The organism is Sunxiuqinia dokdonensis (genome assembly GCF_001270965.1).
Lineage (GTDB): Bacteria > Bacteroidota > Bacteroidia > Bacteroidales > Prolixibacteraceae > Sunxiuqinia > Sunxiuqinia dokdonensis.
Window position 1 is genome coordinate 1 of the sequence record NZ_LGIA01000171.1, and the last position, 57671, is coordinate 57671.

The window sequence follows — 57671 nt, forward strand, 5'->3', positions numbered from 1 at the left end:
GGTCCATCATGCGGGCGACCACTTTATTTTCGTCACGCGGCAAATAGCCTAACTTGGCTTCGCCCTGGAAGAAAGTTATTACCATAAAATAAAAATGAAGGTTTTTTATGAGATTTAGAATCACATTCAACCGTACCGGAAAACAGCGCATGCTTCCCATCGATTACCAGTATTTTTTGAGCGCATGGATTTACAAGGTGATTGGCCAGGCCGACCGGGAGTTTTCCAGCTTTCTGCATACCGAAGGTTATTCCTCCGGATACAAACATTTTAAACTGTTTTGCTATTCGCCCCTAAACTTTGGGCGGCCCCGGTTATGGAAAGAAAAGGCGTTATTCGAAATCCAGGCCGACCAGCTTTTTCTGCACGTTTCCTTTCGCATGCACGAAGCCGCCGAGAAATTCATCATTGGCCTGTTCAACCGGCAGCAACTCTATCTTGGAGACCGGTTTAACGGGCTTGACCTCGAAGTGACCCAGGTGGAGCGCCTGCCTGAGCTCGCCCTGATGGAAACAACCAACTATAAAGCCTGGTCGCCGGTGGTGGTAAGCTACAAAGAAGAGAACCGGCACACCTATGCCCAGTATATGCCGCCCGGTGCGGACGGCTACGAAGCCTTTCTGAAAGAAAACCTTCTCAGTAAATACCAATCCATTCCGAATGTGGAGCCACTGCCCGAAAATTTCGCTTTCAGCCTACAGGTGCATGGTGTTCCAAAATCGAAGCTGATTACCATCAAGCCAGGTACGCCGCAGCAAAGCAAGGTGCGGGGTTTTGTGTATGACTTTACGCTCACTTGCCCGGTCAAACTGCACCAGCTTTTGCTCGACTGCGGAATTGGGGAGAAAAACTCGATGGGTTTCGGCTGGGTAGAGCCGGGGGATTGAAGAGATTGAGGAAACAAAGCTTCGTCAGCGGTTAAAAGCGCCGATGGGCATAACAAGATTAAGTGGCATTAAAATAAATAGTAGAATCGACAAGATCTAAAACATGCAAGAAATCGAACCACTGACCTACGGGAGGTACTACCACATTTATAGTCATGGGGTTGGCAACCGCGATTTATTCCGTGAAACCGACAATTATGACTACTTTCTTGACTTATACGATAAGCATATCAGTCCGATTGCCGAGACATATGCCTGGGTGCTGATGAAGAACCATTTTCATTTGTTGGTGAGGATCAGAAACGTTGATGAATGTTTAAACCTGACAGGTTTCGAAAACCTGTCAGGTTTAAAACCGCTGCACCAACATTTTTCCAACTTATTTAACGCCTATACAAAAGCTTTCAACAAATACTACGAAACCCGAGGCAGCCTATTCGAACGCCCTTTCAAACGTAAGCGAATTCACCATAAAGCCTATTTTAAAAGTATCGTCCTCTATATTCACAACAACCCTGTCCACCCTGTCAAATAATTTCAAATTTTCAGCATGAAACAGTTCTATTACATATACGTGTTGCGAAGCCTGAAGGACGAGAAAAACTATACAGGCTATACAAAAAATTTAAAATTAAGATTTGAACAGCATACCAATGGTGAAGTAGAATCGACCAGAAACAGACGGCCGCTGGTTCTAATTTATTTTGAAGGTTGTTTGAATCAACAGGATGCCATGCACCGGGAAAAGTATTTGAAAACCCACTACGGGATAATGTATTTGAAAAACAGATTAAAACAATGGAGCAATGAAGGTTCAAATCTTATTTGACAGGGTCCACCATGGATTTTGCAGTCACCCGCTGGAATACCCTTGGAGCTCGTATCTGACCTGCATTTCGTTAAAACCGACAAAATTAAAAAGAGACACCGTAATGGGATGGTTTGACAATGAGGCGAATTTTAAAAACAAGCACAACGATAAAGTAGACCTAAAAAAAATTGAAAGATGGTTAGAACTATAGTTAATCCGGAAAAGAGATTACCAGTCGCACCCTACGGGAATTTATAAATTTTTAATCGCAACCGATATGAGTATTAAATTTAAAGTAATTGAACGCGGCGAACCCGGAGTCGTTGGCGGAGGCACCAAGAAGTATTATGCAACAGCCGTATCATCGGGAGAAATGTCGCTCGAAGAGGCCACTGCTGCAATCGAGGAGTCAAGCACCGTAAGTGGAGCCGATATCCGTGCGGTACTTTACGCGCTGGTTTCCCTGATGTCCAAATCGCTGGCCAAGGGGGAAATTGTTCGACTGGGCGACTTGGGAAGCTTGCGGATGAGCGTCAGCAGCAAGGCCGAAGCCGCTGCTGATGATGTCGCATCATCCAGCATTACCGGGGTAAAAACAATCTTTACCCCCGGCCCCAGGCTGAAAGATGCCATGAAGCTGATGAAGTACGAAAAAGTCTCTTAATAACAGGCTTCAAACGATTCACTAAAAGCCGGTTGATCCTTTGACTGGAATTAACCGGCTTGATGCCCAAAAATCATAAGCGTCAAATGCAAAAATGATGCTTATGATTTTAAAAATGATAAGCATGAAATTGGAAAACCATAAGCATGAAATTTGGATCTAGTCCTGAAGGGTCTTTAATAGCTATCAGGATTGGGGAATAACGCGGTTTGGAAAAAGGGGAAAAAATTGAAACGAAATATGAAGATTGAAAAATTTTACAAATCAACTACAGGCTTTGCACCGTACCAATATCAATTAAAGGTGGCGGAGCTATTACTAAGTGGGGAAAATGTGATACTTACCGTCCCTACGGGTGCAGGAAAAACATGGGCTTCGGTTATTCCATTCCTGTACGCTCAGCAAACAGGTAAATTAGAGTTTCCTCAAAAGATGATTTATAGTCTCCCTCTTCGGACACTTACCAATTCCATCTATTCCGATGTTACCAAAGTTCTAAAAGAGAATGAAGCATTTGAAGGTGCAGCATCTATTCACACAGGCGAATACAAAAATGACCAACACTTTGAAAACGATATTATCTTTTCAACCATTGATCAATCGCTGAGTAATTTTTTGTGCTTCCCGCTTTCTCTATCGAAACGACAAGCAAATGTTAACGCTGGTGCTATGGTTGGAAGTTATTTAGTATTTGATGAGTTCCATTTACTTGACCCCAAATTGTCAATGGCAACTACAATTGGGATGTTGAAGACCCTGAAAAACCTGTGTCGGTTTTGCATCATGACTGCCACATTGAGCGAGGAATATATAAACAATTTGAAAGAAGCTGTTAATGCAGAGGTTGTTTCAATCAATGATTTTCCAGATGATGCGGCAATAGTTAATTCGTTAAAAGTTCCTGAAGGACGCAAAGCAAAGAAGACTGTAGTTGTAAAAGATGAAACGATTAATGCCCAAACGATATTAAAACGGCACATGAAGAAAACTATTGTCATTTGCAACCGCGTTGAAAAAGCACAGCAGCTTTATAACGATTTAATTTCTCTGACAGGGTTCGAAACCCTGTCAGGGATAAACCACAAAAATATCATCTGCCTCCATTCCCGTTTTTTTGATGAAGATCGAAAAAAGAAAGAAGAAGATTTAAAACAGCTTTTTGGAAATAAAAACGGAGAAAGTGCCATTCTGATTTCAACGCAAGTGATTGAAGCCGGAATGGATATTTCGTGCGACACGATGCATGTTGAAATTTCGCCAATCAACTCCTTTTTACAACGTGCAGGGCGCTGCGCTCGTTGGGAAGGCGAATATGGAGAAATCTTTGTGTATGATATTCTGGAATTGGAGGAACACGAGAAGCTTGAAATTGAAACGGCCAATGAGGAGGAAGAAAAACAAAAGAAAGCAATCAATAATAAATACTTGCCTTACGATAAGAAGCTTTGTGAGAAAACGTATGCAAAACTAAAAGACGTTTCATCACTCGACAAAGATATTTCACAACAGTTGGTTGATGAAATCCTGACAAATCAGGAATTGGCAGATTTCACACTCATTAAACAGGGAAACTTTAACCGTTCCAAAATGCAACAGTCTTGGGAGACCTGTGAAAAGAACATGTATTCCCAGACAATACGCGACATTCAGAGCATTGAGATTGCAATTATTGATACTGCAAGGGAGACGCGAGATGCATTTATGCCATATAAATTCCAAACGATCGGACTGTACAAATGGTCGTTTATTAAATGGTCTAAAGAGATTCTCGAACAAAACGAAGATGTAATTTTCAAAGCTGAAAGCAACAAAGACTCACAGTTTATTGACTGGGATACTTTAGACAAAGAGGGCTTTACCTTAAAACCAATCAATGATCCGTATTTGCTCAAAAATTGCTACGATACCGTTTTTGTCGATAAATCCGTATTCAGATATACATCAGGGGCTGGTCTCGAAATGGGCGCAGGAAACACGTGTTCGCCGCTCAAGCCTTATGAGAAAAAAGAAAAAGAAACGATCGAATACCGAAAAGACACCTTTTGGCAGCACAACAAGGCTATTATTGGTTGTTACGAGCAGGAATTTAAAACCAACCTTCAGTTTGCATTTAAGCAACTGGATAAATACTGGGGCGAAAGTATTGATTGGGACAAACTGATCAAAGCCATGATTTGCCTGCACGACTACGGAAAGCTTAATGCTGCTTGGCAGAAGCCAATGAGAGAACTGCAAATACTCAAAGGCAATTATGAACCCGATGAAGTTTTAGCTCACAGCGATTTTAACGAACTTACCGACAAAGAAATTGAAAAGCAAAGCGGAGCAAAGAATAAACCACCTCATGCAGGAGCAGGAGCATTTGCATTTATTGAAAGTGCAGAGGCAATAATTGACTCAACTGAATATGAAGATCTCGCCAATTCAGTTTCAACAGCAATATTAAAACATCATGGAGTTGAAACCGAAACATACGCGGATTTTGAAATCACACAAGTGCATTACAAAGAAATTGAACGGTTACTTGGGGAGATTGATATAAAAGCAACACTCCCACAAAAAGCACGAGGCGGAAGATTGACAGACTATGTACCTCAAAACAACGAAGAATGGGTAATTTATTTTCTACTCGTTCGGATACTTCGATTATGTGATCAGAAAGCGACAATGAATCTTGAAAAATATCTAAAAATATCAGACCATGTATTCCAAATTCAAAGTAAAAAAAGGAACCGGAACATATTCCGACACGATTGAAGCATTTGGATTAGCCAATTTGCTTAATGAAATCCAGAACAGAGTCGAGCTTAATCGTCCTAAGTTGTGGATTGAGGATAAAGGTTTGTATTATGAACTCACCTCAAGACCTGAAATTCAACTTGAACAAATTCGAAAACTTAGCTACTTCCCATTATTTCAATATGTAGTTCGAGATACGTCAGAAACTTTTGATGAAGACTATTTCGATTATCCGAAGCAACGTGATTTGAAAAAAGAACGACAAGAACTCACTCAAAAAGCTTATAAAGAGTTTACAGGCAAAGACAAGTCAGGCCAATTAAAACTAAAACTCAGAGAGATTGAACGCATCTATTCCGAAGAGAAATTTATATCACCACAATTGGATGTTTATAGTCAAGCATCAACCAACAATAATTTTGAAGTTTTCAAAAAGCTATATAACAACTTTTATTTAAACAAAGTTTCATTCCCTATATTGATTAAATATATTTTTGATTTTTATTCAGATAATCCAGTTGTTCTAAACTCTAAAAACTTACAGTTTTTTAATGATAAGGTTACGGCATTGCAAATTTATAACCCAAATTCGGGTAAAGGACAAAACAGACCAAAAGCATCTGGTTCTGGAGCTAAAGGAATAGATTCAACATGGATAAGCGAAACAATGAAGATATCAGGAGCTTTAACCAACATGCTATGTCAACTAGTTAAGGTTGGTAGTAGTTATGATATGAAAGTTGTTGTGCCCGACTTCAAGAAAGCTGAATACAATTTACAGAGACAAATTGTACTGTCATTCAAAAAAAATATAAAAGGAAATACTCCTTTGAAAGTTGATATTCTGAACCTTTTAATCGTCAACAAACAACTCTTAGAAAATACCGAGGAATACAAAGGCTTTAAAGCAAAAAATATCTTAACAGGACTTCATTCAACCTATCAAAAGGATTTGGGACAAAATAAGGCAGTTGTGAATATTGCCGAACTCCTAACTCCCGATTTTATTGAATTCGACACTGAAGATGAAGCAAAAGATTGGGTGGAATTTTTTATAGAGCAGATCAATATTATTGGGAGCATTGAAGAATTAGGTGATGCAACACAGGGCTTGATTGCTTATCGAACATTCTTAACCAGCTCACATTTTCAAAGCTGGACTAAATTCATTTTCTGGTATGCAGGGCACATCATGTCAAATTTTTCAAGAAATAAATACGCATTGCCATTTAAAGTAACATCATTAAATAAATTCTTTAAAAATATGAATATGAATGAATTTAAAATCTCTGAGATCATCTCCAATGAGGGATTTCAGAAAGTGGCTTATGCCATTCGCAAAAGTACGGTAACCTTGCAGTACACACCAAAAGACCAACGTAAGTTTGAAATCCGATATGGATTAGCTCAAACTTTGCAAAACAAATCAAAATCAGCAGCTGATTTAGCAGGATTCATTGGTGAATTTATTGCCACTTTTAATGCAGAAACAGCGCGTTATGCTGAAAAAAACGGCACAGTCTTAAGAGCAAATATTCGCGAGAATGAATTAAGTATGTTTTATGGACTTCTTGATAAATATCCATCTAAAGTTGTCGGGGCCTTGCTCGCATCATATGGCTTTGCCTTGACCGAAAAAGAAGCAAATAAGGTTGGGGCTGAAGAACAGATTGTAAATGAAGCATCAATAGAACAATAATAACCAATAAAATAAAAATATCATGACAAAACAAATTGCATCTATCTCAATCAGTGGTGAAATCACCCTGAACATGCACTCTTTAAATAACGAAGGAGGCGAAGGAAACCAAATTATGACCCGCCAATTAACTATCGTTGACAAAGATGGTCAGGAACATACCGTTAACGGCATCAGTGGTGACATGTTTAAGCATATACATGCAGGGCATTTGGTTAACCATTGTATCGATAACGGAATTGAACTAAGCCAATATTCAAGAGCATTAAATCCCAACCGAATTTCATCGGCTGAATTACTGAGCTACATTACGGAAAGTAAAAAGAAAAATGAAAAAGCAGGTGTAGTAATTGATGCACTTATCAACTCTTGCACGGTCTGTGATACGCATGGAATATTAATCACCGATAAAATTGGGGACAATAAAGATAGTTCAAATACACCACGCAAATCAGTAATTGAATTTGGCTGGACAATTGGCATTCCAGGAAAGAACAACAGCGAGACCTATTTGCATACAAAGGTGGTTCATAGTTCTACCGGAGTGAAAGGTGAAAGTTCAAACGAAGGTCAAAATATTTTTCACCGTCCAGCCAATCATGGAGCTTATGCTTTCGTTTGCAATATCGACACCTACCGAATTGGATTCAATGACATTGACAGGATTTATTCAATTGATGACGACAAACGCCAAGCACGGTACAAGGCAATTTTGCAGTCTTTATTGAGTTCCTTTTTGAATCCACGAGGTGCAATGACCAGTAGTCAGAAGCCTCACATTACTGATTTCAGGGGGGTTGTAACTTATTCCGAAAAATTGATTCCTGCCCCAACTGTTAGCTCAATAAATCCTGAATACGTTCAAGAAATTGGAATGATCACCTCGAATTTAAATGAAATTGAGAATGGGGCAATCACGGCTATCGAATTCAATGGATTAGGCGAACTCTCGGGAATTATCAAAGACCTAATAGCAGAACAACCTTATAAACTAAGCTGAAGATGAAGTTTTCTGTCATTTATCAGCCAACAAACTTGTTCTCATTGAAAGAAAGCAACTCGACCAATTCGGGCGCAAAATCTTTACTGATCCCTTCGCCTTATTCTATTAAGATGGCATTGTTCAATCAGGCAATAACCATTGATGGAAAAGACATTTTCGAGGAAAAGAAAAGTAAAGAGTTTGCTTTTATTAAAGATGCTATAATTGAATATCGGGTTTTAGGCAGCTTCTGTCTGAACAACTGCTTTGTGACCATTCAATCGCTGAGAGATGGAAAATATCGTGGGAAGCCTTCTTTCCGTGAATACATATACCTTTCAGACAATATTGAAATCATATTCGATGTAAAAAGCGAAGAAGCTAAGCAGTACCTACAGAAATACCTGCACCGGATAAATTTTTTTGGAAAACGAGGTTGCTTTTTTCAATTCGTTGGCTACCGGGACAATCCCGGCGAACCAAATGTAAAAGAATTCGATGCATCTGATTTTTCTTCGGGTCTGCTACAAGAATTCGATGACATTTCACCCAATGCACAGTTTAAAAATGTAGATAATTTCGATAAATCTGGAGCTAAACGAGACAAACACATCTTTGTAATTCCCGTTAGGAAAATGAATTCATCAAAATCGTACACTCATTTTCGGTGTATTTAACCACCAATCCTGACAGGTCTCCAAAACCCTGTCAGGATTAAACACTTAACAGCTATGGACGACAACGAGGATTTTGATCCCTTTAAAGGCAAAAGCAAAGAAGAACGGCGCGAGCTGGAAGAGTTTGCCCGACGTTACTTCAGCATCCGGGCCGAAATGGACAAGCTGGAAGAAGAGTCAAAGGTTTATTATGCCCAGCGTGGACGTTTTATAGACCGATTGCCAAGGGAAGTCCGGGCTGTTTCCATTGATTTTTATCCCAAATACCGTCCCGTATTTCCGGGCGTTAACAGCGACTTGGAAGACGTAGCCCTCCTCCTGTTCGACGACGTGACTAATCTTTGCGACCATTATATTGACGAGAAGCCGGGGTACTACCGCAAACTGTACGAAGCCAGCTTCGAACTAAGAACAGGTCTTGACTATTTTAAAGACAGGACCAATATTCCCAGGTACAAAGAAATCATGCAGGTGGTAAGCAGAAACTTTGAACGGGAGTATGTGGAAGGTTTTTATTTCGAATGTTACCGGAAACACCTGCACCTGCTCCTGAAAAGGCTTTCTACCGAATTTACTCCTCAAATCTATGAACTTCCGGGGCTGGGCCTCAGAGAATTGGATGGACTTTTGTACATCGCTATGCTTGATATTTTCGATATCATCTGCAACGCCGAGCCACCTCAATCCCATCAATCTGGTTCAATCCCATCAATCTAACACCAATCCTTATCAATCATGAAACGCTACATCGAACAACTGATTGAAGACCTCGAACAGGTCGCCAAAAATCCGCCATCGCCGGTTTACATCAACACGCCACCGCATCTGGACAATCAGCCGGAAACAGCCGAGCTGGCACTAGTGCCTTTTAAGCCCATTTCGGAATGGACAAGTATTCCACAGGAAGCTTTCCCGCAAATAACCGACTTGGAAGGCGACCAGTGGGGAAGGGTGAACGAAGCCATTTTTAAGGTTTTCGATTCACTGAGGTTAACACTGGTTGATGCCCCACAGGAAATACCGCCTGAAATTTTGTACGAAGTGCTGACTACCAACTGGGACCATCCGGTACAGTATCTTCCCTCTTCCGGAATGGATCTGGAGCTTTGCACCGGCAACCCGCAAACCTGTCCTTACGGCGACTATTGCGATTGCGGAGAGGAATTCGATGAATACGAACTCCCCGAAAAGTTTGCTGCCTGTATCAACCCAATCGCTCAATCGATCGATGCCAGCTTGATTTGCTACCTCAATCCCGAAACATTGGAAATGGAACAGATTCCAAAATTGTTGATGGATGACCCCCGCGAATATCAACTGATAACCGGTTTTGGTTTGGAAGATGAAGAAATGAAACATGAGCAGTGGGAGGAATGCTATGTTTTCGAACCGCTCGACTCAAGCGAATCATTTAAAATAATGGAACGTTTTGCCGAAAGCCTGGACGATGAAATTTTACAGGAAGAACTCTTTTATGTGCTGAACCACCGGAAACCCTTTGCAAATTTTAAGGCTGTAATCGACAACTCAGAACATCGAGAAAACTGGTTCTACTTTAAAATGAACTGGCTGGAGGATCATGTAAAATCGATCATTTATTCTGAAATTCATAAAATACCCGGAGATTCTGACGATGATGAATTACCTTTTTGAGATTGAGGGAAGATCGAAAACGAAGATTGACAAGAAAACACTCATTCAATCTTCCATCAATCGAAATCAATCCCCTCAATTTCATTCAATCTAAAATCAATCTAAAATTCAATCCATGCACCACTACATTACCCAACTTATTGAAGATCTGCATGAAATTGCACAAAAGGCAAGTCCATCAGGAAAAGCCGAAGAAGAAACGGTTAGCGACGACGAAGCATTTCTCAAACACATTGAAGATGTTGAAAATTACCTGCATGGCGAGCAACTGCCAATTTCAGAAATTACAGGAATCTTGCCTGAACAACTGCCACCTCCCGAAAAGCTCAACGAAAGCCAAAAGGAACAATTATCGATTGAATTGGAGAACTTTCTGGCACATTTTCATTTTTCGCTCGATTTTCCCCAAAACTACCCCAAGCATTTGCGCTATCCGTTTATAAGAGAATTCTGGTCTGAAAAACATACACCGATGCAGTTCGGCACCAGTCACATTGAATTTTGCGAATACGACAAAGCCAACTGCCCCTTCCCCGGTTACTGCACTTCTTGCGACGAATTTGAAATTGAAGACAAAGACCTTGACATGGACAAATTCAAAGGTTTGGATGAAAACGAACTACCCTATTAGCAAACATTCAATCCCATCAATCCCATTCAATCTTTCATCAATCCCCTCAATCCATGCAAACCACCGGCACCCATTTCAACTACTACCTCATCTGTCACCGCAAGCTGTGGCTGTTTGCCAATGGCATCAATATGGAATCGACCTCCGATTTAGTTTACGAAGGAAAGTTGTTGCACGAAACCTCTTACCCGCGCCGCAGCGAGAAGTACGAGGAAATCGCGATCGACGGCATCAAGGTCGATTATTACGATCCGAAGAACAAGGTGGTGCACGAGATCAAGAAATCGGACAAGCACGAGGAAGCCCATGAGTGGCAGGTGAAATTTTACCTGTATGTGTTGGAACAAAACGGCATTGTTGGCGCCACAGGCCTGCTGGAATATCCGCGCCTGCACAAAACCACCGAAGTATTGCTCACCACCCCCGACCGTGAAGCGATTGGTGAGATGCTGGTTGAAATTGAGAAAATTATCAATCGGGAGCATTGCCCGGAGCGCATCCCGAAAGCGAAATGTAAAAATTGCAGCTATTTCGATTTCTGCTATGCCGAAGAAGTCTGAAAAATGTCTGAACTATGATTTATTTGATTAAGAGAATACTATGATTGAAAAATATAAATACCAGGATTTGACGCATCGGATTATTGGTGCGGCGATGGAAGTGCACCGTTATCTGGGAAATGGATTTCAGGAAGTAGTTTATCAAAGAGCGTTGGCCATTGAATTGGAATTAAAGGGTGTTTATTTTGAAAGAGAAAAAGAAATGCCACTGACATACAAAGGCCATGACATTGGCACCCGGCGGGTTGATTTTTTCATTGAAAGTAAAATTATGCTGGAAATAAAAGCTGTTGTAAAGCTGGAGGATGTCCACCTGGCGCAGGCAATCAACTACCTGGAAGCCTACGGTCTTGAGATTGGTTTATTAATCAACTTTGGAAATTCGTCTCTTCAGTTTAAACGGGTAATGAAACCAAACAAAAAAATTATCTGAACTATGATTAAAATGATTTCAGGAAAACTATGATTGAATTCATTGAAAAATCATAGTCAGTCATTTAATCATTAAAATCTTAGTTCGAGACTAAATTCAAGACTGTATCATGAAAAAAACCTACTACCTATTCAACCCCGGACAACTGCAACGCCGCGACAACACGTTGAAATTTACGCCTTACGACGAGGAAGGCAACGAACAGAAGCCCCGTTTCCTACCCGTTGAGAATGTGGCCGAGCTATACTGTTTTGGGAACCTCGATGCCAATTCGGCCTTGTATAATTTTCTGGGCCAGCAACAAATTCCGATTCATTTTTTCGATTACTACGAGAATTATACCGGTTCCTTCATGCCTCGTGAGGCACTGCTTTCGGGTAAAATGCTGATTGCTCAGGTCAAGCTTCAGCAAAACAAAAAGAAACGGATTGATTTGGCGCAGCGAATTCTGGACGGTGCCAGTTTCAACATGATCAAAAATCTGAAGTATTACAACAGCCGGGGAAAAGACCTGGAACCCATCATTCAGCTGATCGACGCTCTGTCGGCCAAGATCCCCCAGACAAAAGCCATTGATGAGCTGATGGGCATTGAGGGAAACATCCGGAAAAATTATTACGAAGCCTTCGAGCTGATTATTAACGATTTCAGCATGAGTGGGCGTAATTACCGGCCACCGCAAAACGAGGTAAACGCGCTGATCTCCTTCGGCAACATGATGTGTTACAGCCAATGCATCAAGGCGATTCATCAAACCCAGCTCAACCCCACGGTAAGTTTTTTGCACGAACCGGGCGACCGTCGCTTTTCGTTGTCGCTCGACTTGGCAGAGGTTTTTAAACCCCTACTGGTGGACCGGGTAATTTTTAAGGTGATGAATAAGAAAATGATCCAGCCCTATCATTTCGAAGAACAACTCAACCGGGTTACCCTGAAGCCAAACGGGAAGAAAGCATTTGTACAGGCATTCGAAGACCGTCTCGAAGAAACCATTAAACACCGGACTTTAAACCGCTCGGTGAGCTATAAGCACCTGATCAAACTGGAGTGCTATAAACTGCAAAAACATTTGCTGGAGATTGAGGAGTACAAACCTTTTAAAATGTGGTGGTAATGTACGTCATAGCTGTATACGATGTTAATAAACGCCGGGTGGCCAAAATGCTGAAGCTTTGCCGCCGCTACTTGAACTGGATCCAGAATTCGGTTTTTGAAGGAGAGATTTCGGAAGCAAAACTACTGGAATTCAAGCATGAAGCCATGCTGCTGATGGATGAGGAAACCGATAGTTTAATTATCTTTAAAACCCGCCAGGAGAAATGGCTGGATAAAGAAGTTGTTGGCCATGAGCGCCAAAACCTGGACACTTTTCTGTAGAAAAAGTTGTCGATGGCTTTCCTGAGTAGGCTTTTTCCCATAGAACAGGAAAAAAATGAAGAAAGCCACGTTCTTTGACATACTGAAAATAAGCGATTTATATATACTTGTCGATCCCCCGGGAAAAATACCTTCTGGGGGATCGACAATCTTTTCATTAAAAAATCCGATATTTGAAAAAGTTAATCTATTGAATATGAATTTATTTTTTTGAGTCGTCGAACGGCCACCAATCGCACCATACTGGAATTGAAATATTCAAATATTGTTTTGGATTATAACACTTCGCAATTTCCACCAATCGCACCATACTGGAATTGAAATGTGCTTTGCCCTTATTGGCTCCGGCTGTAATTCGCCACCAATCGCACCATACTGGAATTGAAATTTCTGTCTTAATTCTTCGATGCTTTTCGGCTCTGCTCCACCAATCGCACCATACTGGAATTGAAATGTGAACTGAAGCAGGAAGATTTTCAACAGTTAAACCACCAATCGCACCATACTGGAATTGAAATAAATAAAAACCAGCTTTTTCATATTCTGTTTGATCTCCACCAATCGCACCATACTGGAATTGAAATATTGGAGGCAGGAAAGAAGCTTGCACGGGTTATCTCCCCACCAATCGCACCATACTGGAATTGAAATGGATGACTCGTTTATTGATGAAATGCGGGAACGCCTGCCACCAATCGCACCATACTGGAATTGAAATTTTTTATCCGGCGTGTAGCCTGTTGCGGGGTCTTTCCACCAATCGCACCATACTGGAATTGAAATATGTTCCTGAACTTGTCACGGGAGAACCTGACACCCACCAATCGCACCATACTGGAATTGAAATACAGCTTTCTCTAACTTTTCACGGATCGCGTCAATCCACCAATCGCACCATACTGGAATTGAAATGATGCAAATGTGAACGCGCCCTGATTGCGATTTCCTTCCACCAATCGCACCATACTGGAATTGAAATTTTGTATGGCCTGAAAAATTAAAAAAACAATGGTTCCACCAATCGCACCATACTGGAATTGAAATGTAGATACCCTGATCGACGGCGTAGGTCACAACTTTCCACCAATCGCACCATACTGGAATTGAAATCGAGTGGAGGCGGTGGGGGTCGAACCCACGTCCAAACCCACCAATCGCACCATACTGGAATTGAAATTCAACAGGCCAGACAGGTGGCAACTCGCGAACCTCCACCAATCGCACCATACTGGAATTGAAATCTAGACGGCCGGTTTTCGATTCAGCTTGTTAGCGCTCCACCAATCGCACCATACTGGAATTGAAATTTGGTTTTTTATTTACCAATAAAGCATCTTTCTTCCACCAATCGCACCATACTGGAATTGAAATCGAAAACAAGCTTACAGACGAAGAAATTTACGCTCCCACCAATCGCACCATACTGGAATTGAAATGCGGCATTGCTTCGACTGAAAAAGAGGCAACAGCTACCACCAATCGCACCATACTGGAATTGAAATTTATTACCCTGCTATGTTTGCAAGTGAGGATGCTGCCACCAATCGCACCATACTGGAATTGAAATAGTGCTGCAAGTGGTCGGGAGCTTCATGCAACAAACCACCAATCGCACCATACTGGAATTGAAATTTTGAACCATTTCGGATAAACCCCAACCACAAAATCCCACCAATCGCACCATACTGGAATTGAAATTACGTTTGCATTGATCAAGCTTTCGTAGTCATTTCCACCAATCGCACCATACTGGAATTGAAATTTGAAGCGATCCGTTCAATTTCTTCCGGTTTCAGGCCACCAATCGCACCATACTGGAATTGAAATGTAATCCCGGCAGTTGGCGAACCATGCGAATTCAACAACCACCAATCGCACCATACTGGAATTGAAATAAGCAAGGGTTTGATCTGGACATTGGTCTGATCAATCCACCAATCGCACCATACTGGAATTGAAATATCTTGCCAGCGGAAATTATTTTGCAGCCGCCGCAACCACCAATCGCACCATACTGGAATTGAAATAAATCAAAGCCACCATCAAAGTAAACCCATACTAAATCCACCAATCGCACCATACTGGAATTGAAATTTGTCATTGACGGCGCCTATGCCAACACCGCCGTCGCCACCAATCGCACCATACTGGAATTGAAATGAGTTATACAGGTCTGAAACCTCGCTTGATGTAAGCCACCAATCGCACCATACTGGAATTGAAATTTGTACAATCAAATGGGATTGACCGTTCTTCCCGGACCACCAATCGCACCATACTGGAATTGAAATTACTTGAATCCTATGTCAAAAGATGAACTGAATTCCACCAATCGCACCATACTGGAATTGAAATTTGAAAACAACAATATGCTGCGGGTGATGCGAACACCACCAATCGCACCATACTGGAATTGAAATGTCGTAGCATAATTGTGGGTTATGTTTGAGAATACACCCACCAATCGCACCATACTGGAATTGAAATCACGGATCTGGTCGGTGTTGCCATTGCGGGCCTGCCACCAATCGCACCATACTGGAATTGAAATGCAGATGAAATGAATTTAAAAATACAAATTTGTTTACCACCAATCGCACCATACTGGAATTGAAATAGCTATTCAGCGTGGGGAAAAGAAGTTTGAACTTAGACCACCAATCGCACCATACTGGAATTGAAATTGTTGAGGCGGAACAGATATGATCAGCTTCTTAATCCACCAATCGCACCATACTGGAATTGAAATCTACGGAGATTCGCTACCGGGATACGCTGGTTTACCACCAATCGCACCATACTGGAATTGAAATCGCGTAAGTTTCTGGGAAAGATCTTTGATAATTGCCACCAATCGCACCATACTGGAATTGAAATTCTGAACCTGATGCTCCTGCTGTTAAACCTCCGCAACCACCAATCGCACCATACTGGAATTGAAATATGATCAGATCATTAACAAACTTCACGGCCTGACCCCACCAATCGCACCATACTGGAATTGAAATTGGATTTCTTAAACTGGAGTGATTCACCTATTCCCAGCCACCAATCGCACCATACTGGAATTGAAATGGTTTTCAAAATAGGAAATAAGGTCTAAGAATTTCGCCACCAATCGCACCATACTGGAATTGAAATAAATTCCCTTGCGGGTGTATTTTGACCTCGACACCCCACCAATCGCACCATACTGGAATTGAAATCGAACGAAAAATGAGTATGAATATGGGCGATCTCGCCACCAATCGCACCATACTGGAATTGAAATATTTTGCGACCGCCTACCTGATGGAAGAAAGCGGGCCACCAATCGCACCATACTGGAATTGAAATGAGTAAACACGAAAACCCGAAACCCGAAACTCAAACCACCAATCGCACCATACTGGAATTGAAATAAAAGACATGTCAGACTTATTTTCAATCTCAATCAGCCACCAATCGCACCATACTGGAATTGAAATTGAAAATCCGACCGTAAAAATCGGACAGGGTGCGGTATCCACCAATCGCACCATACTGGAATTGAAATTGCTTTACCTTTGCTCAACAATATTCTGAAGTTGTCCACCAATCGCACCATACTGGAATTGAAATTTGTGATCCGGTTGCTTTTGAAATGTGGTTGTTTCCCACCAATCGCACCATACTGGAATTGAAATAACCTGGAACGAAGAAACCGCCAAAACGGAAGGCATGCCACCAATCGCACCATACTGGAATTGAAATGTGCTGTACCTGCATATAATTTTTTAACTCTAAATCCACCAATCGCACCATACTGGAATTGAAATATGTGAACAGGAACTTCAAAGCGAAAAGTACAGTAGGCCACCAATCGCACCATACTGGAATTGAAATGACGTATTTGGATGAGTACAGATGCAGGTGAAAGTCCACCAATCGCACCATACTGGAATTGAAATATACCAGTGAAGAAACTGAAAATTTCACGTTCAACCACCAATCGCACCATACTGGAATTGAAATTTGCTGCACACCAACATGTTTGATGAGCTGCAGGACCACCAATCGCACCATACTGGAATTGAAATTTATTAAAGGATAGAAGGATCATAATGCATGTTGCCACCAATCGCACCATACTGGAATTGAAATGTGGATCAATACCAGACTTCATTTGTCCTCTCTTGGCCACCAATCGCACCATACTGGAATTGAAATTGGTTAGCGGTTTTTAGCGTTAAGTAGTTTTTGAGCCACCAATCGCACCATACTGGAATTGAAATTCGACGAAAAGGCAAAACTTCTGGAGTTTAGGCGCCCCACCAATCGCACCATACTGGAATTGAAATTTCGAATGTCGCTGTCCGGATCATCAAAATGGAACACCACCAATCGCACCATACTGGAATTGAAATTACCGAGCAGTACGCCATAGGCAGCGCTGATGTCTTCCCACCAATCGCACCATACTGGAATTGAAATCGAAGACCTGACCCATGCCATTTATGGCCGTTGGCCACCAATCGCACCATACTGGAATTGAAATAAATAATTAACGCAAAAGAATTTCGTTCCCTGTACACCACCAATCGCACCATACTGGAATTGAAATACTGATATTACCCGGATTAATTAATGAAGGTTGAATCCACCAATCGCACCATACTGGAATTGAAATTGTTAATTCCCGTTTCGTTTTGAGATTTCCTTTTCCCACCAATCGCACCATACTGGAATTGAAATTGTATTTCAGCGGGAAGTTAAACCAGGTGGTTTGCCACCAATCGCACCATACTGGAATTGAAATACGAAACAACGGGCCGCAAAGCGGTGAACCGTGACCACCAATCGCACCATACTGGAATTGAAATGTGCTGGTGTACAGCAGCAACCTAAGCGCCGCCGACCACCAATCGCACCATACTGGAATTGAAATAAGGCATGATGGTTTACATTGAGGGTAAAATCAAACCACCAATCGCACCATACTGGAATTGAAATACATGATATTCAAGGTTGAAGGATTTAAGGGCTTTCCTCCCAATCGCACCATACTGGAATGGAAATGCGACAAGTAGGGTTGCCAGTGGTATCCACACGACAGTTTTTGTTTTATCCATTTCTGTAATTTTTGATGATGGAAAAGTGAATATCTTTTCAACCTTAACACCGCATCTTTCAGCGGTGGCAAAATGTTTTGAGGCAATTACAGCTGGTGCGGATTAATGACAACGAGTGATTGAAAAACAGGGCACAAGAAAGCCCGGTACTGCAGTGCAACACCGGGCGGTTGAGTAGAAGTCGGAAATTCGACTTTATCTTGCTCCAAAGTTTTTAAGAATCTGGTTGATATGCTTTGAGTCGATGGATGATACTTCGCTTTTGTCGTAGATGGCAACCAAGTAGATTACGTTATTTTCCGAAGCCAGGATGATTTCCTGATAAGATACTATTCTCATGCCCCCGCTTTTCCCCTTTCCTTTCGACCGTACAGCCAAACGCGCTTTAAAAAGTCCGCCTCCAAGCGCTACCCCTTGAGCTCCTTTGCTTTCAGTTTCAGAAATAAACGCTTCAAGCTCGTGTTTTAAACTTCGATATTTCTTTATCAGACGCTTAGCGTCGTGCTTGAAGCTATCGAGTAAAAAAACATCATTCATAATTCTGACAGGAATTTACGAGCTGGAGTACCCTTCTTTTTTCCTTTCAATACTTTATTTAGCTCAGAAAGGCCTTTAGTGACACTATCAACTGCTGGCGATTTTTCTATAACTGTTGCGTGTCCGGTATTTTTCAGGTACTCAACGAGTGCTTTGCCAGCCTTCGTTTTTTCATTAATGATTACAGTGGCCATATCTTATTTGTTTACCACAAACTTACAAATTTTCGGCTACAAAAATTGAATGTAGAAAGTAGGAAGCGAAGCTGGAGATTAAACGAGCGAACCGACTTTCGTTTAAATATCGTATTTGCCGGGGCGTTAACTTTTTGGTTGTTGGAGTAGTCCATCACTTTCATTTCGTCCAAATACAGCCCATTGATGTAGCAGGCGAACGTACGAAGGAGAATTCCGATTGCTTTCGAATATTCACTTTTCCGCATGGCCAAATATTTTTTTTTCATCGGTCATTTAAAACCTGCTTCTCAACATTCCATAATTTGCTGAACCCAGTTTTTGCGCTGCTGCTGGCGGCCGATACCAGTGATGCGCGGCGCTCCAACCAGCTTGGGTTTGGCTTTCCATTAGCTAATGGTTCAGGGACTTGTGCCTTGGATTCTCGCGTAAGGCAGTGAGCTGTAATCTTGGGCAGCTCTCTTTTAATCGTGTTTCTAATCTCAAGATAAAGCCCGGAATTTACCTCCTGAAGGTTTTAAATTTAAATTACTCTGACAACGGCTTGGTTGACCCTTTTGATGAGGTAGAAGTATGAGCTGAATGGGGAGAAGGAAGGTTTCGTCCAGCCAAAATACCACCAGAGGCAGAAAGGCACCATTATCATTAGCGAATTTTATAGGTCCTTTGTATATTTGTACAGTACATTTCTAATCAAATCATTGCAAAATAACTGATTGGGAGTGATACGGTGAGTTCTTAAAAAGGACATTGATTTAAATGACTAATAATAAAACACTTACTGGTGGCTGGTTCGAATCCAGTACAGCCCACTTCGGACAGACTACAAATCGAATCAAAATCCAGTAAATGAATCATTTATTGGATTTTTTATTTTTCGGCTTACTCTAAGTTTCTATGGCCATTATTTTCAGGCAAATATTTTAGGAAAGAAGGTTGTATCTGTCACATCGTTGTCCTATTTGTCCAGTTATACAAGCGCTTGCTTTGTCTGTCACCCTAATTGAAATCAAACCTTCAATAATTTCCGTCTGACCGCAAAAAATCAGTATCGTACACCAGAGAATTTGACTTTGACGTCAAGAAATTGCGTTTTTACTTTTCAGAATTTGATAATTACTTTTTGGAATCTGACATTTACTTTTTAGATTTTAATATTCACTTTTATGATTCGTCAACTTATTTTTAGAGATTGCATATTCATTTTTAATTTCAAGAATGAGCTATTAAAATTTTAGATTATTTACTTCTTAGAATTGACTACTTACTTTTAAGAATTACATGATTACTTTTAAGAAACCAGGCAATAAAATGAGCAATTGAAAACCAACATCGAGCTCTTAACCAATTAATTAATTAGCACCATCTTCGGAATGTTGCATTGAATGAAAATAGAAGCATCTCCCACGTCCATTAGGGCAAGGCGTCAAAGTCAATTTGCGGGCGCTGGTTGTTGGCCTCGCGGGTAAATTGTGTGCCAATGGTTGTTTTCTCGTTTATAAATCCGCAGTTTTTCAAATAAAAGGCATCGTTTAACTGGCCGCCGGTGTAGTCCAGCCTGGCATTTTTCCGTGCTGTAGCATCGGCCGAAAAAGCCGCTTGGTTCAGTTCCATCCAATTCCCATCCGCATCAACGATCCATTGGTTGGTGTACAACACTTTCCGGTCGAATAAGCCCGCTTGGGGAATGAAATTCTCCAGAAACGAGTGCAAGCCAGTCAGGTAAGTGCTTGTTTTTGGCCGGCTGAAACTCGCAATCAGCGCCCAGTCACCAACTTCGGGATCGAAAAACCAGGCTGTAAATTCGGTTGAATGATCATCGCCAGGCACCGCTTTCAGCAAAAATCCGTAGGTGGTTTCCGTTTTCCACATAAACCGCTTGTAACTTTGGCCTCCCGACCCTTCGTTTCCAAACTCGCCGGTGTATACTCCCGTTCCCTTTCGGATAAGTTGGATGCGCTGGTCTTCAGGAATTTCATCCGGATTGTCGGTATGAAAAGGACTCCAGACGGAAAACAGAATCCGTCGTTCGGTTTCTGAATTCACCTGAATGCCGAAGTAGCCTTGTCCAAAGCCGTTGGCCATAAAATACGAGCCCATCACATCCTCGCCTTCAGGAACTGTAATTTCGTTATAGAAGTAGGTCACTTCCTTTTCATCTTCGGGCACCAAGTATCGTAAATGAACGGAAGGACCGCGACGCCCCCAATAAAATTCGTCTTTCATAAAATAAAAGTCACTCTCAGCCGGCTCTCCCATTACTGCGATGTCATGAACAATAGCAGTTCCTTCTCCTCCTACTGCGCTGATATCAACATACTGGTAACCGGGATTTTCAATGATGAACCCGCCAGCCCAAAGAACGGTCGATGCTTCGCTTGTCAAATCGATCGTTTTTTCGCGAGCACCCATCGTTAATTTTATTCGCGCATCGCCACCAGCTGCCGCACCCCGGATGCCCAACCGGATTGCTCCCGTTTTTTCGGCATAAAAGAACGTGCGGAAGGTCTTGGTGAAATCGCTATCAACACGGATACCCCCTTCATCGATCTTCTCCGTTGTTTGAAAGCCATTGTCTATGACCCAACTATTGCCCGCCGTTGGGATGAAAACTTGGGCATGGACCTTGGATTGACCTGCCCCCGTTTGCAGAATAAATACCAGCAGCGCTACAAGCAATACTTGAGAGAACCTTTCTATTTTCATCGTATATCTTTTTTCTTGATCGTTTATTCACCATAAACCAGGATTCGTGTGCCGTTCAAAAGCCCATTCAAACAATCTAACAACAAGCTACTCTCCTACCGGTTCAATCCCATTTAGCGTGGGTTTTACTTCCAAAATCTCGCCATTCTCGTTAAACTCCAGCTTGTCGATGCACACTTCACGGTGGAAACCTCCGGCGCGACCCATGTCAATGCCTTTGGGGCGGGTAAACCGGTGATACACAAGGTACCATTCATCTTTTCCGGGAACCTGAATAGCCGAATTGTGCCCGGTAGCAAAGATTTGTTGTTCCGCATCCTGCCTGATGACAATGTTGTTTTCGGGGATGGTAAGTGTTCCCAGCGGCGAGTCGGACGTGGCGTAACGCACTTTGTAGTTGGGACTGCGGGTGTCATCCTCCGACCACATAAAATAGTAAGTTCCGTTACGATAAATCACGTAAGTTCCTTCGCGGTAGGTGTTGTCTATGTTCATCAGTTTCAGCGTATTCTTTTTAATCGACAACATATCTTCACTCAATTCGGCAGCAGCCATGTAGCCGTTGCCCCAGTAGAGGTAGCTTTTCCCGCTTTCGGGATCGGTAAACACGTCGGCATCAATTTCCTGCCCTCCGGTGACGCCTTCTGGTTTGTAGTCGATCAGCGGCTGGCCGCTATCTACAAACGGTCCGGTTGGATCATCGGCAACCGCCACCCCTATTTTTTGAGCCGCTGTAAAATAGTAGAAATACTTATATCCGCCGTCAATCTTCTTTTCGATAATACAAGGCGCCCAGGCATTTCGGTCGGTCCAGCTCACATCGGTTTTCAGATCCAGGATCACGCCTTCATCGGTCCAATCCACCAAATTATCCGATGAAAAAACCTTAAAGTAGGTTCCGCTCCAATTCATAAAACCGTCGCTGGTTGGGTAGATATAGTATTTGCCGGTTTTTTCAGCATACAAAATATCAGGGTCAGCATAGTAGCCTTCCAACACCGGATTGTGATCTTCTGAAGCCGAAACCTGGTAAACCACTTCGTCTTTGCTTTCAATTTTGAACGTATACTCCACCGGTTCATTCGAAAAATCCTGAGCTCCTTGGGGTTGAAAATCAATGCCTGGCCAAGCTTCAAATTTCGGATCGAAAGCCGACAGATCAGTTCCCCACTTTACAGGCAAATCAATGGTTTTTTCTTCGTCGTTGATCACCACATTCTGCTGTTTCACTTCCGGCGATGTGGTTTCCAACAGGTCGTCGAGCTGTCCCCACTGGGCAATCAATCGTTTCAGCTCCTTGCCGGTAATGGGCATCACCGTTCCGTGGCGCGGATGAAAGTTCATGGAGATCGCTTCATCAATGACTGTGAAATTTTTCAGGTCGCTGCTTTTGGTAAACTGGTAACGGCCTTGGGTGTAGATGTCGTACATCAGAATCCACTCCTCGCTGTTGTTGAGTTTAAAAATGCCGGAACCCTCAACCGGGTGAGTTTCCCGATCAACACGCTCGTCGCTCACCAGCTCATAGCCTTCGGTTAGTTGGTCCGAAAGGGCCAGCTTAATACCCGGTTCGCCATCTTCCGATTTCATAAACAGGTGATAGGTTCCATCTTTTAAAATGATGTCGCCATCAATGGCCGCATTGTTTGTCGGGCTGAAAAACAGCTGTTTGGGCGCGGCTTCCAGTCCCGTAAAATCTTCATTGGCAAAGGCGTAGTAAATGATATCGGGGTCGTCGTCCTGCTTCATCGAAAAGTAAATCATGTACTTTCCGGTCGTTTCATCATAGAAAGTCTGCGGCGCCCAAACCCGCCAAACATCCCCAAACTCATCGGGAAATGTCTCCGGGATATTCACTTTCGACGATTCCCAGTTGACCAGATCTTTGGACTTCAACAGCACCATGGCGTAGTTTTTCCAGCCCATTTCGGGAACATACAAATCGGTAACCACCATGTAAAACCAGCCATCGGCACCACGCAAAATATGTGGGTCGCGCACGCCCCCTGAGGTGCTGATTTCCTTTGAATCCAGAATGGGCTTATTGTCGTTCAGGGCGCGATAGTTGTAGCCATCGAGGCTGACAGCAAAATGGATGGCTTCCTCGCCCGGGCCATTGCCGGTAAAGTAGGCAAAAAGGTAAGCCGAAAGCTCGTCATCGGCTGACTTTTGCATAGCACATGAACCCAAAAGCGCCAACATGGCCATCAACATTCCGGCGACACGAACAGGGTGTTGTATTTTCTTCTTCATTGAATTCGAATTTAAAGTTTTTATTGAACGATCAATTTTGTTTCGGCTGGCTTCAGCCAGTTGGCCGAGAATCTTAGCTTGACTTCACCCGGCTGGTCACCTGCCTGAATGTAAGCGATCATCCGGCCATGAAACACGCGGTGTTTGTTGTCGGAATAATCAGACATATCGGAATTGTTGCTGGCTTCCAAACCCAGCAGACGCGCATCACCATCAATCAGGCAAGTCACTTCCTCATCCGACAGCATGACCGGAATTCCGGCTTCATCCACGACCTGAATAGCAATTTGAGCGACTCCTCCCTGCTCAATTGCTTCTTCATCCTCAATCACCTCAATGGCGTATGGCCGTCCGGAGGGCTCAATCTCAAACTGGCTGACCTGTTGTCCGCTGGAATCCATTCCAAGCACTTCGAGCTTACCCGGAGCATAAGGAATATCCCAAAAGATGATGCCGGTTTCTTCGTTGTAATTTTGCGGTTCGCCCACCAGCTCACCGTTTAAAAGCAGTTTGGCGGAAGCCGCGTTCGTATAGCAAACCACCCGGATCAATTGGCCTTCATCGTAGTTCCAGATGGGCCAGGCATCCATCGAAGGCCTTTTTTCTTCATGGTTTCCACCGGCTTGCTCGGCTTCCAGTTGCGACCAAACGTCTTTCAGCTGGCTTTGGCTGCCGCGGCCGGGTGTTGGATAGGTTCCCAGATAGGCCATCGGCTTTTCCGACCACAACGACTGCCGGAAATAGCCACGGGGTTTGATAAAGCCACCAAAATCGAGCAAGCCCGAATAAAAACCGCGCGACGGCCAGCGCCCCGATTCTCCCAAGTAATCAATGCCCGTCCACAGAAATTGGCCGAAGATAAAATCGCGCGACGTGACTGCTTTCCAGGCTTCGAGATCGTGCCGGTTTTCGCTGCCAAAAATCACCCGCTCCGGATATTGCGCATGGTCGCGATCATATAAACTTTCAGTATAGTTATAACCGGCAATGTCCAAAGCACCGGGGTAGGCCGTTTGGTTTGACATGGCGACACCAGCCAGTCCCGCAGTTGTTGGACGCGATTGGTCGTATTGCTTCACCACCTTCACCAGGCGCTTGGCAATATCGCCCAATCGCATGGCATCGGGCGCATCTTCTTTGAAGCCGCCAAAAATAGGTTGGGTAAAGCCGGTTTCGCCACCGCCATCCAACACGGGGTGCGAATACGGATCGTTCGGATAATCCACTTCGTTGCCAATGCTCCAGGCGAAAATCGAGGGGTGATTGCGATCGCGTCGCACCATGTCAGCCAAATCCTGTTCGCCCCATTCCTCAAAGAAGTCGAAGGAGCCCTGAAAGCCGGGAGTTCCGACATTCCATCCCTCAAGCCATTTGCGTTTTGGGAATTCCCACTCGTCAAAAGCTTCATTCATCACCAGCAAACCCAGCTCATCGCAAAGTTCATATAAATCCGTCGCCTGCGGGTTGTGGCTGGTGCGAATGGCATTGACGCCGATTTCTTTTAAAGTGAGCAGGCGGGTTTCCCACACTTCGCGGGGCACGGCCGAACCCAATACGCCGGCATCATGGTGCAGACACACGCCTTTGATCTTCATCCATTCGCCATTCAAGGCAAATCCTTTATTTGGATCGAAGGTGAAACTGCGGAATCCCGTTTGGGTGCTTGTTTCATCGACCAGTTCACCATCGCGGTAAACAGTTGTTTTCAAAACATATAAAGCCGGATGTTCGAGTGACCAAAGCTCCGGGTCGGCAACTTTTATTTCAGACTGAATTTTTCCCGACTGATTTCCAGCCACCGTCAGCTTTTTGGAGGATTTGCCCATGAGCCTATTTTCAGGCGAAAACAATTCATTCTGAATGGTCAGAACTGAAGACTCGCTCGTACCATTCTCCACCTCCACTTCCAAATTCAGTTGATAACCTTTTTTCTGCTTTTCGGGCCAGGCATAAACACCCCACTGTGCCAGATGAACCGGGTTGGAATAGACCACCCACACGTCGCGGTAAATGCCCGAGCCCGTGTACCAGCGCGAATCGGCCGATTGGCTGTGATCGACCCGGACGGCAATCAGGTTTTCTTCGCCATATTTGATGTGCGGCGTGGCATCGTACATGAAGGAGATGTAGCCATTGGGCCGCTTCCCCAGCGAAACGCCGTTCACGAACACCTCGCTTCGATTGTACACCCCTTCAAAATAAAGATACACCTTCTCGCCCTGGCGCTCTGCCGGAATAGAAAGCTGCTTGCGGTACCAGCCGACACCCCCCGGTAAATAGCCCGTGGCGCTCGCCAAAGTGGGGCTGAGTTGCTGTTTGACAGTCCAGTCGTGGGGTAAATGAACAGTCCGCCATCGCCGGTCATTCAAATCCGCCTGCTCTGCATTTTCAACATCCTGCAGAACAAATTTCCAGTTGGCGTTGATCTTTTCAGCCTGTCCAAATCCACCTTGTGCAAAAAGCGATTGAACGCTAACAAAACTCACCAACAGTAAGCAAATCAATTTTAGTTTCATCGTATTGAGTATTAAAGTAGTTGTAACTGGCATTCAGAATTTATTTCCGTTCCTGTTCCTTTGATTTCATTCGAATCACGGAGAAGGAATAAGCCGGCAGGTTGTATTCAAACGGCTCGCCAAGCGAAATCGTACGATTCTCGGGCCGTGCTTTTTCGTCCGTCGGATTACCTTGGAGCACGCTCAAAACTGCCTCGCCTTCCAGTATCGGAAGACCGACCAGATTGATTTTAGTGTCAACAGAAACCGGCAGCAAATTCGTCAGCTTCAAAATGTAATCGCCGGTTTTGCTGTCGTGAACCAGCGAAGAAGCCACGCGCTTTTTCACCTCTTTCTTGTTATTGGAAAGATGGATCTGCGAAGCGATGTATTCATCGCCAGCGTTTTGTCCAAACAGCACCTGCACAAAATAATCAGTTGTGGGAAATACTTCGGTGTTGTTGAAATAAATCAGGTCGGGGTTCCATTGCGTATGCCCGTGTTTGGCCAGCAGTGGTGCGTACGAAGTCATGCTGACCACGTCGGCATTGCGCTCCACATTAATCAGGTGCAAGGCATCGCAGAGGGCGGTTTCCATATTCAATTTGCGCCCCGGTATGTGTGTGGCATATTCACCCAAATAGACCTTGGATTTGGAGCGGTCGTAGCGGTCGTAGTAATCCTGGTTGTTCAGGTACCAGCCCGGTGGTTGGTAATAATGCTCGTCCACCATCGGGACTTCCAGCTCGGTGGCAAAGTCCCAGCCCACGCGGTAGTCCGTTCCTTCGGAGAAGGGTCCCACCGTGCCAATTACGGTAATCTCCGGATGTTTTTCTTTGACGGCCTTATAAATCATTTCGAAGCGTTCCTTAAAAATATCCGTGATCAAATCCTCATTGCCAATGCCAACATACTTCAGGTTGAAGGGCTCAGGGTGACCGGCCTGCGCGCGCAATTTTCCCCATTCCGAATTTTTGTCGCCGTTGGCCCATTCAATCAGATCGAGCACATCCTGCACATAATCATCCATGTCGCACATCGGGATGCCGCCCTGCTGACCATGTCCTCCGCATGACGAGTTTTGGCAGGGAACGCCGGCTGCTATCACAGGCAGCGGCTCGGCGCCAATATCTTCGCAAAACTGAAAGTACTCGAAATACCCAAGCCCCATCGACTGGTGATAGTTCCAAATGTTCCGGTCGGGCTTGCGGGTTTCGAGGGGGCCAACCGTATTCTTCCAGCGGTAAATGTTGTCCAGACCATCGCCGTGGGCCACGCAGCCTCCCGGGAAACGCACAAAACGCGGGTGCAGCTCGGCAATCGCTTCGGCCAGGTCGGGGCGCAAACCATTCTTACGGTTTTTGAATGTCTTCTGCGGAAAGAGCGACACCAGATCCAGCGCCACTTTTCCTGTAAATTGCGGGATCACCTGCAATCTCGCCTCATCGATTGTCTCTTTGGCCGTGAGCGTCAGCTCCAGTTTTTTCCAGTCAGCGCTAACCGATTTCGTGCTTCCTTCGGCATAAACTTTTCCGCTGTCATCCACCAAACGAATCAGCAGCTTGCCTTTGGCACCCTCCAGCCCGCGGGCAAAAACCGAGAAGTTATACCGGTCGCCTGCTTTTAGCGGAATGCCGTCAAACCCTTGATTTTTCACGCCTTCGCCCACTTCTGAAATGGTCAACACTGCGTAGTGCTGTTGGTTGGGGTGAATCGGCGAGACGGTATCGATGACAAATCCGGTTTGGGAACCGGTGAAGTTCCAGGCTTTTTTGCTGTCCCAGCTTTTGTCGCGGCCTTTGGTATCGGAAAGCTGGTATTCAAAGCCCCGGTTTTGCACCAGCTCGGCATACAAACCGCCATCCGCCGCATAATTAATATCTTCGAAAAAAATACCGATCAGCAAATCGCTGATGGCTTTGCTGTTTTCCGGAATCGCGGTAATTTCAGCAGTCAGCGGTTCCAAGTCCGCAAAACGCGTGGCATCGTCGGTAAGCCGTTCCGCCCGCTGCATCTCTTTATATTGACTGACTTGATAATACTTGATCAGGCCATCAATCATTTGCCACGAAACCTTAGAAATCGTTCCCAGCTGCTTTTCACCATCGATCAGCACCTCTTCGCGGCAATTTAGGCGGTCGGCTGCTGTTCCCTCAACAGTCGGTGTGTAGCTCTTAAAATCGGTGGTGGTCGTTTTATAGATTTTCGTTTCATCACCAAGCTCGCTCAACCAGGTAATCGCGTAGTTATTCTCATTGGGTTGAAACGAAACTTCGGGCAACAGTACATTGGCATCGTCCATCACATACGGATAATCCTGCGAATCCCAGGTGTGCAAGTCGGGCGCCTGGGCATGGGCAAACTGTCCCACTTCGTCGTTCAAACTCCAGATGGCGTGCCACTCGCCCTGCTGATCCTGAAACACGAAAGGCGTGAGCATCCTTTTTTGAGCGCCCCAGGTTCCAAAGTCGGAAAACAGGAAACGGAATTCCGGCCCGATGCCCTGCCAGTTTTCCCGGTCAATACTCCAGGCGTAGTGGAGGCCATTACCCCCGCGGTTCTTGGTGGTGGCGTACGAAAACACCCAGGCCGAGTCGGGTTCGTTGGCCAAAGTCGGTTGCAGCAAAGTGGCTGCAACCAAGATCAGGAGGAAATAGATTTTTTTCATACGTTTATTTTTTCAGTTTATTGACCTGCGACTTTCGTACTACACGTCATCTCTTTGAGACACTTAACACCGGTATGTAACTCGCCGATAAACATTTTTGTGGGCGCAAACTCCGGTTTCCATGGCTCGTTTCATCTTGTAGTGATTGAGTAGTCATCCGTCTAAATTAACGGCTTAATTTGAATAAACCGCTGGCGTGTGCTGCCAAGGGCTGGCTAAACGTGTCCGAGGCCGTGCCTAAGTCTTCGTTGCTCCACAAATCCATCACCGTGCATTCCGCATTCAGTCCCAGTTCCGCCAGATCAACCGAAACATTGACCGGCTCCTCACTGTCGGAGATATTAAAAAGTGCCAGATACACTTCACCGGTGTTCGGATTTTTTGAGGTGATGGCCACCTTACCGTCTTCCTGAAATAGCTGACGTACCTCGGTACTTTCGCGGTGCATGCGCAGCACTTCTTCGTTGGTTAACAGCGAAAGGGTGAACTCATCGTTGCTTGGCAAATCGCCGCCAAACATCAGGGGCGATTTAAAGATGGTGAACAGAGTCATCAGCGTGTATTGCTCATCAGGAGTCAGGCGGCTCAAGCGGTCTTCTCCCCGTTCGCCGCGGATGGAAATACGTCCCAGCGGAATCATATCGCAGTCGGGCCAGGTGCCGGGGGCAATGTAGGGGTACCACTTCTGGCTAATATTCATTAGGTGGGTGATGTGGTTCCAGGTGTCCCAAACGTCGTCCACCATGCGCCACATGTTAGCATGCTCGAGAACGTGATCAGCAGCTTCAATCGGCGTTTCACCCGGCGACGTGCTCAGCACAATCGGGCGCCCGCACTGGTCGATGGCCTTGCGGATCAGCTCAATTTCGGCTTGATGGTAGGGCCGCGACAGATCATCAATCTTAATGAAATCGACTTCCCATTCGGCATACAGGTCGAAAAGGGAATTGTAATATTCCTGCGCACCAGGTCGATCGGCCACAATCGTATAGTTATCGCGCAGCCATTTGCACTGCAGTTCGGTGGTGTAAATTTGGTCGGCTGTAATGCCATCGGTTCCTTTGATGGGTAATTTTTGCTCCACCGCCACTGTCGGAATGCCGCGCATGATGTGGATGCCGAACTTCAAACCTTTGCTGTGAATGTAGTCCGCCAACGCCTTAAATCCTTTGCCGTCGGCAGCCGATGGAAAACGGTTCACAGCAGGCTGGTAGCGGCCATACTCGTCGATCACGTAGCGGGGATCGGTTTGGTTGTAACCCCCGGCTTTGTCATTCTCCACAAACCAGCGGATATCCACCACAATGTATTCCCAACCATAATCTTTTAGCTTATCAGCCATATAATCAGCATTGGCTTTCACTTCGTGTTCTTCCACAGTAGGCCCATAGCAGTCCCAACTGTTCCAACCCATTGGCGGTGTTTGGGCCCAGGTTTTAAACTCGCCTTTGGCAAATAGTTCGGGCTTCTGTTTTGTTTGGCAGGAAGAAAAAGCGGCCAGCGACAATATGACCAGCAAAAAGTTTAGTGGTTTCATTTTAAGCTTGTATTGGTTTGATTTATTCGATTTTAAAAGTCAAAATTACTTTTCTCAAAAATGGACATTTTTTATGAATTTGCAAAACGTAAACTGTTCTAATGATTGGATTTACCTCCCGAATAAGGTCTGCCATTGAACCGGACACAAAAGCCTGACCAGATTCACACCTCCTGCCCTATCTGCCTCGAAAATTCGAGGTACTGGTTGGGCAGGAGGGAAAGAGGAGGTGGACAATAACGCGATGCTTGCAAAAGAAATGAACATTACCTCTCCCTTATTTACTTCACTATCACCGATTAAAAAAACGCGCCATGAATTATCTAAAAATATTATTATTCGTTGCATTGCTGTTTAGTGTCCGATTTGGTTCTGCTCAGGATTTATCGAAACATCAATGGGAAAACAGGCTGGTTTTACTCTTAAGTGATCATGAAAACAACACCACTTTTCAGGCTCAGTTGGAAGAATTCAGAAAGGATCTGACCGGTTTAGACGAACGAAAATTGATCGTCTACCAGGTTATGCCGGGAGCCTATCGAATCGGATTGGATGACGGGGACGCAAAAAAGTCGGCGCGTTTATAATCCCGATTACAAAAAAGCCGATTCCGGATTCGAAGTTGTTTTACTGGGCTTCGATGGTGGAATCAAGCTTCGTAAAAATGAATTACTGCCCTTGGCAGAGTTATATGCCACCATTGATGCAATGCCCATGCGACTTAGAGAGATGGAAAGAAAAAGCAGCGGTAAATAAAACCAATAAAACGGCCCGGGAAGGATCTCCCCGGGCCGTTTTATATTTCTCAAACTGATAAAAGGCTGTTGCAACTTAGCGAAGCCTAAATGCATAAAAACCATGGCCTGTTTCCACTTGACTATACCGTATTACCACTTAACCAATGGGTCTTACAACGATTTGATACTTTCAAAATCAGTTAATATCTGGATACTTGTACAAGCCGACTTCAGCAATTGTAGGTTGCAATCTTGACTCTAAAATTCGGATTCTAAACTCAGATGCCTGAATCGGATCAAAATGTAAAAGTCTTTTATATCCAACCGTAGTTCCTTTAGTGGCAACCTTCCATTCCTTTCCATCCCAATATTCCAATTCAAATTTTTCAATCCGCTGACCAACTCGAATATTTTCCTGAAGACATAGTACATCAACCAATTGTGGTTTTGGTAAAGTAACCTGAATTACTCCATTCTCTTGATTGGCCGACGATATCCAGTGTGTTGAGTTATCCTGATCTCTAATTTTTTCAACATTTTCTCCATCAGACTTCAAACTGGCATTGGAAATATAATTTGTTCCATACAGTTTATCGATTCCTGCTTTTAAGCCTTGAAGTGACTTTACATCATTCTCATGAATTAATCCTCGTCGATCTGGAGGTAAATTCAACAACAGAACACCATTACGTCCGACTGAACTAAAATAAATATCCATCAACTTTTGAGGAGATTTAACCAAAGAATCTTCTTTTTCGTGGTAAAACCATCCGGGACGAATGGAGACATCAGTTTCAGCAGGGTACCAGATTAAAGCTTTTGCATCGGCAATAGCTGTGCGACTCCCCAAATCCTGTTTCGTAAAATCCCCTTGAGGAACAAAATTCATATTTGTTTGCGAATCAGAGGCTATCAATTCTTGGTCTTGCATATCTGCAGGAAGAACACTCCACTCAGTTTCGCGGCCATAACCGGTTTCGGTTCCAACCCAACGAACATCTGGCCCCATCACTGCAATCACCGCTTCTGGTTGGAGCTCCCGAATCAAACCATAGTATGCTTCCCAGTCATAAACCTGTCGTTTACCATTGGGGCCTTCACCACAAGCACCATCAAACCAAACCTCATCAACTTTCCCATAGTTTGTAAGTAGCTCCGTCAATTGATTCATGAAGTATTCATTATATTTAGGAGAATCGCCATAAACGGATGAGTTTCGATCCCAAGGCGACAGATAAACCCCAAAACCAAGGTCAAATTCGCGACAGGCCTCTGCAACTTCCTTAACAACGTCACCTTTCCCCTCTTTCCATGGGCTTTGCTTTACGGAATGGTCAGTGTATTGGCTTGGCCAGAGACAAAATCCGTCGTGATGCTTTGCCGTTAAGACGACTTGCTTGATTCCAGACTCTTTACATACCCTCACCCATTGCCTGGCATCAAATTCGGTTGGATTAAAAAGTCTTGGATCCTCACTGCCATCGCCCCATTCTCTTCCAGTAAAAGTATTGATTCCAAAGTGGAAAAAAGCAATAAACTCCAGCTCTTGCCAACGTAATTGCCTTGGCGAAGGAGTAATATTAGCTGCAACTTCAACAATATCGTCAAGAGTTGCTCCTGGTTCAATAACTTTATAATTGGATTTGAATCCATTCGTGTCTTTCTGACTGTTACAGCCAGTCATTACAGATAGTGCTAATAAAAAAATAACTAAACCTTTCATTTGTCTTTTTTTAAGGTAGAAAAATACGAAGTCTGCATTATTCTCTTTTAAGAACAATACAGACTTCGTTATCATTTACAACACAATTCTAATTCCAGCCAGGATTTTGTGTCAAATTTGGATTCAAACTTAGTTGATCTGTCGGGAGTGGATTTAGGTATAACTTGTCATCCCATGTTCGGGACGAATTCGCGTAAACCTTCAATAGTTTTTTATCGGCTCCATCCCAATCTGTGAACTCATAAAATGAGCGACCTTCAAATTGATCAGTGCCTCCGAACAGGTTTTTATAACGTTCGACAACATCTTCATTTACCACCATTCCCAACATCGTTTTGGGATTTTCAATTAATACGCCGGCATTCCATCGACAGATATCATCCCAACGAAAACCTTCAAAAGCAAGCTCAATCCGACGTTCTCTTCTAATTTCATATAATAAAGGTGAAATGGCATAACCATACCTTGGTTGTCCATCAACCAAAGCAAGTGGATCTTCAGCAGGATTAAGAGATAAACGTCCCATTTCAAACACCCCTGGTTCATCAAGCCGTGCTCTTAACATATTTATGGAAAGATCAAGGTCGGTTTGAGAGATCGTGCCCAACTCAGCTTTGGCTTCGGCATAAATCAGCAATACTTCAGCATACCGAAAAACATACCAATCATAGGTTGTCTGATTGGCTTCATTTTGTGCCGGAACAGGATCCCTAAATTTTGAAGCCATATAACCCGTTGGACACTCATTTACCGCAACAGTTGTTGCAGGATAAGAGATTGGACGTGATCCATCCAAATAATATGGTAAATTCTTATTATCAACCATATTTCTTAAACGAGGATCTCTATTGGTCATTTCCAGTTGTAACGAATCATCTCCTTGGTAAAGCGGACTCAATGCGATTGGGAGTCCATCAACACATACAAATGATTCAATAAAATCTTTACTAATACCCCAACCTGTTTCATTCACTTGTCTGGACAAACCATGCATCAATTTATCTTTTACATAGATTCGGGGAAGTACACATTCTTGATTACTGGTCAGGTCTTCTTGAATGAACTGTTGGCGGTAAAACAATGGATAATCGTCAAACATGTAAGGTGCATTCCCCTTTACAATAGCATAATTACCCTCATCCATAATTTGTTTCGAGGCAGTAGCAGCCATTTCCAGATAAGCCTCCCAACCACTTAAGTTCCGGTATTTCATCCAGGTACCTTCATACAAGCAAACCCGAGCTAAAAGCTGAAGTGCTGCAAACTTATGAAGACGCCCATTTTCAACATCTTGCGGAAGTTTTAGATTTAAAGCTGCAAACTCTAAATCTTCTATTACTTTGTCTATTACAAACTTTCGTGGATCCCGAGAATTAAAAAGAAGCTCCTCGTCTGTCGTAGTAAGGTCTTTATCTAACCAAGGAACATCTCCAAAGGTTTTCACCTTATTAAAATATTCATGAGCTCTGAAAAAACGAATTTCCCCTACATAGTGAGCAATCTCTTGTTCATCACCTTCCACGGTCTGATAATGAGATAAAAAATAGTTGACATTACGGATATTACTCCAATTGCTAATTGCCCATCCACCTCCACTTCCGGGAACGGTGATGTTGTTAAACAGGCGATTATCTGGAGAGTTCGTCACGCAATTGTCGCTCGTATTATCAAGCCATTGACTTGGAGAGGAAAGTGTTGTATAAAAGTTATTAGCATACAACTTCAGATCATCGGTCTTCTTCCAAAAATTGAGATCTGTGATTGCATCTTCAGGAACTGTATCTGTTACATCACACGCTCCCAAGGCCAACACAAACCCTATAAGAATAATTATAAATTTATATCGTTTCATATTTTACTAGTTTAGCATTTTAAAAAGTAAGATTTAAACCAAAAGAATAAGATTTTGGGACTGGATAGCTCATTAAATCAGTATTCTCGGGATCATAAAGATCAGATAGCTTCGTAATTGTAAAGATATTTTGCCCCGTAAAGTAGAAACGAACTTTATCAATAGGGCTTCTATAAATCCACCTTTCAGGAAGGGTATATCCTAAAGTTAATTGCTTCAATCTTATATAAGAAGCATCTTGAAGATACAAGGTTGAAACCTGTCGGTTTCCATGTCCTCCATTGATGTAGGGACGAGGTAGTCTGGCATCTTTGTTATCCTCTGACCAATAATCCAACGTTTCTTTCATTGGAACATCCCATTGACTTCCGATTCCAAAGAAACGGTTGCTTCCTGTCCATAAATCACGTTTTCCAACACCTTGAAAGAAAAGGTTTAAATCAATTCCTTTCCAGGAAGAGTTTATTTGCATTCCGTACTGGTAGCGAGGAGTACTATTACCAATAATAAGTTTATCCCCATGATCAGATAAAGTATTGCTGCCCCATGAAATTTCATCGTCGTCATTCTGATTAACATACTTAACATCTCCAGTATTCCATTGTCCTCCGTATAATTTAGATTGATCTACATGGTTGGCGATTTCTTCCTCAGTTTGAAATAAGCCACTTGCTTCATAACCCCATATTTCATTAATTTTTTGTCCAACATAGTAGTTCCCTAAATCTCCGGTAGGGTTGTCAAACTTCGTAATTTCAGACTGGTAATCGGCTATATTAAATGATACATTATAGGAAAAATCTTTGATTCGATCTTTCCATGTAGCTGTAAATTCCCATCCATAGGTCTTCATATCAGCTGCATTTTCCCTAGGGACACCAGTGCCTAATACAGCAGGTAAAGGCTTGCCTGATGTCAACATTCCAATCGTATTGCGTTGATAAACATCCACTGTTGCTAAAAGCTTGTTTTCCCAAAGCCCTACATCTGCACCAATATTCCATTGATTTACCTCTTCCCATGTAAAAGAAGGACTAACTAACGATCCCGGCGATACGCTAACTGGTAAAATACCACCTAACATATAAGAAGTGGCCGTATTAATTCCATAATTTGAGATATAGGGGAAATCGCTGCTGCTGACAACTTGGTTTCCTAAAGAGCCATAGGAAGCTCTCAACTTTGCTTCGCTAACAACATGCTTCAAACCGTCCCAAAAGCCTTCTTCAGAAAAACGCCAGGCAGCTGAAACAGAAGGGAAAAATTCAGCACGGTCTCCTTTCGGAAACTTTGAAGAACTATCGTACCGTCCATTAGCTTCCAGGAAATATTTCTCAGCATAATTGTAATTAAATCTGAAAAATGCTCCTTGCACCGCCCAAGAAGAAGCACTGCCATTCACGTAATCTTCTCCGGTAGCCCGGTTTATTGCAGGGAGATCATTATCAATCAGGTTTTCGCGTTTCGCATAAAACCATTTCAGATCTTTGGTCTCCTGGTTGTACCCCACAAGAACTTTAAAATTATGGTCTTCAAGCGATTTCGTGTAATCGGCATAAGCATTCAAAGCCTTGTAGTAATCATTGCTATTCTCTAATGCTACTGAGTTGGGATTTACCCAAGGATAAATGTTTGATTTACCAGGTTCTGCCCAATATTCAGAAAATAGTCTTGAGGTACGCTCTTTATTCCATGAATATGGATTAAAGGTGTAATCAACATTTACTTTTACATCTTTTATCGGTCGGATTTCAACAGCGCCAGTTAACCAGAGATCGTTTACTTTGCGCTGATCATAGCCTCCTTCTGCTCCAACAGCAAAGGGATTGGTAAAAGATCCTTGTCCTGCCCAACTACCATCAGGATGTCTTACCGGCATCAAAGGGCGAAGATCGTTTTTTAGTTGTCCTGAATATTCTGATATTCCTGACCAGCCATTGCTACCTCCTGAAGGGTGATCTTCAAAAGAATAAGTATACTTGGCACGCCCTGAAACGGATATCCATTCTAATACATCAACATTTAGATTCAAGTTTATATTATGACGTCGGTAAGTATCATCATATGAACTTAAAAAACCATTTTGATCTAAATATCCATACGACATAAAATATTGGATCTTTTCAGTTCCTCCCGAAAGACTGGCATTTACTTGTTTAAGAATTCCATTTTGATAAAGTTCACTTGCCCAATCGGTATTTCCAGCATAATTATACTTTCCATTCGTGTCTATTTCCGGATCATAGTAAACCGGAGAATTATTAACTGGATCTTCATAATATTTCAATGCATGATCCATTAACCTCTTATCAAAGTAATTACTTCCACCTGCATTAATACTAGCCGTATTCATATATGTGATATACTCCCAGCTGTCAGCATACTTAGGAATGTTAGTCGCTGAGGTTACCGTATACGAACTCGAAACATTCAGTTTAGGAGCCTGCTCCCGCTTTCCCTTTTTAGTTGTTATTAAAATCACCCCATAAGCAGCTCTCGCTCCATAAATGGCTGCAGATGCTGCATCTTTTAAAACAGAGACACTTTCAACGTCATCCGGGTTAAGAAGATTGGGGTCTTGCACAACACCATCAACTAAAACTAAAGGACTTCCTCCATTTAAAGACGTTGTTCCTCGAATATTGAACGTTGCACCCTGCCCAGGAGCATAATTCTGAGAAACCTGCAGATTGGGAATTGTTCCCTGTAATCCTTGCCCCAGATTAGTTATTGGTCTATCCTCCAACACATCACTGGAGACAGAACTTACTGCACCTGAGAGATTTACTCTTTTCTGTGTGCCATACCCAATCGCCACTACTTCCTCAATCCCGATGGCATCTTCCTCCATCACCACATTGATGGTTGATTGATTGCCAACAACAAACTCCTGGGTGCGCATCCCCACAAACGAAAACACCAGTGTGCTTCCAGCAGGAACGTTTGCAATTGTGTAGTTCCCATCAAAATCGGTAATTGTTCCGTTGATGGTACCTTTCTCCAAAACAGTCACGCCAGGCAGTGGCTGACCAGAATCATCATTGACTTTCCCGCTGACTGTTCGTTCTTGCTGCAGCGAACTTCCATGAACAGAACCAGACAAAACAATCTGACGGTTATTGATCGTGTAGCTGATGTCGGTTCCGGCAAATAATGCATCCAAAACTTCGTTGATTGTTTTGTCCTTTAATTCAAGCGACACTTTCGAATCAAGCGATACATTTTTGTTGTTGTAGAAGAAGAAAAAATCACTTTGATTTTCAATTCGATCCAGCACTTCCGTAATGCTCGCGTTGGTCACTTTCAACTCCAGTTTCTGAGTCTGCGCATAGTTGCTAAGGGCAAAAGTTTGCAGACAGGTTAGCGTGATCAGAAAAACAGTTAATCTCATAATCTTTAAGAATTTTCCGATACAGGCAAATAAATACCTGTAGTCCGATAAGAACCAAGTTTTTTTCATAAATTTGTTTTTTTCGTTGAATTAATTATTTCTATATGATTGATTCACAAAGGACAGTGGTGCGAACACTGTCCTTTTTAGTTTCTATTCCATAATTCGTACCTCCCTGTTTTCAATTTTTGTGTTCACATTCGTCGAAATTTCAATCATTTGCAAAACCTCAATCAGGGTTTCGTCCTGAATGGTGGCGGTGTAGCGAATTTCAGAGTCTAAAATGGCCGGAGCCACATGGATCGTGCAGTTAAACCAGCGTTCCAGTTGCTTGGTGACTTCATGCAAGGGTGCATCCTTAAAGATTAAGCGGCCATCTTTCCAGGAAGTGGTTAAGCGCGTATCAACTTCTTCCACATACAGTTTTCGCGAACTTTTATCCAGGCTGGCCTGCTGCCCGGGCGACAAACGGGCCACTTCTTCACCCCTGGTATTCAATAAAGCGATGGATCCCTCTTCGAGTGTCGCGCTCATCTGCTCATCGTTCGAGTAGTTCGACACATCGAATGAGGTTCCTAAAACCCGGATATCCAACGCACCGGTTTCAACAATAAAGGGCTGATCTTTGGCGTGGGACACTTCAAAATATCCTTGTCCGGTGAGCTTGACCTTGCGCTGGCTTTGCTGCGTAAAATTGATCGGATATTCGAGTGAGCTTCCTGAGTTCAGCCAGACCACACTATGATCGGGCAAAGTAAACTGCACCCGCGAACCCGGACTGGCAAACACCTGCTGCATCGCTACCTGATCCGTTTCCGGAGCAAGTTGAAACAGCCGGTACGACAAGTAGACTGAGCTAATCAGCAAGGGGATAAATAAGATGGCAGCAATACGCACCGCGTACGATTTCCAATTTTGTAACGAGTATTTTGCAAATTGTTCTTTCCGCTGCGCTGCTGTTATCCTGTCCCAAATGCGATTTCTAAGCTGGTTGAAATAGAGATCGTGCTGACCTGTACGGAAATTCTGGGTTTTACGCCAATGCATTGACATCATTTCATCCAGCTCCTCATCCTGATAGTTTGCGTGGATGTGTGCCTGAAGCTGCTCCCGGTCGGTTTCACTAATTTTTCCCGAAAATAGTTTTTCCCGGTATTCTTTCCAATTGATGTCTTGTTTTGAATTCATATCCATTTATCCAATTCATAAAGGTATACACGCGTGGGCAGCTTCACCCCTATTGGTTCACGATTTTTTTTCCGAAGAATACGCCATGAAAAGTTTCAGGCAGCCTCTTGCCCTTGAAATGGGTAACTGCCCCCGCGGCTTTACAGAAATAATTCGAAAAAGACCAACCCCGAGAACCCGGCAGAGAGGAGTTCCTTTTTGATCTGAGCGAGCGCCGAAGTCATTTGGTTTTCAACGGTTTTAACAGATATACCCAGTTGCGCCGCAATTTCGGCATTGGATAAGTTTTTCTCCCGGCTCAGAAGAAAAATTGTTTTTCGCTTAGGGCTTAGCTGTTCAATCGACTGCTTGTACGCCCGTTCCAACTCGTTAAAATCCAATTCTTCATCCAGCAAAATATTTTTCCCGGGGTGTAATTTGGAATAGTTCAAATAGAGTTGCTCGTTTTTTGATTTGCGGATGGTATTGAGGATGGCATTTTTTGCGATCGTGAAGATGTACGAATCGAGTGATTTGTCCGATGTCAATTCTTCCCGCACATTCCAAATCTTCAAAAAAACTTCCTGAACAATTTCTTCGGCCTCCTGGGTACGCTTCAAATAACCAATCGAAAACTGATGGATCCGCTTTCCATACCGGTCATACAATTCCTGAAAAGCCTCGGAAGATCCTTCTTTCAGTTTCAGAACAAGTTCTTGATTGGTATGACTTAAGTTCGTGTTCAAAAGTTTAGCGTTTCGTTTTATCAATGGTCAAAATTAGAAATTCCGGGCTTGAAACCATACGCGAATCAAATTTAAGTACCAAGGCATACTTTGCCAAGTATCTCTGGTTTCTCCTATCCAAAACCCAAAAGGCCAGGTTCCAGCCTACTAAAAAAACATTTTGAATCCCAGCCAAAAAGCGTATATTTCGGCCCGTTAAAGGATGAAGTCCGGCTTGATCCGGACTTGCCATTAGCACGATCAACAAGCTGGAGCGCTCCATGAACCAATTATTTATAGCCCTCACTCAAAACACCGCTTTACTGATTACCTTGTCAGTATTGTATGGACTGTTATCTCGATTCCGCTCAGGGTCGCTGATCCGGTTCAAGATTCTTGCCGGCCTTTTGTTTGGCCTCATTGCCATCGCCGGTATGCTCGTTCCCGTTTCGGTGCAGTCAGGCATTTTTTACGATGGCCGATCCATTGTGCTGTTGTTAAGCGGACTTTTTGGTGGAGGCCTGGCAGCGGCCATCGCCATGATTTTGACCGGGGCTTTTCGGGTTTACCTGGGCGGAACCGGGATGTTTGCAGGAGTCCTAACCATCATGCTATGCCCGCTGGTTGGTGTGCTTGCCCGGCGATTGTTTCAACACAAGCCCGGCGAAATTTCCATGTTCAACCTTTGGATCATCAGCTTGGTAGCCCACCTCCTGATGCTGCTTTCGCAACTGGCCATTCCCTGGCCCTCGGCCTTGGAAATTATTTCAGAAATCTGGCTCCCGGTGCTGACCGTCTTTCCCCTGGCGACCCTGATCATCGCCATTTTAATGCAAACCGAAGAACGGCGACTGCAAGCACTGGATTCCATCCGAAGAAGTGAAAAACGGTATCAAACCCTGTCGGAAAAGTCGCCGGTCGGCATCTTCCGTACCCGGCCCGATGGGTACACCACCTATGTCAATCCGCGATGGAGCCAAATTACCGGCCTTTCCTTTGACGATGCCCTCGGAAACGGATGGCTTGAAGCGGTGCACCCCGACGACAAAATCAAACTATTGGATGGCTGGAATCAGGCGACCGACCGGCAAGAAAAATCGATTGCGGAGTACCGTTTTCTCAAATCGAACCGGGAGGTGGTTTGGGTGTTTGGCGAAGCCGTTGCCGACGTATCCGAAACCGGAGAAGTTTTGGGCTATATTGGGACCATCACCGACATTACACAGCGGAAGCTGGCCGAACAGGCACTTGGGGAGAGTGAATTAAACTATCGACATTTGTTTGAAAATGATTCGGCTGTCAAACTGATGACAGCGCCCGCTACCGGCCAAATTATTCAGGCTAATCTTGCCGCTTCCGAGTTTTACGGCTGGACGGTGGATGAGCTGAAATCGATGAATATCAACCAGATTAAAATTGAAACCCCGGCAAACGGCTCGGCCGCACCAGAAAACAGTTTGGACGAACAGGGAAACTTTTATGAAGAAGAGCAGCATCAGCTGGCCAATGGCAAAACCAGACATGTAGAAGTTTTTACCAGTAAGATTCGGTTTCAGGGGCAAGATTGTTTTCACTCCATTATTCACGATGTGACCGGCAGGCGAAAAGCCGAAGAAAAACTCCGGCTGCTTGGAAAAGCGCTGGAACAAAGTCCCGTAAGTATCACCATCAGTGACAGGGAAGGATTGGTTGAATATGTGAACCCAAAATTTTCGGAGATTACCGGTTATCGTTTCGATGAAGTGATCGGAACCAATTCCGACATACTTAACTCCAGGGAACATGCCAACGTTCTTTCGAGAAGTATCTGGGATACCATTACTTCGGGAAGGGATTGGATTGGCGAAGTAGAAAATCAGCGAAAGAATGGGGAACGATACTGGGAAAGCCTGATTATTTCGCCAATTTTTGATCCGGCCGGACAGATCACCAACTTCATCAGTATTAAAGAAGACATTACTGAGCGTAAGCAAATGATCCGGGACGTGATTGTGGCCAAGGAAAAAGCAGAAGAAGCGGAACACCTGAAGTCCGCTTTCCTGGCCAACATGAGCCACGAAATCCGCACCCCGCTGAATGCCATCCTGGGATTCACCACCCTGCTGACAACAAGCAAGGCGATCACCGATGAAACCCGGGAGAGTTACATGGCCATCATCAATAAAAGTGCGGAAGGTTTATTGCGGATCATCAATGACATTTTGGATATTTCGAAACTCGAAACCGGGCAGGTAAAAATCTACAAACAGGAATTTCGAATTAATCCGGTGCTGGAGAGCCTGTACGTGCAATACCAGAACAAACTGACAGAAGCCGGTAAATCAGGCATTGAACTCATTCAATTGCCCCCGCCGGGGGATCTGGAGATGGTCAGCGATAAAGACCGCCTCACGCAAATTTTGTCGAACCTGCTCGACAACGCCTGCAAATTCACCGAATCAGGAACCATCACTTTTGGAGTTGCCCAGGTGCTCAACGGGCAGGTGGAGCTGATGGTTTCCGATACCGGAATTGGAATAAGAAAGAAGGACCAGTCCAGTATTTTTGAACGGTTTCGCCAGGTGGGCCAAAGCAGTGTGCGTATCAACTCGGGCAACGGACTTGGGCTGGCTATCGCTAAAAGCCTGGTGGAGTTGATGGACGGGCAAATCGAATTCGAATCCGTGCTGGACGAGGGAACAAGCTTCCGCATTCGGTTTCCCTTAAAATAAATCAAAGCTACTTCCAACGAAATGGGAAAACTTAGTCACTCATCGTTATTTCTTCCTCGTATCAATCTACTCTTTATGCACAAATATGATGGGTCACAAGAACGACTAAGAACCGGATACCCCGACGGGGTTAAACAACAATAGCCCCGGATGGAGTGAAATCCCGAGCACTCGGGAGGGTTGAAATGCACGCCATCAAACAAGGCGCAATCACCTGGTAGTTGGTTGCTCCCAGCCAGCATGCGCCGCATTGATTGTCGTTTGATCCCATCGAATACTTGTTTTGTCCTTCCGGACGGGATTTCATTTTTTCCATTCGATGAAAAAACGAAACAAAAAAATCTAGTCAAAGTGATCCTTCTCCCCGCCTCAGGATTTTTTCTTTCCGGCGCACAACCCCGGATACCCACCAAAACTTGTCCGGCCACTGACGGAAATCCTTCCCGCCAACACCGGCCCGGGCAACTTTGACGGCCTGCGCTGCTTTCACCTTAAGGTGAAGTGGGGGACTTATAGATCGAAACTTTTCCGTTGGTTTCTATCTGGTTCTTTGAAGGCTTGCATGTGGGTTGGGAAGGTTTGCATCGACATAAAATGCATGCCGACCGTATTGCTCTTTGTTCGCTTTTTGTTGAACCCGTAAAACGCATGCTGCTGAAGGTCGCCAATAAAAAACCCGGAACTGAATCAGAACCGGGCTTATATAACGAACACTTCTTATTTTTTACACCAAGATTTTGGTGGTCAGGTTATTGATGCTGACTTCCAGTTCTTCAAACGGTTGTCCGTTACCCTGGTTGTCATCTTCAACAAACATGTATTTCATGCCGGCCACTTCCTTGGCTGCTAAAATCGCTTTAAAATCAATTACTCCAGCTCCTACGGAAGCCACATCATCTTTATTGACATCGAAGAACGGCGCTTCGTGCTTGTGCATGTCTTTCATGTGGAACAGCTGGAATCGTCCCGGATATTGTTTAAACAGCTCCACCGGGTCAACGCCGGCTTTGTGCGCCCAGAACAGGTCGAGCTCCATGGTGATGTATTCCGGATCCATCTCCGCCAGGAAAATATCATAGTAAGGCACGATACCATCAATGGTTTCAAACTCGAAATTGTGGTTGTGATAACCAAACTGAATGCCTACGCCATTCATGATTTTGCCAACCTCGTTCCAGTCGCCCACCATTTTTTTGTAGGTTTCAATGTTGCGGTCTTCGTCGTTCACCCAAGGCTGTACGCAATATTTTACGCCCAACTCGGCATGATCGTCGGCCATTTTCTGGGCATTGTCCACCGTAATTCCGGCCGCCTCAACCTGGGTGTGGCTGCTGATGATTTCCATGTCCAAATCGTTGACCATCTTTTTGAATTCTTTGGGTGAATAACCATAGAATTTACCATCGGAATAGCTGGCCAGCTCGAGGTTTTTGTAGCCCAAATCCGATACTTTTTTCAGCGAGCCCGCTACATCGGCGGCCATGGCATCGCGAATGGTGTACAATTGCAGCCCCACGCCAAAACTTTTACGGTCAGCGGGTTGTGGCTGGCTACAGGCCAAGGGTCCGAGCACGGTCAGGCCCAGAGCTCCTGCTGCCGAAACTTTTAAAAAATCTCTTCTGTTGTTTTGTTTTCTCATGATTCTAATTATTTGTTGGAATAGTAGTTAACGCATGTTTGTTTTTCGAGAGGATAAATATACGACAAATCATTCAAGGACATGGATTGAATGAATAATTTCTTAATCGTCTTTATCGCAACTGATTCAAGTTCCCTCCGCTGAGCGTCGGGACGTCTTCGAATCGACATCGGCATCTCGCGACTTCGACATCAGCATCTCGATGACGCGACATCAGCATCTCGATGTATTGAGATCGGCACCACGCAGGAATGAATCAATGAGCTGAGACTTATTCCACAAACTTCTTAATCGATTCTCCGATGATGGTATTCCATCCCTCCACAAAATTCGCCTTGGCCAAATCCGGATGATTGGTTCCAAAGCTTTCCAATCCCTCGTGTGTCAGCCGAAGCCTTGTTTTTTGTCCTTCGGGGAAAAGTTCAAAACTCACCAGGCTGTTGCCGGGATACCCGTCGTACCGCCAGGAATAGGCCAGCTTTCGGGCCGGAATAAGCTCCTTGATTTGACAAAGATGAAGGTATTTCTTTTCGTCGTTTCCACCGTAAAACTGAAATTCGAAACCCACTTCAGGCCGAAAGTCTTCCAAATCGAAATACCACTGTTTCATGTCGTTCTTGTTGGTGATTGCTTTCCACACCTTGACGATGGGCGCATTCAGCACCACTTCCTTCACCACTGGTTTGCCTTCATTTTTTGCTTCCATCACCCATCCTTATTTTCAGGTTCATTCAAAATAAAAACCGTCCCCGCCGGATCGGTGATCCAATGCATGTTTTCGGGAATCTGCTCCAGCTCATCGCAAGTTTCCGTTCCTTGCCGTTTCAGGTAGTCCGTGGCCGCATCAATCGCGTTGGTCTTCAGCTCCAGCCAAACCTCCGGATGCGCATAATTGTCAACACAATCGAGCCAAAGCACATTGCCGCCAAATTTCACCTGGTGTGTTCGCGACACCGTGGGGTTTTCAATGGCTTGTTCTTCGACATCGAGTTTTAAGACATCGCGATAAAACGCGACCGTTTCTTCGTACTTTCTTTTGGGTATTTTGATGGCGATGTTGACGCCTCCTTGAAATTTTGGATCCATAGGCTCACTCCTTTTACATTTGGTGTATTCTCCATAACAACAGATGGAAAAGCCTGGTTTGATAAGGACAGGCCATTCAGCTACGGACACATCTCAAACGTTGGCAGGAGAAGCTGCCGGTAACGAAGAATGGCAGACCATTTCAGGCCTGCCATTCAAACTAAACGCTCAAATCCAATCGTGAAAAACTATTTGCAAAAAACTAATTTCTTCGTTTCGATTTCCAGTACGCACGAAACTGATCCTGGGTCATCAAGCCCACCGGGCCTTCCTGAATGCCACCAAATCCACCCCAGTCGTACACCCGGATCTCCAAAATATTGTCTTCGCCCGCTTTAAACACATGGGGCGGAATAAAGTAATTTCGCAATTGACGGTGCGATTCACCGTATCCCCTTCGGTGGTAGTCGCCTGTTTCGCCAATAAACTTTCCGTTGATGAATAGCTGGTCGGCATCATCGATCCGGCCGGCCAGCAGCACCAACCGCTGAGAAGCAATGGCTTCGGAAACCCGGATTTTTCGGGTGTAGACCGCATAACCATCAAAGTTGTTGTAGCCCTGGTTCTCCCAGGCACCAGGCACCTGAATGGGCTTGTGGTCCTGCTCCTGAAAAGCCTTTCCCTTGTTGAACATCCAGGTTCCGGTCAAATCCTGAAAAAAAGGAGGCAACACGCCGGTTGAAAAGATGCGGACGTTTCCCGAAATAATTCCGCCTTCGAGCTGGCTGTCGTACACCCGAACGGCCAGGATGTTTTCTTCGCCGAACCGAATGAGGCTTGGTGGAACTTCGTACTTACGCAAAGCATTGTAGGCCGTGGTATAGTGTGGCGAGAAAGAGCCGGTTTGACCAATCTTGGTCCCGTTGATAAACACTTCATCCACATCGTCGATATAGCCCAACTCCAGTGTCAGTTTTTTATTCTCCAGCTCGGCCCCCAGCGAAAAGCGGGTGCGGTACCAAGCATAGCCGTCGTAGCCGCGGAAACCTTCGTTTTCCCAACGTGCCGGCACCCGGATATGATCCCAGTCCGTATCATCGTATTGAGGCGAAGCCCATTCGCTGCGGTCGCCGATGCGAAACTTCCACAGCCCGCGCAAATCCTTCTCGTCGGGCTCAGCAGCCAGCACAGCATGGGCCATGAACAGCAGCACCATCAGGCTTCCCAACCACCTCCTTGTCTTTCGTGTTTTCATAGCTAATCTAATAAGCGGATCAGATCACGAAAAAATGAATTCCAACCCCAGTTTTTCTCCTGCCACCGGATCTTCTCCCGAAACTGGCTGACATCGTCTCCCCTCATGATTCCCACCGGTCCCTCATAAATACCTCCATCCTGAAAAACATCCTCCACTTCAACCGAAAGCAGGTTTTTACTTTTTAGCAAGTTCGATGGAATTTTGTAGATCCGGTAGAGCGAATAAGCGTTGCCGCGCTGAAACCGGGAATAGGTATCCAAATCCTCCACCTGGCCAATCTTGTATCCATTCAGGTAAACCACATCGTAATCGTCAATTTTTCCCAAAACCAGGTACAGCTCTTCGCCTTTCAAAGTTTCGGGCAGCGAAAATCGTTTTCGGTACCAGGCCCGTCCGTTGTAATCAGCATAACCCTGGCTTTCCCATGTCATGGGCACATAAATGTCGTCCCACTGTTCATCGCTGGTTTGCGGGTCATGCATATTGCCAAAGTTGTCGGTGGTAAACTTCCAAGTTCCACTCAGGTCAAAAGCCATTTGGGCCTGGTCGCGGTCGTAGTACAGCCCAAACTTATCGGCCCGGACGATGCCCCCATCGCGGCCTTCATCAAACACGCGCACAGCAATTACATTTTTTGTTTTATTGAGGAGCGCAACCGGAACCAGGTAGTTTCGCTCCAGATTGTACGCGGTTTCATAGTTCGGGAAAAAACCTCCGCTTTGTCCCACTTTTTGTCCATTGACAAACACTTCATCCGCATCGTCAATGTACCCTAAAAAGAGGTGAACCATCCCGGTTTCGGGGATCCAGTTCAGGCTGAAATTTTTCCGGTACCAGCCATAACCGTTGTAATCTTCGTAATAATGTTCCCAGGCTTTGGGTGCCTGAATCACGTCCCAGTCGCGCACATCGGTTGCCGGATCAGCCCATGCCGGGTCGTCGCCCACCGTAAACTGCCAACTTCCGTTCAGGCTGATAAGCGATTTCCAATCCGCAGCCTTCAGCTCCGAAGAACCAAAGGCTGTCAGGATCAATACATAAACGATGATAAATCTGCTGGTCATGATGTCGTGAACTTTGGGTACAAGATATTTAAAAACAAAATCAATTCGAAATGCTGCTGTCTGGCTTACCAGGCCTCGTAACGCAAATCCATATTAAAGATGTACGCTTTCCCCACTAGCACCTTGTCGGCTTCGATTTTACGCGTTTTAAAAACGTGCTTCACATAGTCAGTTGCAGCACCATCTTTGCTTTTCACCCGGACGAGGCTCAGCGACTGGTCTCCATTCACGATAAAACAAACCTGCACTTTTTCATCCAACTTGTCGATGTCGTTTTGGTAGAAGTAGTTGTTCCAATCCTTGAGGTCGTTGTTGAACACCTCGGTGATTTCGTGGTACAGCTCTTTTTTGGCCATGGTGGCAGTGGTTTCACTTGCGAAAGTCAGGCCGGTCATCATTAAAAAAGCGACAACCATCAGTGTCATTGTTCTTGTTGTTTTCATTGCTTTGAGTTTTTAGAGTTTCTGTTTCTAATTGTTTTCTGGTACAAAGTAAGGGCACAGATGTAAGCCCGCTGTCAAACAATGATCACATGATATCATAAGATGTCACAGAAATGTCATGAAATTGGGTAACTAGTGATTGGATATTGGTTATTGAATATTGAAGTAGTGGGCTACGGTACGAATTGCAGCTTGCAGCTACTCCATACGCCTGTTTACGGCAACTCGAAACCTGAAACCTGAAACTCGAAACTTAAAACTCGAAACTTGAAACTACAACACCAGCTTATACCCCACACCATGCACCGTGATGATGTGCTGGCTTTCGGGTGTGTCGATTTTGGTGCGCAGGCGGACAATGAAGTTATCGACCGTGCGGGCGGTAGGTTGGTAGTCCATGCCCCACACCTGGTCGAGAATGTCATCGCGTGTCACAATCTTACCGGCATGCCGGTAGAGGTAATGCAGAATTTCAAATTCCTTATGCGACATTTTCACGGGCTGGCTTTTGGTATCAAAAGCTTCGTAAGCATCGAAAGAAACCTGCAAACTGCCAATGATCAGCGAATCGTTTTGGCTTTTATCACTGTTGCCCGTTCGCCGTAAAATTACTTTGATGCGGGCCAGCAATTCGCGCAGGCTAAACGGTTTGGTCACATAATCGTCGGCGCCCAGCTCCAGCCCCAGCACCTTGTCCAGCTCTTCGCCACGGGCCGTCAGCAAAATAATCGGGGTTTCAATGCCCTGGGCACGGGCTTTTTTGCACACATCAAAACCCGACAGGCCAGGAAGCATGACATCCAGCAAGACCAAATCAAAATGACCGGCTTGTAACTTTTTCAAGCCATCATCGCCACGATCGGCTGTTTCAACCTGGTAACCCTCGAACTCCAGGTTATCGCGCAAGCCAACCAACATGGCCTGTTCGTCTTCAACAATTAAGATTTTCGACATGCTTTTATTCTTTTTCTTTACGCGGAAATTTCAAACTAAAGGTACTCCCTTCACCCAACTTACTGCGAACTGAAACCGTTCCGCCATGCGCCTTCATAATCCGTTTCACCAGGTTTAAGCCCAACCCGGATCCTTTGGCACGGTGAGCCAGGTCGCCTTCGGTCACGCGGTAAAACTGATCGAATACATACTTCTGATGTTTGGCCGAAATACCGATCCCATTGTCTTCCACTTCAATCCACACGTGCTTGGCCTTTTTCAAAATGCGCACCCGGACTCGCTTTTCGGGCTTGTCGCTATATTTCATGGCATTGTCGAGCAGGTTGCCAACAACCGTTTTCAAAGACTCCCAATCAGCCATCACCCAGGCCTCCGGCTCGCCGGGTTCGCATTGACATTCGACATGGGCTGCCGACAGGTGGGCATTAAAATCAGCAACAATCTCAGGAAGCGCCTGCTGCAAGTCAATCCGGTCAAAGTGGTACTTAATCCGGTTGCGCTCAATACGCGAAAAATTCAAAATCCGGTTCACAATGCCGGTCAGCCGGGCACTTTCCTCGTGAATGGTTTGAAGATATTCGGCCTGTTTCTCTTCGGTTTTGACCCGCTTCAACAGGAGCGTTTCGGCATACATGCTGATCAGGGCCAGCGGCGTCCGGATCTCATGCGACACGTTGGAGACAAACTCCGACTTGATTTCAGCCAGCTTGATTTCTTTTCGAACATTGATCACCACAAAAATAAAACCCAGCACCACCAGCAAGCCCACGCCCATCAGCATGTAGTTGTCGCGCTGGGTGCGCTCGGAAGCCAACTCTTCCAAGGTCTGCGATTTTAACCGGATACCCAACTGGTGCCCGGGCAGGTACCACATGGCTGCTCGTGCCGACGTTTGGGCCAGGCCGCTATCCTCGCCCGTGGTAAACAGCACCTGATTCGAGACGGAATCCGCGATGGTGATGTAAAAAATGTCGTGCGCCACCTGCTGAATCATGGGGCTCAGGTTTTGCTGAATAAAGGCCTGCGGCTCCACCACCAACTGACAAAGCTGTTGGCCATCGCGGTTTTTCGGCAGAAAATAGAGCAGCAGCCGTTCCTCAAAAGCCTGCACCTGAACGCGCTGATAGTTGGCTTCGAGGTATCCCTGTAGCCGGTCGAGCTCCGGCTGCTCAGGCCACACATCCACCACAAAAGCCGAATCGTTGAAGTAAATCGCCTGTTCTTCCTGGACATTCAGGTCGGAGAAACGCACCGCCTTTAAAGCTTCGTTTTTGGCAAACAGGTTTTCCATCAGCCCTTGCATCAGCTCGCCCTGCGGATCAACCGGATGATCGAGGCTTTGGCTCCATTGCTGGACCACATTTTCAGAATATTGATTGATGGAATACAAGATGGATTCGAGCTGGGTGCTAAACACCCGTTCAACCATTTCTTCGTTTTTGCTTAAGGTTGAAAATTCCCTCACAAGGTAGAATCCCATAGGAAGGGAAACAATAATCAACAGGACCAGGCTTATTTTGGCTAGCGTTCGAACCATACGTTTTTTCTCTGTTTACTGGCAAAGGTTAAAGGTATTAAATCGAAACGGAAATTCCACCCCTCAATCCTTCAATCCTTCAATCTTCTCCTTCCCGTAGCGGCGGGCCACAATGCTGATGTAGAACAACTGAAAGGCATGGTAAATCATAACCGGCACCAAAAACAAGCTGCCAACGGAGGTATCGCCAAACAAGACCATCACCATGACCGAGCCGTGAACCAGCGACTTTTTTGAGGAGGCGAACAAGATGGTAATCCGGTCTTCGCGGTTAAAGTGCATCAGGCGGGTCAGCACTTTGGTCCCTTCAAAAATGAAAAAGAACAAGCCAATGACACTGCCGCCCAACAACAGCAACTCGTGCAGCATGATGCTGGTGAACACGCCATTCAGAAACGAATCGCTAAAACTCCGGTACACCACCATCAGAATCACAGATTTGTCGAACAGGCTCAGATAGCGCTTGTTGCGGTTGGCCCAAACACCCCACCAGCGGTGCAGCAACAGGCCAATAAATACGGGAATCAGAATTTGAACGACCAAGTCGCGGATGACTTCACCAAAGGCGAAGGCTTCGCTTTGCTTTTCCAGAAAAATACCCATCCACAGCGGGGTGAGCAAAATGCCGATGACACCGGATATGCTGGCGTTGAAAATGGCACTGGGCAGATTACCTTCAGCAATAGACACCATGACCACCGAGGAAGAGACGGTGGACGGCAGCGCCGCCAGAAAGAAAACCGCCAGCCAAAGCATTTCATTTTCGCTGCCTGCCAGCAAAGGGCGAAAGGCCAGCACCACCAAGGGAAAAACCAAAAAAGTGATGGATTGAATCAGCAAGTGCAAGCGCCAGTTGCTGAGGTCGGCTCTGAGTTTTTCGGGACTTAAGCGCAGGCCATAAAAGAAGAACAGCAGCGAGATACCGTAGCGAATGAGCACCTTCAGCTCGATGGCGCTGCCCTGCCTGCCAATGCCCGGTAGCAGGTACGCCAAAAGGATTATCAGCAGAATGCCGGAGATAAATCCGTCGGGCAAAAATCGTCTCATCGCTTGGAAATACTTGTTGGCCATGAAGCTATGCTTGTCGTTTTCTATCTGCAAAGATGGCTTTATTTCAGAAAAGACCTTGTTTCGGCGAGGAAAATATTGCGGGATTGGTCATTGGATATTGGGGTGTTGGACGACCCTGTGGTTGGATTTTGGAATCCCGTCTTTGCCGGGACAGCTTTCTAAAACACCAAGCCACCAAGTTATTAAAAACCCAACCACCTCCCTCCCGGTAAACCGGGAGTACTCCTTCTCTGTAAGGAGGAGAATTTTGGCCAGTGACATTTCGCTTGCTGTTCTCTGAAAACCTCAGCGAGTTGAGCCCTTTCTCCTCCTTGGATAGGAGGAGTACCCAAGCGCAGCGCAGGGGGAGGTGGTTTGTTCTTTCCACGATAATCAAGCTTTCCTCATTCTATGGAGATGCCGAAACAAGTTCGGCATGACTCGCCAGTGCAAAGCAAACACCCTCAGGCGAAAAGGGTCATCCTGAATTCATTTCAGGATCTGCCGGAGAGTTGAGCCAGCGCAGACTGGCCCGACGCCACCTGCACTGACAGGTTCTGCGCGAATTGAAGCTTGCAGCTCCCTACTGCCAACTGGGACTGCCAACTGCGACTGCCAACTGCGACTTCTCCCCCCCTAGTCCAGGCGTTCTCCGTTGACCACCACGTTTTTCAGGGTCAAGCCATCAAACAAGTCTTGTTTCAGTTCGCCGTTCTCGGCGGTTACTTCTACATTTTCGAAGGTGAAGTTCTTCAGGTGATCATATTCTGACACATCGATATCGGCAAAAATCTTCGTGTCGAGTTTGATGTTACGAAACACGATGTGGTTGGCCTGAGATACCGGAGGTGCTTCATGTCCTTTCAGGTCGAAGAACTGCCGCCAGGGTTTGGCAAAAAGCAGCCGGGTAGCCTGGCCGGTAATGTTTTCAACCAGAATGTACTCGTACAGCTGGGGCGTATCGGGCCGGTTTTTAAGCCACAACACACGCGAAGGGCCATCAACCTTACAATTGCTGACGATGATGTTGCGGTTGTGAATCGACTCGCTGCCGCAGGTGACCGCCGAATGACAAAAGCCAAAAGTACAATCGCGGATGATGATGTTTTTATTTGGTCCGTTGTTGGGGTCAGTATCTGCCGTGGGACCTTTGCCTCCTTTCAGGGCAATGGCATCGTCGTTGACCTCCATGTAGCAGCCTTCAACCAGCACATTGGAGCACACATCCAGGTCAATGGCATCGGTGCTGGGCGCTTTGACGGGGCTGGCGGGGGAGAAAATATGCAGATCGAGAATCTTGACGTGGTTGCATTGGTAAAAGTGGGAGGTCCAAAAGCCCGAATTCTGCAGCCGCACATCCTGCAACTGCACGTGGTTGCTTTTTTGAATAAACACCAGCCGGGGACGCGACACCTCCAGGTTGGTACAGTCGGGATTCTCTTCGCGGCGCTGCCAGAAGGCTTCCCAGTATTTCAGCCCGTTGCCGTCGATGGTTCCCTTGCCGGTAATGGAAAATCCATCCACGCCATAGGCATTCACCACTGCAGGGAAATAATCCAGGTTTTGGCCTTCCATTCGTGAGGGCATGATGGGAAAGTTGCTAATGTCATCGGAGCCCAGCAAAACGCCACCCTCGCGCACATGCAGGTGGGTGCCCGGCTTAAAAAACAAGGCGCCGGTTAAAAAACGGCCTTCGGGAATAATGACTACCCCACCCCCTTGCGCCGACGCTTCGTTGATGGTTTGCTGAATGACTTCCGTGTTCAGCGTTTGCCCGTCGCCCACCGCACCAAAGTCGGTAATGAGCAGTTGCACGCCCAGTGTATCGGGGTCGATCTTGCCGGTTTCGTTAAACCAGGCCGGTATTTCTGAGCCATCGGGGAACAAAGCTACGGGCTGGGCATCGGGACTTTGGCACGAAACCAGTTGCATCATCAAAATTGTGGCAAACAAGAAGGCGGTCATCTGTTTCATCAGAAAGTTGGTTTATGGATGTTCTTATTTCATTTTTGAAATTCGCACCATGGCGCTTTTCATTTTCCTCATACGAAGTTTCAAAGGTCGGGTTTTCAGCAAAGAATCAGCTGTAATTTTGTACACATTCGCCGGGACAAACTGTTTTTTTCTATCTGGTTGGGTGAAATGCCAAGGATTTCGAATACGCTTTGGGGTGAACAGGCGCGGTGCTGGATGTTGGACACTAGATTCTGGATGCTCGATACTGGATGCTCGATGCTGGATGCTCGATACTGGATTCCATCAGAGATTGGATTTGCGCCTACGACTGCCTGCTTCCAATCCACTTCCTCCTGCCTCGCTAAAACGGAGTGGCATCCCGAATTCATTTCAAGATCTCTTTGCTACTCGGCGGATGCCCACGCGACGAGTCATCCTGAACTTGTTTCAGGATCTGCCGGTGACTTGGAGCTTGCTGCTTTTTTTAACACGAGGATGCGAAGATGTTGAAGAAGACGAAAACCCAGGACGAACGAAAAAACCATAGCGCTCAGGGTGAAGCTTAGATTAAACCTTCATCTTTTAAGATCTCAGTAATTTGTTTTTTGGGAAGTGCTGCTTGTTCGCTTTTGTCGTAGATCGATAATAACGTGACATTCTTCTCATTCTCAGAAACAATGAGTTCAAAAGTAAGAATCCTAAAACCCCCGCTTTTGCCTTTGTTCTTTGATTTTACAGAAAGCCTGTACTTATAGATATTTCCACCTAAATCAATCGGTTTTATGCTTTCAATTCTAGTGATGAAGAGTTTTAAATCGGCTGACAAAGAATGAAACTTTCTGGCGTATTTTTTAAACTTTCGGCTGAATGTTTGGGTGTATCGAACGGTAATTCTCATTCAAAAAGCTGATCGATTGGTTTTGTTTTTCCAGCCTTCATTTCCTTAATTGATGTTCTTAATTCATTGGCTAAGTCATTTTTATGGATTTTGACAAACGCCCCGTCTTTAGCCATTTCCTTGATTAAGCCGAGCAAGTACTTGCCTTTATTATTCCGGGTGTCGATTTCTAAAATTAACTTTTCCATACCTTTTGAATGTTTCCTACAAACTTACAATTATTTTCTTGCAACAAAAAAGCTCATCCAACATAAAAGCGGTTCTCCTTTCTGAAACTAACACGCTGTTATTAAAAAGGATGAGAAAACCTTAAACCCTCAACCCGCAGGCCTGTTTACCCCAAATCAACGGAAAGAGGAATAGAAAGAAAAGCCCAACCACCTCCCTCCCGGTAAACCGGGAGGACTCCTCCTTTGTAAGGAGGAGAAAGGGCGCATCTCCCGGAGGTTTGGAGCAAAAAGCAAGCGTAATGTACTGCCGCAAATTCTCCTCCTTTCCAAGGAGGAGTACCCAAGCGAAGCGCAGGGGGAGGTGGTTTGTCCTTTCCAAGAGCTTGTCCAGAACTCGCTTCGGGAAGAAAGATCCAAGCGCAACTCCAAGGGGAGGTGCTTGGAACCTTAAATTAACTCTTCTTGATTCTTTCCCCTCGCAAACGCCGCATTTTTCCGTCCGGCAACCGCCGGATCAGGATCTGCCGGCTAAAACCAAGCTTTCCTCGTTCCATGGAGATGCCGAAACAAGTTCGGCATGACTCGCCATAACATACATCGCAAACGCCCTGGGCGAAAAGTGCCAAGCTATCCGGCAACCGCCGGATCAGGATCTACCAGCGAGTTGCGCTACTTGCAGCTTGTAGCTTGAAGCTAAAGGCGACTGGCACTGCAAGTCTCTCTGGCTCCTCCAAACCTCTGTGGTTGGACAGACATGAGGCTTGCAGCCAACCACTGCCTACCGTCACTGCTCACTGCGACTGTCCCCTGCCTCCATCGTCTAAGGCGCTTCAATGCGGTAGCTGCTGCTTTGGGTGAAGGTTTGTCCAAACTGGTCGGTCACTTTCACTTCGATGGTGTGGTCACCCACGTCCAGGTTGTTTGGAATACCCGTGCGCCAGAGGTGGGTACTGGCTTTTGGGTTCGAAGGGCGCCGGCCGTCCAGCAATTCCTCGGTGAAGTCCCACTCGTGCAAAAGGTGCAGGTAGGCCGGGTCGTAGTCGTTCATATAACTCATTCGTTTCCACTCCCCGTCATCAATGCGGCAGTACACGGTATCGCGTTCGCTACCCATAAAAAAGTTGACCACAATACCGGCTGAGGTCCGTTTATTTTGTTCCAACACTTTGGGCGCAAAAATCTCAAACTGGTAGTCTGGCGATTGACCAGCCACCTGGTAGCGTAGCTTATACTCATTCCCCGAGAAACTCAAAAGCGCATAGCCCTTGGGTGTTCCGTCGCGCATGGTCGAGATCGGCACCCCTTGTTCGTTCAGGCGCCCACTGTACCAATCGCCCGAGGTAGTACCGGCATTGTAGTGGTAGTGAGGCTGCTCCTGCAGCCAGCCGTGTTCCGCAGTCATAAAATCCTGGCGCTGCAAATGGGTGTGTGCCGACATGGACAATGTATGCGGATAGTCCTTTAGCAATTCGAAGAGGCGGTTGCGGTCCTCATCGCGGAAGGCGTCGCCGTCGGGCTCGCTGATGGGGATATGAAAAGCCAGCACCACCAAATGATCTTTGGGAACAAACTGCAAGTCGTTTTCAACAAACCGGAGCTGGTCTTCGCGAAAGCCACCCCAATAACCGCGGCTATCGCGCGGGTCGGGATACAAAATATCATCGAGCACAATGAAGTGCACTTGTCCATGATTAAAGGCGTAGTTCGCCGGCCCAAAGTGGGTTTCAAAGGTTTCATCGGTCAGGTGGTCGGCCTCCCCGTCGTAGTTCATATCGTGGTTGCCCATCACATTAAACCAGGGAATGCCAATGGCGGCCACCGCCCGTTTATAGGGATCAAACAAGTTGAGGTCGTCGCCCACCAAATCGCCGAGACTAAGGCCCAAATCAACGCCCTGGACCTGTTCCAGCTCCGAGACAATGCCTTGGGCAAAAAAATCAATTTCCTGTTGGGTGTAGGGCTGCGGATCACCAAAGACCAGCATTTGAAAGTCGGTTTTTTCTTCTGAAGGAAGCAGCGCAAAGTCAACCGAGCGGGGAAGTTTGCCGGTGGGTTCGCTGCCTTTGTACTTCAAATCGGGAGAGCCCTCTGGCTTATGGATGGTGTAGAACTGTGGCAGGTTAAATTCGTTGACCGGCAACTGGTAGCCAGCCGGTTTAATCACAAAAATGATCTGATCGTCGGAAGCAGGCAGCTCGTACGCGCCTTCCGCATTGGTTTGCACCACCTCAAGGCCATTGGAAACCGCCACTCCGGAAACCCCTTGCTCACGGCGGTCTTTCCGGTTGTTTTGGTTCACATCTTCATAAACAAAGCCACGCACCACCGACTGTGCAGCAACAAACAGGGGGGCCATTAAGAACAGACAAGCAACGATTCGAATCCAATAATTTTTCACGGTTTTCAGGTTTTATGCATCAGGATGCTGGTTTAACAATGACGCCCGTTTCCGGGCAACTTGACTAAAATAACAATCTCATGGCGAATTTGCTCGATGAACCAGAGATATCTGCTTGATGCCGGATTTTTTAACGCGAAGACACGAAACCACCAAGTTTATCAAGAAGAAACAGGCCCAACCACCTCCCTCCCGGTAAACCGGGAGTACTCCTTCCGTCCCCGAGTACTCGGGGCCGGACAGGCTCTTTGTAAGGAGGAGAATTTGGGCCAGTGGCATTTCGCTTGCTGTTCTCTGAAAACCTCAGCGAGTTGAGCCCTTTCTCCTCCTTTTCAAGAGCTTGTCCCGAACTCGCTTCGGGAACTAGGCTTTACACACA

The 57671-nt window shown here is 45.2% G+C and carries 44 protein-coding genes and 1 CRISPR repeat array; of the genes, 18 read left to right on the top strand and 26 right to left on the bottom strand.

Annotated features, from left to right (window positions below; genetic code table 11):
- Nucleotides 1-107 precede the first annotated feature (107 nt).
- From cas6 to cas2, 15 genes are all read left to right on the top strand, one after another.
- On the top strand, nt 108-887 hold the full coding sequence (cas6, locus tag NC99_RS13940; RefSeq protein WP_082326493.1) for a CRISPR-associated endoribonuclease Cas6: 780 nt from the start codon (nt 108-110) through the stop codon (nt 885-887).
- Nucleotides 888-990: 103 nt separating this feature from the next.
- Complete coding sequence (locus tag NC99_RS13945) at nt 991-1422, top strand: hypothetical protein (protein ID WP_053184734.1); 432 nt, start codon at nt 991-993, stop codon at nt 1420-1422.
- A gap of 15 nt (nt 1423-1437) precedes the next feature.
- A complete protein-coding gene (locus NC99_RS13950) occupies nt 1438-1716 on the top strand; it encodes a GIY-YIG nuclease family protein (protein WP_053184737.1) in 279 nt (92 codons plus the stop codon).
- Nucleotides 1717-1975: 259 nt separating this feature from the next.
- Complete coding sequence (locus NC99_RS13960) at nt 1976-2362, top strand: HU family DNA-binding protein (RefSeq protein WP_053184741.1); 387 nt, start codon at nt 1976-1978, stop codon at nt 2360-2362.
- A gap of 240 nt (nt 2363-2602) precedes the next feature.
- On the top strand, nt 2603-5119 hold the full coding sequence (gene cas3, locus NC99_RS13965; RefSeq protein ID WP_157624903.1) for a CRISPR-associated helicase Cas3': 2517 nt from the start codon (nt 2603-2605) through the stop codon (nt 5117-5119).
- Nucleotides 5064-6800, top strand: coding sequence for a hypothetical protein (locus NC99_RS13970; RefSeq protein ID WP_053184747.1), 1737 nt, complete (start codon nt 5064-5066; stop codon nt 6798-6800). Before cas3 ends, NC99_RS13970 begins: the two co-directional genes overlap by 56 nt.
- Before the next feature lie 22 nt (nt 6801-6822).
- Nucleotides 6823-7800 (top strand): DevR family CRISPR-associated autoregulator, encoded by a 978-nt coding sequence (locus NC99_RS13975; RefSeq protein WP_053184749.1) that lies wholly within the window; start codon nt 6823-6825, stop codon nt 7798-7800.
- A 2-nt stretch (nt 7801-7802) separates the two neighbouring features.
- The gene (locus tag NC99_RS13980) at nt 7803-8459 is read left to right on the top strand and encodes a hypothetical protein (RefSeq protein WP_053184752.1); all 657 of its coding nucleotides are present in this window, start codon (nt 7803-7805) and stop codon (nt 8457-8459) included.
- Nucleotides 8460-8513: 54 nt separating this feature from the next.
- Nucleotides 8514-9176 carry a hypothetical protein gene (locus tag NC99_RS13985; RefSeq protein WP_053184755.1) on the top strand — a complete coding sequence of 221 codons (663 nt, stop codon included), beginning with the start codon at nt 8514-8516 and terminating at the stop codon, nt 9174-9176.
- A gap of 18 nt (nt 9177-9194) precedes the next feature.
- The gene (locus tag NC99_RS13990; RefSeq protein WP_053184757.1) at nt 9195-10112 is read left to right on the top strand and encodes a UPF0158 family protein; all 918 of its coding nucleotides are present in this window, start codon (nt 9195-9197) and stop codon (nt 10110-10112) included.
- A gap of 115 nt (nt 10113-10227) precedes the next feature.
- Complete coding sequence (locus NC99_RS13995; RefSeq protein WP_053184760.1) at nt 10228-10743, top strand: hypothetical protein; 516 nt, start codon at nt 10228-10230, stop codon at nt 10741-10743.
- A 53-nt stretch (nt 10744-10796) separates the two neighbouring features.
- Nucleotides 10797-11303 (top strand): CRISPR-associated protein Cas4, encoded by a 507-nt coding sequence (gene cas4 / locus NC99_RS14000; RefSeq protein ID WP_053184764.1) that lies wholly within the window; start codon nt 10797-10799, stop codon nt 11301-11303.
- A 40-nt stretch (nt 11304-11343) separates the two neighbouring features.
- Nucleotides 11344-11736, top strand: a complete 393-nt coding sequence (locus NC99_RS14005) for a GxxExxY protein (RefSeq protein ID WP_053184767.1) — start codon at nt 11344-11346, stop codon at nt 11734-11736.
- A gap of 109 nt (nt 11737-11845) precedes the next feature.
- Nucleotides 11846-12850 carry a type I-B CRISPR-associated endonuclease Cas1b gene (gene cas1b, locus NC99_RS14010; RefSeq protein ID WP_053184770.1) on the top strand — a complete coding sequence of 335 codons (1005 nt, stop codon included), beginning with the start codon at nt 11846-11848 and terminating at the stop codon, nt 12848-12850.
- Nucleotides 12850-13113, top strand: coding sequence for a CRISPR-associated endonuclease Cas2 (gene cas2 / locus NC99_RS14015; protein WP_053184774.1), 264 nt, complete (start codon nt 12850-12852; stop codon nt 13111-13113). The genes cas1b and cas2 overlap by 1 nt, the downstream gene beginning before the upstream one ends.
- A gap of 226 nt (nt 13114-13339) precedes the next feature.
- Nucleotides 13340-18150: a CRISPR direct-repeat array (repeat unit 30 nt; unit sequence CCACCAATCGCACCATACTGGAATTGAAAT).
- A 248-nt stretch (nt 18151-18398) separates the two neighbouring features.
- On the opposite strand, the gene NC99_RS14020 is transcribed toward cas2, so the two are convergent.
- The 8 genes from NC99_RS14020 to NC99_RS14055 form a co-directional block, all read right to left on the bottom strand.
- Nucleotides 18399-18740: a type II toxin-antitoxin system RelE/ParE family toxin gene (locus NC99_RS14020; protein ID WP_053184776.1), complete on the bottom strand. Its 342-nt coding sequence runs from the start codon at nt 18738-18740 to the stop codon at nt 18399-18401.
- Nucleotides 18737-18934, bottom strand: coding sequence for a hypothetical protein (locus NC99_RS14025; protein WP_053184778.1), 198 nt, complete (start codon nt 18932-18934; stop codon nt 18737-18739). Before NC99_RS14025 ends, NC99_RS14020 begins: the two co-directional genes overlap by 4 nt.
- Nucleotides 18935-18945: 11 nt before the next feature.
- Nucleotides 18946-19203 carry a hypothetical protein gene (locus NC99_RS14030; RefSeq protein ID WP_053184781.1) on the bottom strand — a complete coding sequence of 86 codons (258 nt, stop codon included), beginning with the start codon at nt 19201-19203 and terminating at the stop codon, nt 18946-18948.
- Between the two features lie 1144 nt (nt 19204-20347).
- Nucleotides 20348-21640, bottom strand: a complete 1293-nt coding sequence (locus NC99_RS14035; protein ID WP_053184784.1) for a DUF3472 domain-containing protein — start codon at nt 21638-21640, stop codon at nt 20348-20350.
- An 87-nt stretch (nt 21641-21727) separates the two neighbouring features.
- The gene (locus NC99_RS14040; protein WP_204375012.1) at nt 21728-23893 is read right to left on the bottom strand and encodes a family 43 glycosylhydrolase; all 2166 of its coding nucleotides are present in this window, start codon (nt 23891-23893) and stop codon (nt 21728-21730) included.
- Between the two features lie 20 nt (nt 23894-23913).
- Complete coding sequence (locus tag NC99_RS14045) at nt 23914-26409, bottom strand: sugar-binding domain-containing protein (protein ID WP_053184786.1); 2496 nt, start codon at nt 26407-26409, stop codon at nt 23914-23916.
- A gap of 40 nt (nt 26410-26449) precedes the next feature.
- The gene (locus tag NC99_RS14050; protein WP_053184789.1) at nt 26450-29056 is read right to left on the bottom strand and encodes an alpha-L-arabinofuranosidase C-terminal domain-containing protein; all 2607 of its coding nucleotides are present in this window, start codon (nt 29054-29056) and stop codon (nt 26450-26452) included.
- 166 nt (nt 29057-29222) lie between these two features.
- Nucleotides 29223-30593 carry a glycoside hydrolase family 27 protein gene (locus NC99_RS14055; protein WP_053184792.1) on the bottom strand — a complete coding sequence of 457 codons (1371 nt, stop codon included), beginning with the start codon at nt 30591-30593 and terminating at the stop codon, nt 29223-29225.
- 314 nt (nt 30594-30907) lie between these two features.
- On the opposite strand from NC99_RS14055, the gene NC99_RS22575 reads away from it, so the two are divergent.
- Both NC99_RS22575 and NC99_RS22710 read left to right on the top strand, forming a co-directional pair.
- Nucleotides 30908-31180 carry a DUF4174 domain-containing protein gene (locus NC99_RS22575; RefSeq protein WP_053184795.1) on the top strand — a complete coding sequence of 91 codons (273 nt, stop codon included), beginning with the start codon at nt 30908-30910 and terminating at the stop codon, nt 31178-31180.
- Complete coding sequence (locus tag NC99_RS22710) at nt 31146-31349, top strand: DUF4174 domain-containing protein (protein ID WP_053184798.1); 204 nt, start codon at nt 31146-31148, stop codon at nt 31347-31349. The genes NC99_RS22575 and NC99_RS22710 overlap by 35 nt, the downstream gene beginning before the upstream one ends.
- Nucleotides 31350-31526: 177 nt before the next feature.
- Here the strand turns inward: NC99_RS22710 and NC99_RS14070 are convergent, their stop codons facing one another.
- From NC99_RS14070 to NC99_RS14090, 5 genes are all read right to left on the bottom strand, one after another.
- On the bottom strand, nt 31527-33128 hold the full coding sequence (locus tag NC99_RS14070) for an alpha-L-fucosidase (protein WP_204375013.1): 1602 nt from the start codon (nt 33126-33128) through the stop codon (nt 31527-31529).
- A 13-nt stretch (nt 33129-33141) separates the two neighbouring features.
- Entirely contained in the window at nt 33142-34905 is a 1764-nt protein-coding gene (locus NC99_RS14075) for a RagB/SusD family nutrient uptake outer membrane protein (RefSeq protein ID WP_053184802.1), read from the bottom strand.
- Between the two features lie 19 nt (nt 34906-34924).
- Entirely contained in the window at nt 34925-38365 is a 3441-nt protein-coding gene (locus tag NC99_RS14080) for a TonB-dependent receptor (RefSeq protein ID WP_204375014.1), read from the bottom strand.
- A gap of 84 nt (nt 38366-38449) precedes the next feature.
- On the bottom strand, nt 38450-39484 hold the full coding sequence (locus NC99_RS14085; protein ID WP_162231227.1) for a FecR family protein: 1035 nt from the start codon (nt 39482-39484) through the stop codon (nt 38450-38452).
- A 140-nt stretch (nt 39485-39624) separates the two neighbouring features.
- Nucleotides 39625-40209, bottom strand: coding sequence for an RNA polymerase sigma-70 factor (locus NC99_RS14090; protein ID WP_053184807.1), 585 nt, complete (start codon nt 40207-40209; stop codon nt 39625-39627).
- A gap of 260 nt (nt 40210-40469) precedes the next feature.
- On the opposite strand from NC99_RS14090, the gene NC99_RS14100 reads away from it, so the two are divergent.
- On the top strand, nt 40470-42899 hold the full coding sequence (locus tag NC99_RS14100) for a PAS domain S-box protein (protein WP_053184812.1): 2430 nt from the start codon (nt 40470-40472) through the stop codon (nt 42897-42899).
- 724 nt (nt 42900-43623) lie between these two features.
- Here NC99_RS14100 and NC99_RS14110 read toward each other — a convergent pair.
- From NC99_RS14110 to NC99_RS14175, 13 genes are all read right to left on the bottom strand, one after another.
- The gene (locus NC99_RS14110) at nt 43624-44538 is read right to left on the bottom strand and encodes a TIM barrel protein (RefSeq protein WP_053184818.1); all 915 of its coding nucleotides are present in this window, start codon (nt 44536-44538) and stop codon (nt 43624-43626) included.
- A gap of 271 nt (nt 44539-44809) precedes the next feature.
- Nucleotides 44810-45244, bottom strand: a complete 435-nt coding sequence (locus NC99_RS14115) for an SRPBCC family protein (RefSeq protein ID WP_053184821.1) — start codon at nt 45242-45244, stop codon at nt 44810-44812.
- Complete coding sequence (locus NC99_RS14120; RefSeq protein ID WP_053184824.1) at nt 45244-45624, bottom strand: VOC family protein; 381 nt, start codon at nt 45622-45624, stop codon at nt 45244-45246. Before NC99_RS14120 ends, NC99_RS14115 begins: the two co-directional genes overlap by 1 nt.
- A 202-nt stretch (nt 45625-45826) precedes the next feature.
- Entirely contained in the window at nt 45827-46819 is a 993-nt protein-coding gene (locus NC99_RS14125) for a beta galactosidase jelly roll domain-containing protein (protein WP_053184828.1), read from the bottom strand.
- A 2-nt stretch (nt 46820-46821) separates the two neighbouring features.
- Nucleotides 46822-47886 (bottom strand): beta galactosidase jelly roll domain-containing protein, encoded by a 1065-nt coding sequence (locus NC99_RS14130; RefSeq protein WP_053184830.1) that lies wholly within the window; start codon nt 47884-47886, stop codon nt 46822-46824.
- 65 nt (nt 47887-47951) lie between these two features.
- On the bottom strand, nt 47952-48329 hold the full coding sequence (locus NC99_RS14135) for a hypothetical protein (RefSeq protein ID WP_157624905.1): 378 nt from the start codon (nt 48327-48329) through the stop codon (nt 47952-47954).
- A gap of 273 nt (nt 48330-48602) precedes the next feature.
- Nucleotides 48603-49283, bottom strand: a complete 681-nt coding sequence (locus NC99_RS14140; RefSeq protein ID WP_053184836.1) for a response regulator transcription factor — start codon at nt 49281-49283, stop codon at nt 48603-48605.
- 4 nt (nt 49284-49287) lie between these two features.
- On the bottom strand, nt 49288-50820 hold the full coding sequence (locus tag NC99_RS14145) for a sensor histidine kinase (protein WP_053184839.1): 1533 nt from the start codon (nt 50818-50820) through the stop codon (nt 49288-49290).
- Between the two features lie 63 nt (nt 50821-50883).
- Nucleotides 50884-51867, bottom strand: coding sequence for a bile acid:sodium symporter family protein (locus NC99_RS14150; protein ID WP_053185030.1), 984 nt, complete (start codon nt 51865-51867; stop codon nt 50884-50886).
- A gap of 639 nt (nt 51868-52506) precedes the next feature.
- Entirely contained in the window at nt 52507-53844 is a 1338-nt protein-coding gene (locus tag NC99_RS14155) for a rhamnogalacturonidase (protein WP_053184842.1), read from the bottom strand.
- Between the two features lie 544 nt (nt 53845-54388).
- Entirely contained in the window at nt 54389-54724 is a 336-nt protein-coding gene (locus NC99_RS14160; protein WP_053184845.1) for a type II toxin-antitoxin system RelE/ParE family toxin, read from the bottom strand.
- Nucleotides 54721-54912 carry a hypothetical protein gene (locus NC99_RS14165; protein ID WP_053184848.1) on the bottom strand — a complete coding sequence of 64 codons (192 nt, stop codon included), beginning with the start codon at nt 54910-54912 and terminating at the stop codon, nt 54721-54723. Before NC99_RS14165 ends, NC99_RS14160 begins: the two co-directional genes overlap by 4 nt.
- A gap of 802 nt (nt 54913-55714) precedes the next feature.
- The gene (locus tag NC99_RS14175) at nt 55715-57292 is read right to left on the bottom strand and encodes a calcineurin-like phosphoesterase C-terminal domain-containing protein (protein ID WP_082326496.1); all 1578 of its coding nucleotides are present in this window, start codon (nt 57290-57292) and stop codon (nt 55715-55717) included.
- Nucleotides 57293-57671: the final 379 nt, after the last annotated feature.

Bases quoted from the DNA above. Each gene is read 5' to 3' on its own strand.
- cas6 (WP_082326493.1), top strand. From the start codon at position 108: ATGAGATTTAGAATCACATTCAACCGTACCGGAAAACAGCGCATGCTT.
- NC99_RS13945 (WP_053184734.1), top strand. From the start codon at position 991: ATGCAAGAAATCGAACCACTGACCTACGGGAGGTACTACCACATTTAT.
- NC99_RS13950 (WP_053184737.1), top strand. From the start codon at position 1,438: ATGAAACAGTTCTATTACATATACGTGTTGCGAAGCCTGAAGGACGAG.
- NC99_RS13960 (WP_053184741.1), top strand. From the start codon at position 1,976: ATGAGTATTAAATTTAAAGTAATTGAACGCGGCGAACCCGGAGTCGTT.
- cas3 (WP_157624903.1), top strand. From the start codon at position 2,603: ATGAAGATTGAAAAATTTTACAAATCAACTACAGGCTTTGCACCGTAC.
- NC99_RS13970 (WP_053184747.1), top strand. From the start codon at position 5,064: ATGTATTCCAAATTCAAAGTAAAAAAAGGAACCGGAACATATTCCGAC.
- NC99_RS13975 (WP_053184749.1), top strand. From the start codon at position 6,823: ATGACAAAACAAATTGCATCTATCTCAATCAGTGGTGAAATCACCCTG.
- NC99_RS13980 (WP_053184752.1), top strand. From the start codon at position 7,803: ATGAAGTTTTCTGTCATTTATCAGCCAACAAACTTGTTCTCATTGAAA.
- NC99_RS13985 (WP_053184755.1), top strand. From the start codon at position 8,514: ATGGACGACAACGAGGATTTTGATCCCTTTAAAGGCAAAAGCAAAGAA.
- NC99_RS13990 (WP_053184757.1), top strand. From the start codon at position 9,195: ATGAAACGCTACATCGAACAACTGATTGAAGACCTCGAACAGGTCGCC.
- NC99_RS13995 (WP_053184760.1), top strand. From the start codon at position 10,228: ATGCACCACTACATTACCCAACTTATTGAAGATCTGCATGAAATTGCA.
- cas4 (WP_053184764.1), top strand. From the start codon at position 10,797: ATGCAAACCACCGGCACCCATTTCAACTACTACCTCATCTGTCACCGC.
- NC99_RS14005 (WP_053184767.1), top strand. From the start codon at position 11,344: ATGATTGAAAAATATAAATACCAGGATTTGACGCATCGGATTATTGGT.
- cas1b (WP_053184770.1), top strand. From the start codon at position 11,846: ATGAAAAAAACCTACTACCTATTCAACCCCGGACAACTGCAACGCCGC.
- cas2 (WP_053184774.1), top strand. From the start codon at position 12,850: ATGTACGTCATAGCTGTATACGATGTTAATAAACGCCGGGTGGCCAAA.
- NC99_RS14020 (WP_053184776.1), bottom strand. From the start codon at position 18,740: ATGAATGATGTTTTTTTACTCGATAGCTTCAAGCACGACGCTAAGCGT.
- NC99_RS14025 (WP_053184778.1), bottom strand. From the start codon at position 18,934: ATGGCCACTGTAATCATTAATGAAAAAACGAAGGCTGGCAAAGCACTC.
- NC99_RS14030 (WP_053184781.1), bottom strand. From the start codon at position 19,203: ATGAAAAAAAAATATTTGGCCATGCGGAAAAGTGAATATTCGAAAGCA.
- NC99_RS14035 (WP_053184784.1), bottom strand. From the start codon at position 21,640: ATGAAAATAGAAAGGTTCTCTCAAGTATTGCTTGTAGCGCTGCTGGTA.
- NC99_RS14040 (WP_204375012.1), bottom strand. From the start codon at position 23,893: ATGAAGAAGAAAATACAACACCCTGTTCGTGTCGCCGGAATGTTGATG.
- NC99_RS14045 (WP_053184786.1), bottom strand. From the start codon at position 26,409: ATGAAACTAAAATTGATTTGCTTACTGTTGGTGAGTTTTGTTAGCGTT.
- NC99_RS14050 (WP_053184789.1), bottom strand. From the start codon at position 29,056: ATGAAAAAAATCTATTTCCTCCTGATCTTGGTTGCAGCCACTTTGCTG.
- NC99_RS14055 (WP_053184792.1), bottom strand. From the start codon at position 30,593: ATGAAACCACTAAACTTTTTGCTGGTCATATTGTCGCTGGCCGCTTTT.
- NC99_RS22575 (WP_053184795.1), top strand. From the start codon at position 30,908: ATGAATTATCTAAAAATATTATTATTCGTTGCATTGCTGTTTAGTGTC.
- NC99_RS22710 (WP_053184798.1), top strand. From the start codon at position 31,146: ATGACGGGGACGCAAAAAAGTCGGCGCGTTTATAATCCCGATTACAAA.
- NC99_RS14070 (WP_204375013.1), bottom strand. From the start codon at position 33,128: ATGATAACGAAGTCTGTATTGTTCTTAAAAGAGAATAATGCAGACTTC.
- NC99_RS14075 (WP_053184802.1), bottom strand. From the start codon at position 34,905: ATGAAACGATATAAATTTATAATTATTCTTATAGGGTTTGTGTTGGCC.
- NC99_RS14080 (WP_204375014.1), bottom strand. From the start codon at position 38,365: ATGAAAAAAACTTGGTTCTTATCGGACTACAGGTATTTATTTGCCTGT.
- NC99_RS14085 (WP_162231227.1), bottom strand. From the start codon at position 39,484: ATGAATTCAAAACAAGACATCAATTGGAAAGAATACCGGGAAAAACTA.
- NC99_RS14100 (WP_053184812.1), top strand. From the start codon at position 40,470: ATGAACCAATTATTTATAGCCCTCACTCAAAACACCGCTTTACTGATT.
- NC99_RS14110 (WP_053184818.1), bottom strand. From the start codon at position 44,538: ATGAGAAAACAAAACAACAGAAGAGATTTTTTAAAAGTTTCGGCAGCA.
- NC99_RS14115 (WP_053184821.1), bottom strand. From the start codon at position 45,244: ATGGAAGCAAAAAATGAAGGCAAACCAGTGGTGAAGGAAGTGGTGCTG.
- NC99_RS14120 (WP_053184824.1), bottom strand. From the start codon at position 45,624: ATGGATCCAAAATTTCAAGGAGGCGTCAACATCGCCATCAAAATACCC.
- NC99_RS14125 (WP_053184828.1), bottom strand. From the start codon at position 46,819: ATGAAAACACGAAAGACAAGGAGGTGGTTGGGAAGCCTGATGGTGCTG.
- NC99_RS14130 (WP_053184830.1), bottom strand. From the start codon at position 47,886: ATGACCAGCAGATTTATCATCGTTTATGTATTGATCCTGACAGCCTTT.
- NC99_RS14135 (WP_157624905.1), bottom strand. From the start codon at position 48,329: ATGAAAACAACAAGAACAATGACACTGATGGTTGTCGCTTTTTTAATG.
- NC99_RS14140 (WP_053184836.1), bottom strand. From the start codon at position 49,283: ATGTCGAAAATCTTAATTGTTGAAGACGAACAGGCCATGTTGGTTGGC.
- NC99_RS14145 (WP_053184839.1), bottom strand. From the start codon at position 50,820: ATGGTTCGAACGCTAGCCAAAATAAGCCTGGTCCTGTTGATTATTGTT.
- NC99_RS14150 (WP_053185030.1), bottom strand. From the start codon at position 51,867: ATGAGACGATTTTTGCCCGACGGATTTATCTCCGGCATTCTGCTGATA.
- NC99_RS14155 (WP_053184842.1), bottom strand. From the start codon at position 53,844: ATGAAACAGATGACCGCCTTCTTGTTTGCCACAATTTTGATGATGCAA.
- NC99_RS14160 (WP_053184845.1), bottom strand. From the start codon at position 54,724: ATGAGAATTACCGTTCGATACACCCAAACATTCAGCCGAAAGTTTAAA.
- NC99_RS14165 (WP_053184848.1), bottom strand. From the start codon at position 54,912: ATGGAAAAGTTAATTTTAGAAATCGACACCCGGAATAATAAAGGCAAG.